Annotated in this window: 46 protein-coding genes (1 of these 46 only partly in view); 13 read left to right on the top strand and 33 right to left on the bottom strand. The window is 40.1% G+C overall.

The window, feature by feature from the left end; genetic code table 11:
- Positions 1-429: the beginning of a DNA topoisomerase (ATP-hydrolyzing) subunit A gene (gene gyrA / locus DD649_RS14370; protein WP_294108058.1), read on the bottom strand. Its footprint begins 2,163 nt before the window's first position; the window shows 429 of its 2,592 coding nt (coding positions 1-429); the start codon lies at positions 427-429; its stop codon lies beyond the left edge, outside the window.
- Between the two features lie 288 nt (positions 430-717).
- On the opposite strand from gyrA, the gene ubiG reads away from it, so the two are divergent.
- From ubiG to yfaE, 4 genes are all read left to right on the top strand, one after another.
- On the top strand, positions 718-1,440 hold the full coding sequence (gene ubiG / locus DD649_RS14365) for a bifunctional 2-polyprenyl-6-hydroxyphenol methylase/3-demethylubiquinol 3-O-methyltransferase UbiG (RefSeq protein ID WP_294108056.1): 723 nt from the start codon (positions 718-720) through the stop codon (positions 1,438-1,440).
- Positions 1,441-1,775: 335 nt separating this feature from the next.
- Entirely contained in the window at positions 1,776-4,067 is a 2,292-nt protein-coding gene (gene nrdA / locus DD649_RS14360) for a class 1a ribonucleoside-diphosphate reductase subunit alpha (RefSeq protein WP_294108054.1), read from the top strand.
- An 11-nt stretch (positions 4,068-4,078) separates the two neighbouring features.
- Complete coding sequence (gene nrdB / locus DD649_RS14355; protein WP_294108052.1) at positions 4,079-5,215, top strand: class Ia ribonucleoside-diphosphate reductase subunit beta; 1,137 nt, start codon at positions 4,079-4,081, stop codon at positions 5,213-5,215.
- Positions 5,216-5,217: 2 nt separating this feature from the next.
- Positions 5,218-5,481 carry a class I ribonucleotide reductase maintenance protein YfaE gene (gene yfaE / locus DD649_RS14350; RefSeq protein WP_294108050.1) on the top strand — a complete coding sequence of 88 codons (264 nt, stop codon included), beginning with the start codon at positions 5,218-5,220 and terminating at the stop codon, positions 5,479-5,481.
- A gap of 122 nt (positions 5,482-5,603) precedes the next feature.
- Here yfaE and DD649_RS14345 read toward each other — a convergent pair whose 3' ends face one another.
- Entirely contained in the window at positions 5,604-6,944 is a 1,341-nt protein-coding gene (locus tag DD649_RS14345) for an anaerobic C4-dicarboxylate transporter (protein WP_294108048.1), read from the bottom strand.
- A gap of 494 nt (positions 6,945-7,438) precedes the next feature.
- Here DD649_RS14345 and tyrP point away from each other — a divergent pair, with 494 nt between their 5' ends.
- Entirely contained in the window at positions 7,439-8,587 is a 1,149-nt protein-coding gene (tyrP, locus tag DD649_RS14340) for a tyrosine transporter TyrP (RefSeq protein WP_294108099.1), read from the top strand.
- Positions 8,588-8,792: 205 nt separating this feature from the next.
- Here the strand turns inward: tyrP and DD649_RS14335 are convergent, their stop codons facing one another.
- Complete coding sequence (locus tag DD649_RS14335) at positions 8,793-9,335, bottom strand: YfaZ family outer membrane protein (protein ID WP_294108044.1); 543 nt, start codon at positions 9,333-9,335, stop codon at positions 8,793-8,795.
- A gap of 353 nt (positions 9,336-9,688) precedes the next feature.
- Between DD649_RS14335 and DD649_RS14330 the strand changes: the two genes are divergently transcribed.
- Complete coding sequence (locus DD649_RS14330; RefSeq protein ID WP_294108098.1) at positions 9,689-11,128, top strand: catalase; 1,440 nt, start codon at positions 9,689-9,691, stop codon at positions 11,126-11,128.
- 91 nt (positions 11,129-11,219) lie between these two features.
- Here DD649_RS14330 and menE read toward each other — a convergent pair whose 3' ends face one another.
- From menE to DD649_RS14300, 6 genes are all read right to left on the bottom strand, one after another.
- Complete coding sequence (gene menE / locus DD649_RS14325) at positions 11,220-12,626, bottom strand: o-succinylbenzoate--CoA ligase (RefSeq protein WP_294108042.1); 1,407 nt, start codon at positions 12,624-12,626, stop codon at positions 11,220-11,222.
- Positions 12,614-13,585, bottom strand: a complete 972-nt coding sequence (menC, locus tag DD649_RS14320; protein ID WP_294108039.1) for an o-succinylbenzoate synthase — start codon at positions 13,583-13,585, stop codon at positions 12,614-12,616. The genes menE and menC overlap by 13 nt, the downstream gene beginning before the upstream one ends.
- Positions 13,585-14,442, bottom strand: coding sequence for a 1,4-dihydroxy-2-naphthoyl-CoA synthase (menB, locus tag DD649_RS14315; protein WP_294108037.1), 858 nt, complete (start codon positions 14,440-14,442; stop codon positions 13,585-13,587). Before menB ends, menC begins: the two co-directional genes overlap by 1 nt.
- 12 nt (positions 14,443-14,454) lie before the next feature.
- A complete protein-coding gene (gene menH, locus DD649_RS14310) occupies positions 14,455-15,219 on the bottom strand; it encodes a 2-succinyl-6-hydroxy-2,4-cyclohexadiene-1-carboxylate synthase (RefSeq protein ID WP_294108035.1) in 765 nt (254 codons plus the stop codon).
- Positions 15,219-16,892, bottom strand: coding sequence for a 2-succinyl-5-enolpyruvyl-6-hydroxy-3-cyclohexene-1-carboxylic-acid synthase (gene menD, locus DD649_RS14305; protein WP_336430866.1), 1,674 nt, complete (start codon positions 16,890-16,892; stop codon positions 15,219-15,221). The genes menH and menD overlap by 1 nt, the downstream gene beginning before the upstream one ends.
- A gap of 140 nt (positions 16,893-17,032) precedes the next feature.
- Positions 17,033-18,358, bottom strand: a complete 1,326-nt coding sequence (locus tag DD649_RS14300) for an isochorismate synthase (RefSeq protein ID WP_294108032.1) — start codon at positions 18,356-18,358, stop codon at positions 17,033-17,035.
- Positions 18,359-19,094: 736 nt separating this feature from the next.
- Here DD649_RS14300 and DD649_RS14295 point away from each other — a divergent pair.
- Positions 19,095-20,294, top strand: a complete 1,200-nt coding sequence (locus tag DD649_RS14295; protein ID WP_294108031.1) for an alpha-xenorhabdolysin family binary toxin subunit A — start codon at positions 19,095-19,097, stop codon at positions 20,292-20,294.
- 19 nt (positions 20,295-20,313) lie between these two features.
- Positions 20,314-21,294 carry an alpha-xenorhabdolysin family binary toxin subunit B gene (locus DD649_RS14290; protein WP_294108029.1) on the top strand — a complete coding sequence of 327 codons (981 nt, stop codon included), beginning with the start codon at positions 20,314-20,316 and terminating at the stop codon, positions 21,292-21,294.
- Positions 21,295-21,365: 71 nt separating this feature from the next.
- Here DD649_RS14290 and nuoN read toward each other — a convergent pair whose 3' ends face one another.
- The 14 genes from nuoN to DD649_RS14220 form a co-directional block, all read right to left on the bottom strand.
- Complete coding sequence (gene nuoN / locus DD649_RS14285; RefSeq protein WP_294108027.1) at positions 21,366-22,853, bottom strand: NADH-quinone oxidoreductase subunit NuoN; 1,488 nt, start codon at positions 22,851-22,853, stop codon at positions 21,366-21,368.
- A gap of 6 nt (positions 22,854-22,859) precedes the next feature.
- Complete coding sequence (nuoM, locus tag DD649_RS14280) at positions 22,860-24,380, bottom strand: NADH-quinone oxidoreductase subunit M (RefSeq protein ID WP_294108025.1); 1,521 nt, start codon at positions 24,378-24,380, stop codon at positions 22,860-22,862.
- Between the two features lie 19 nt (positions 24,381-24,399).
- Positions 24,400-26,256, bottom strand: coding sequence for an NADH-quinone oxidoreductase subunit L (gene nuoL, locus DD649_RS14275; RefSeq protein WP_294108023.1), 1,857 nt, complete (start codon positions 26,254-26,256; stop codon positions 24,400-24,402).
- Positions 26,253-26,555, bottom strand: coding sequence for an NADH-quinone oxidoreductase subunit NuoK (gene nuoK / locus DD649_RS14270; RefSeq protein WP_336430865.1), 303 nt, complete (start codon positions 26,553-26,555; stop codon positions 26,253-26,255). The genes nuoL and nuoK overlap by 4 nt, the downstream gene beginning before the upstream one ends.
- Entirely contained in the window at positions 26,555-27,094 is a 540-nt protein-coding gene (gene nuoJ, locus DD649_RS14265) for an NADH-quinone oxidoreductase subunit J (RefSeq protein ID WP_294108019.1), read from the bottom strand. The genes nuoK and nuoJ overlap by 1 nt, the downstream gene beginning before the upstream one ends.
- 12 nt (positions 27,095-27,106) lie before the next feature.
- On the bottom strand, positions 27,107-27,649 hold the full coding sequence (gene nuoI / locus DD649_RS14260) for an NADH-quinone oxidoreductase subunit NuoI (RefSeq protein ID WP_294108017.1): 543 nt from the start codon (positions 27,647-27,649) through the stop codon (positions 27,107-27,109).
- A 14-nt stretch (positions 27,650-27,663) separates the two neighbouring features.
- The gene (gene nuoH, locus DD649_RS14255; protein ID WP_336430873.1) at positions 27,664-28,641 is read right to left on the bottom strand and encodes an NADH-quinone oxidoreductase subunit NuoH; all 978 of its coding nucleotides are present in this window, start codon (positions 28,639-28,641) and stop codon (positions 27,664-27,666) included.
- On the bottom strand, positions 28,641-31,373 hold the full coding sequence (nuoG, locus tag DD649_RS14250) for an NADH-quinone oxidoreductase subunit NuoG (protein WP_336430864.1): 2,733 nt from the start codon (positions 31,371-31,373) through the stop codon (positions 28,641-28,643). The genes nuoH and nuoG overlap by 1 nt, the downstream gene beginning before the upstream one ends.
- 89 nt (positions 31,374-31,462) lie before the next feature.
- Positions 31,463-32,824, bottom strand: a complete 1,362-nt coding sequence (gene nuoF / locus DD649_RS14245) for an NADH-quinone oxidoreductase subunit NuoF (protein WP_294108013.1) — start codon at positions 32,822-32,824, stop codon at positions 31,463-31,465.
- A complete protein-coding gene (nuoE, locus tag DD649_RS14240) occupies positions 32,821-33,369 on the bottom strand; it encodes an NADH-quinone oxidoreductase subunit NuoE (protein WP_336430863.1) in 549 nt (182 codons plus the stop codon). Before nuoE ends, nuoF begins: the two co-directional genes overlap by 4 nt.
- Before the next feature lie 2 nt (positions 33,370-33,371).
- Entirely contained in the window at positions 33,372-35,174 is a 1,803-nt protein-coding gene (gene nuoC, locus DD649_RS14235) for an NADH-quinone oxidoreductase subunit C/D (protein WP_294108011.1), read from the bottom strand.
- Between the two features lie 74 nt (positions 35,175-35,248).
- Positions 35,249-35,923: an NADH-quinone oxidoreductase subunit B gene (locus tag DD649_RS14230; RefSeq protein ID WP_294108009.1), complete on the bottom strand. Its 675-nt coding sequence runs from the start codon at positions 35,921-35,923 to the stop codon at positions 35,249-35,251.
- An 18-nt stretch (positions 35,924-35,941) separates the two neighbouring features.
- A complete protein-coding gene (locus DD649_RS14225; protein WP_294108007.1) occupies positions 35,942-36,385 on the bottom strand; it encodes an NADH-quinone oxidoreductase subunit A in 444 nt (147 codons plus the stop codon).
- A 988-nt stretch (positions 36,386-37,373) separates the two neighbouring features.
- Positions 37,374-38,297, bottom strand: coding sequence for a LysR family transcriptional regulator (locus DD649_RS14220; RefSeq protein WP_294108005.1), 924 nt, complete (start codon positions 38,295-38,297; stop codon positions 37,374-37,376).
- 946 nt (positions 38,298-39,243) lie between these two features.
- Between DD649_RS14220 and DD649_RS14215 the strand changes: the two genes are divergently transcribed.
- Both DD649_RS14215 and yfbR read left to right on the top strand, forming a co-directional pair.
- A complete protein-coding gene (locus tag DD649_RS14215) occupies positions 39,244-40,458 on the top strand; it encodes a pyridoxal phosphate-dependent aminotransferase (protein WP_294108003.1) in 1,215 nt (404 codons plus the stop codon).
- Positions 40,459-41,210: 752 nt separating this feature from the next.
- Positions 41,211-41,792, top strand: a complete 582-nt coding sequence (gene yfbR / locus DD649_RS14210) for a 5'-deoxynucleotidase (RefSeq protein WP_294108002.1) — start codon at positions 41,211-41,213, stop codon at positions 41,790-41,792.
- A 499-nt stretch (positions 41,793-42,291) separates the two neighbouring features.
- Here yfbR and DD649_RS14205 read toward each other — a convergent pair whose 3' ends face one another.
- From DD649_RS14205 to yfbV, 4 genes are all read right to left on the bottom strand, one after another.
- A complete protein-coding gene (locus DD649_RS14205) occupies positions 42,292-44,121 on the bottom strand; it encodes an SLC13 family permease (RefSeq protein ID WP_294108000.1) in 1,830 nt (609 codons plus the stop codon).
- 86 nt (positions 44,122-44,207) lie between these two features.
- Entirely contained in the window at positions 44,208-44,882 is a 675-nt protein-coding gene (locus DD649_RS14200; protein WP_294107998.1) for a sugar phosphatase, read from the bottom strand.
- Positions 44,883-45,222: 340 nt separating this feature from the next.
- Positions 45,223-45,717, bottom strand: a complete 495-nt coding sequence (locus DD649_RS14195; RefSeq protein ID WP_336430872.1) for a YfbU family protein — start codon at positions 45,715-45,717, stop codon at positions 45,223-45,225.
- Between the two features lie 270 nt (positions 45,718-45,987).
- Positions 45,988-46,443 carry a terminus macrodomain insulation protein YfbV gene (gene yfbV, locus DD649_RS14190; protein WP_294107996.1) on the bottom strand — a complete coding sequence of 152 codons (456 nt, stop codon included), beginning with the start codon at positions 46,441-46,443 and terminating at the stop codon, positions 45,988-45,990.
- A 639-nt stretch (positions 46,444-47,082) separates the two neighbouring features.
- On the opposite strand from yfbV, the gene ackA reads away from it, so the two are divergent.
- Positions 47,083-48,282, top strand: coding sequence for an acetate kinase (gene ackA / locus DD649_RS14185; protein ID WP_294107994.1), 1,200 nt, complete (start codon positions 47,083-47,085; stop codon positions 48,280-48,282).
- Positions 48,283-48,343: 61 nt separating this feature from the next.
- Positions 48,344-50,488, top strand: coding sequence for a phosphate acetyltransferase (pta, locus tag DD649_RS14180; RefSeq protein ID WP_294107992.1), 2,145 nt, complete (start codon positions 48,344-48,346; stop codon positions 50,486-50,488).
- A gap of 124 nt (positions 50,489-50,612) precedes the next feature.
- On the opposite strand, the gene DD649_RS14175 is transcribed toward pta, so the two are convergent.
- Positions 50,613-51,518, bottom strand: a complete 906-nt coding sequence (locus DD649_RS14175; protein WP_294107990.1) for a LysR family transcriptional regulator — start codon at positions 51,516-51,518, stop codon at positions 50,613-50,615.
- 103 nt (positions 51,519-51,621) lie between these two features.
- Between DD649_RS14175 and DD649_RS14170 the strand changes: the two genes are divergently transcribed.
- Entirely contained in the window at positions 51,622-52,092 is a 471-nt protein-coding gene (locus tag DD649_RS14170) for a DMT family transporter (RefSeq protein ID WP_294107988.1), read from the top strand.
- Positions 52,093-52,152: 60 nt separating this feature from the next.
- Here DD649_RS14170 and DD649_RS14165 read toward each other — a convergent pair whose 3' ends face one another.
- From DD649_RS14165 to yfcD, 5 genes are all read right to left on the bottom strand, one after another.
- Entirely contained in the window at positions 52,153-53,511 is a 1,359-nt protein-coding gene (locus tag DD649_RS14165) for a hypothetical protein (protein ID WP_294107986.1), read from the bottom strand.
- Positions 53,512-53,818: 307 nt separating this feature from the next.
- Positions 53,819-55,261: a sodium:solute symporter gene (locus DD649_RS14160; protein WP_294107984.1), complete on the bottom strand. Its 1,443-nt coding sequence runs from the start codon at positions 55,259-55,261 to the stop codon at positions 53,819-53,821.
- Positions 55,258-55,455, bottom strand: a complete 198-nt coding sequence (locus DD649_RS14155; RefSeq protein WP_336430862.1) for a DUF3311 domain-containing protein — start codon at positions 55,453-55,455, stop codon at positions 55,258-55,260. The genes DD649_RS14160 and DD649_RS14155 overlap by 4 nt, the downstream gene beginning before the upstream one ends.
- A 20-nt stretch (positions 55,456-55,475) precedes the next feature.
- Positions 55,476-56,687 (bottom strand): M24 family metallopeptidase, encoded by a 1,212-nt coding sequence (locus DD649_RS14150; protein ID WP_336430871.1) that lies wholly within the window; start codon positions 56,685-56,687, stop codon positions 55,476-55,478.
- A 252-nt stretch (positions 56,688-56,939) separates the two neighbouring features.
- Positions 56,940-57,482 carry an NUDIX hydrolase YfcD gene (yfcD, locus tag DD649_RS14145; protein ID WP_294107981.1) on the bottom strand — a complete coding sequence of 181 codons (543 nt, stop codon included), beginning with the start codon at positions 57,480-57,482 and terminating at the stop codon, positions 56,940-56,942.
- Between the last annotated feature and the right edge of the window lie 189 nt (positions 57,483-57,671).

Raw genomic sequence — 57,671 nt, 5'->3', positions numbered from 1 at the left:
TACGGTTTCTTTTTCAAGATCGGCCAGCATTTCATGGGCAATTTTCGCCATACGGATTTCCGTATAACGCATAGCAGCCGCAGAGTCGCCGTCGACCGAACCAAAGTTACCTTGACCATCTACCAGCATATAACGCATAGAGAAAGGCTGTGCAAGACGAACAATGGTCTCGTAAACAGCGCTATCACCATGTGGATGGTATTTACCGATAACGTCCCCGACTATACGGGCAGATTTTTTATAGGGTTTATTCCAATCATTTCCCAATACATTCATCGCAAAGAGTACTCTGCGGTGTACCGGCTTCAGTCCATCTCGAACATCTGGAAGCGCACGTCCGACAATAACGGACATTGCATAATCCAAATACGAACTTTTCAGCTCTTCTTCGATATTTACCGGTGTGATTTCTCTGGCAATCTCGCTCATGGAACCACTGTCCCTCATAACTTCGGATTCAAAGAGTAGAACTATACCACAATTCATCAATTTAATAAAAATAAGAGCAACGGGTATTTGTCTTTTCTAATAAAAATAATAGAAGTGGGTATTTGTCTTTCAAGCTATGTATAATAGTCGCAAATTAGTTTACATGTCCGAAACTTGCGAATTGAGTGAACAATAGCCTCTAATAATAGCGCCTAAAAATAGATTCTATTATTTGTAAGATTTACGAAGTTAGCTTGCGGGCATCTCTATAGGATAGGAGCTCCTCTCATGAGTGATACTCAAACCCAAGCGTATCTCAATGTCGATAAACAAGAAATTGAAAAATTTGAAGCTATTGCTTCCCGTTGGTGGGATTTAGAAGGCGAATTTGCCCCTTTACATCGAATTAATCCACTACGTCTAGGTTATATCATGCAACGCGTTGATGGTGTATTTGGCAAAAAAATACTCGATGTCGGCTGTGGCGGCGGTATTTTGTCAGAAAGTATGGCGCGAGAAGGTGCAAATGTGACGGGTTTAGATATGGGTGCAGATCCTCTCATGGTTGCTCGCCTGCATTCTCTTGAGTCAGGCATTCCTGTCGAATATGTACAAGAAACTGTTGAGCAGCATGCAGATAAGTATCCGCATGCTTATGACATTGTAACCTGTATGGAAATGCTTGAGCACGTCCCTGACCCACAATCGGTGGTCAGAGCTTGTGCTAAATTAGTTAAGCCAGGCGGCCATGTTATTTTTTCAACTATTAATCGAAATAAGAAAGCATGGTTAATGGCGGTTGTTGCGGCTGAATATGTGATGAAAATTGTTCCGAAAGGAACCCATGATGCAAAAAAATTCATTCGTCCTTCAGAATTAATTAGCTGGGTCGATAATACACAACTAAAGGACAAACATATCATAGGGTTACATCTCAACCCGTTAACTGATAAGTTTTCGCTAGGCCCGAACGTTGATGTGAACTATATGTTACATACTATAAGCGAATAAATAGCAAGCGGTACGTTTAAGAAAACAGCAAACGGTCTCACTTTACAAAATTAATTTTAGCCTTCATGTCGGAAGCATATTTTTTATTAGTTCCTTTTACCATGCAGCTTACCGACATGATCTGTTTTCTTATCCAAACTGTTATCCACAAGATCACCCCATTTTGTACACTTGATAAAATCACATATTAACATTATCTTGTTATTGTGAAATCAACAAACCACTACATATAGTGTTAATCCCAACATATCGCTACAAGACTCATGGTATCAAATCATGGGCTTTTTTTATGTTTACGTGACATTATTTGTGGCCCAACCAAGGTGTATTTGCTCATGAACCAGAGTCTGTTAGTCACAAAACGTGATGGACACAAAGAACGTATCGATCTCGATAAAATCCACAAGGTAATAACCTGGGCAGCTGAAGGCCTCAGTAACGTATCTGTTTCACAAGTGGAGCTGCGTTCACAGATTCAGTTTTATGACGGGATCAGAACTTCAGATATCCATGAAACGATGATCAAAGCCGCAGCTGACCTGATCACTGGAGAAACTCCGGACTATCAGTATCTTGCCGCTCGTTTAGCGATTTTTAACCTTCGTAAAAAGGCCTATGGTCAATTTGAGCCACCAGCATTGTTCACTCATGTCAAACGTCTTGTTGAAATGGGTAAATATGACAAGCATTTGCTAGAAGACTACAGCGAAGCAGAGTTCGAGCAAATGGATGGTTTTATTGAACATTGGCGTGATATGAATTTTTCCTATGCGGCAGTTAAGCAACTTGAAGGAAAATATTTAGTCCAAAATCGCGTTACGGGCGAAATTTATGAAAGCGCACAATTTTTATATATCCTTGTTGCTGCGTGCCTGTTTTCACATTACCCAAAAGAAACGCGCCTTGATTATATTCGTCGTTTCTATGATGCGGTATCAACATTCAAAATTTCATTGCCGACACCTATCATGGCTGGTGTTCGCACACCAACACGTCAATTCAGTTCTTGTGTACTGATTGAGTGTGGTGACAACCTAGATTCTATCAATGCAACCTCCAGCGCTATTGTGAAATACGTATCACAACGTGCCGGAATCGGCATTAATGCAGGACGTATTCGTGCATTAGGTAGCCCAATCCGTGGTGGTGAAGCATTCCATACAGGTTGTATTCCTTTTTATAAACATTTTCAGACTGCCGTGAAATCATGTTCACAAGGTGGCGTTCGTGGTGGTGCTGCAACACTATTTTATCCAATTTGGCATTTAGAAGTTGAAAGCCTGCTCGTTTTAAAAAATAACCGTGGTGTTGAAGGTAACCGTGTCCGTCATATGGACTATGGTGTGCAACTCAATAAATTAATGTATGAGCGTTTAATTAAAAACCAAAACATTACGTTATTTAGTCCTTCAGATGTTCCAGGCCTTTACGAAGCTTTCTTTGCGGATCAAGATGAATTTGAACGCCTCTATGTCAGCTATGAACAAGATGAAAATATTCGTAAATCAAGCATTAAAGCTGTCGAACTATTTTCACTAATGATGCAAGAACGTGCATCAACGGGTCGTATTTATATTCAAAACGTTGACCATTGTAATACGCATAGTCCTTTTGACCCACAAGTTGCGCCTGTACGTCAGTCGAATCTCTGTTTAGAAATCGCACTACCGACTAAGCCATTAAATAATATTAATGATGAGAATGGTGAGATTGCACTTTGTACATTGTCTGCATTTAATCTCGGCGCAATTAGTAACCTTGATGAATTAGAAGAGCTTGCAGTACTAGCTGTACGTGCATTGGATGCCCTACTCGACTATCAAGATTATCCAATTATTGCTGCTCAAAAAGGTTCAATGGGTCGCCGTACCCTCGGTATTGGTGTGATTAACTATGCTTACTATTTAGCTAAGCATGGAGTTCGCTATTCCGACGGTAGTGCAAATAATTTGACACATAAAACATTCGAAGCCATTCAATATTACCTGTTGAAAGCCTCTAATGAATTAGCCAAAGAACAAGGCGCTTGCCCATGGTTTAACGAAACGACTTATTCACAAGGCGTTTTGCCTATCGATACTTATAAAAAAGACCTCGATAAATTAACTAATGAGCCATTGCATTATGATTGGGAAACACTACGCAAAGATATTCAGCAACACGGTCTGCGTAACTCAACATTATCTGCATTGATGCCTTCAGAAACATCATCTCAGATTTCTAACGCAACCAATGGCATTGAGCCACCACGTGGCTATATCAGTATTAAGGCATCTAAAGATGGTATTTTGCGTCAAGTTGTTCCTGACTACGAAAACCTAAAAGGTGCTTATGAGCTATTATGGCAAATGCCATCAAATAGCGGCTATTTGCAACTCGTTGGTATTATGCAGAAATTTATCGATCAATCGATTTCGGCCAATACAAACTATGACCCAACTCACTTTTCGAGCGGCAAAGTACCAATGAACCAATTGCTAAAAGATTTATTGCTCGCCTATAAGTTTGGTGTGAAAACACTTTACTATCACAACACTCGCGATGGCGCGGATGATGTTCAAGGCGATCTGGAAGAAGTTGTTGAGTCAGCGGATTCCGATTGTGAAGGCGGCGCGTGTAAAATTTAATAGGAATGGTTATGTCACATACATATACGACTTTTTCTCAAACTAAGAATGATCAACTACAGGAGCCGATGTTTTTCGGCCAGCCTGTTAACGTTGCACGCTACGATCAGCAAAAATATCCTATTTTTGAGAAATTGATTGAAAAACAATTGTCATTTTTCTGGCGTCCGGAAGAAGTTGACGTGTCTCGCGACCGTATCAACTACAACGCATTGCCAGATCATGAAAAACATATTTTTATTAGTAATTTGAAATACCAAACGCTGCTTGACTCAATTCAAGGTCGCAGCCCTAATGTGGCACTTTTGCCTCTAATTTCAATTCCTGAATTAGAAACATGGATTGAAACTTGGTCATTTTCAGAGACTATTCACTCTCGTTCATACACGCATATCATTCGTAATATCGTTAATGACCCAGCAATCATTTTCGATGATATTGTCGAGAATGAAGAAATACTCAAGCGCGCAAAAGATATCTCATCTTTCTATGACAAACTGATTGAGATGACTAACTATTACCACATGTTTGGTGAAGGTACTCATACTTGTAATGGTAAACAAGTGGTTGTTTCACTGCGCGCACTGAAAAAGCAGCTGTATCTGTGCTTAATGAGTGTTAATGCTCTTGAAGCTATCCGTTTTTATGTCAGTTTTGCTTGTTCCTTTGCTTTCGCAGAACGCGAATTAATGGAAGGTAATGCAAAAATCATCAAACTGATTGCTCGTGATGAAGCTCTTCACCTCACAGGTACACAGCATATGCTGAATTTGCTTCGTTCAGGTCAAGATGACCCTGAGATGGCAGAAATTGCAGCTGAATGTGAACAAGAGTGTTATCAATTATTTGTTGATGCGGCAGAGCAAGAAAAAGAGTGGGCTGAATACCTATTTAGCGAAGGCTCGATGATTGGTTTAAATAAAGACATACTTTGCCAGTATGTTGAATATATTACCAATATTCGTATGCAAGCTGTTGGACTCAAATTACCATTTGAAGGTCGTTCAAATCCGATCCCATGGATTAACGCTTGGTTAGTTTCAGATAACGTTCAAGTGGCGCCACAAGAAGTTGAAGTCAGTTCTTATTTAGTCGGCCAAATTGACTCTCAAGTTGATACCGACGATCTGAGTGATTTCGAACTCTAATTATGGCAAGTCATAAAGTCACCCTGCGTTTAACGCAGGGTGTGCAGATCCCCTACCATGCTGACGTTCACTCTTGTTTATTGGAAGCACTTGAAGATAGTCGTATTCCGGCTGAATATCAGTGCCGTGAAGGCTACTGCGGTTCATGCCGAGTGACGTTACACAAAGGAAAAGTGGGGTATAAACATAAGCCCCTCGCCTATGTTCAAGAAGGTGAAATACTGCCCTGTTGTTGCCAGCCCCTTTCAGATATTGAAATCGGTTAGCGCTTCTAAATCTATATTAATACCGCGATTGCACCGTTTATCTTTAATATAATAATGTCATTGTCATATTAAATTGTGCAATCGCAGTTATTTTACCAAAACAACTCTATTTCGCCTTTCTTTTACAAATAGCCATACATCGCAGCAAATACCCAACCAAACACGCAGGATACACCGACACCAATCAATCCCGGTAAAATAAAGCTGTGATTAATAACATATTTACCAATACGTGTTGTACCCGAACGGTCAAACTGGATAGCAGCGAGATCGCTTGGGTATGTCGGTAAAATATAATAACCATAACAGGCAGGAGCAGATGCAATAATATAAGCAGGATCAACGCCAATGCCCAAAGCGATAGGCACTACCGCAGCCAAAGCTGCCGCTTGGGAGTTAACAAACTTAGACACTAACAATAGAACAATGGCATAAGCCCAAGGGAAGTCTTTGACTAATGCTCCTAAAGTGCCTTTGATTTCATCCATGTGCGCGCCGAACATGGTTTCAGCCATCCAAGCGATACCATATACCGCAACGATAGCAATCATCCCTGAGCGAAAGACTTCATTCTTAGATATTTGTGCTGGGTTCGTTTTACAAACAATAATGATCAATGCACCAGCTAATAACATAAACATCTGAATAACAAGTACCATTGATAATGGCTTGCCATTAATTAACGGTCTCAATTCAGTGAATGCACCAAGCAATGCGACAACAGCAATAGAGCCCAAGAATATCCACATTGCCACCCAATTAATCTTAGGTAATTTTGTATTCAGTAAAGTGACACTTCCGCCGTATACATAATCATGATTTTCCGGTACAGATATAAACTCTTGGAACACCGGGTCTTTATCAAGATCTTTCCCTCTGAACCAGCTAAAAATACCAATAGCTAAAATACCAAGTAGAGTTGATGGAATAGTGATTGCAAGTAAATCTAGAAACTCAAGGGATTGCCCATTAATTGTCACTCCATTTAGCATCGCGACTAGTGATACCACAGCCACTGATACTGGGCTGGCGATGATCCCCATTTGAGCCCCAATACTACTGGCTGCCATTGGTCTTTCTGGACGAATATTATTTTTAATAGCCGCATCATAGATAATTGGCAAAATTGTATATACCACATGCCCAGTACCGCACAACATGGTTAAGATACAAGTCACAAATGGTGCCACAATAGAGATGTATTTTGGATTTTTACGTAATAGTCGTTCTGCAATTTGCAGCATGACATCCAAACCGCCTGATGCTTGTAAAGTTGCTGATGCTGCAACAACAGCAATAATTACGAGCATGACGTCTACAGGCGGTTTTCCTGGCGGCAAACCGAACCCAAAGACAAGTATAACGAGGCCGACACCACCCAAAAGCCCCAATGCCATTCCCCCTTTTTTTGCTCCGTAGAACAAACAAACGAGAATAATGGCAAGCTGAATCATAAAGTCCATAGTTCCATCCTTATATATAGGTTTCTATACATTATCCGGATGATATTGAAGCGTGAATTTGATTTATGATAATTTAAAAATGAATTTAATTTTATTTTTAAGGTCTTTTTTTAGCCATTGTCACAAAATTCAACTTAAGTAACTGCCATACTACTCTGTTAAAACTAAATTCAAGTAAAATCAAGCAATTAAATCATACTTGATAACATTTTCCCCTCTTGAAATTTACCTTTAATCATCTTAATTCATAATTTATATTAATATTTATCCTTGCCATTTTTTTATATTATTAATGCTTTTTAAAACTCACTATTATTTATATCATGCAAGTGTAAAGATAAGATTACATCATCTGTACTTTTGATTTGACAGGTTAATCACAATCGCATAATCTGCTTGGCAAATTAATATATCGAATTCAATCAGAGGAACTTGTGAAGAATCGTACTCTTGGCAGTGTGTTAATCGTTGCAGGAACAACAATAGGCGCAGGGATGTTGGCAATGCCGCTTGCCGCTGCAGGTGTAGGTTTTACAGGTATCGTCTGTTTACTTGTTGGGTTATGGATGTTAATGAGTTATACCTCATTATTACTGGTAGAGGTTTATCAACATAATCCTGCCAATATGGGTTTAGGGACTATCGCAAAAAAATATCTTGGCCCTGCGGGTCAACTCGCGACAGGTCTGAGTATGCTGCTATTAATGTATGCACTAACTACCGCTTATATTGGTGGGGCGGGTGTCCTAATCTCAGATAGTTTGTCTTCTTGGTGGGGTATCAAGGTCTCAACGAATACTGCAATTGTTCTATTTACCCTTGTTGGGGGCGCTGTTGTATGTGTTGGCACGCACTCTGTTGATTTTATTAATAGAATACTATTTACAGCAAAAACTATTTTTTTAGTTATCATGCTTGTCGTTATGATGCCTCATGCTGAAGCTGTCAATTTGAGTACCATGCCACTTGAAAAAGGCCTGCTACTTGCTGCTGTACCGGTTATTTTCACCTCTTTCGGCTTCCATGGCAGCGTGCCAAGCTTAGTCAACTACATGAATGGGGATGTTCGTAAATTACGGATGATTTTCCTCACTGGTAGTGCGATTCCATTAGTTGCTTATATTTTATGGCAAATTGCCACATTAGGCTCAATTCCATCAAGCACCTTCATGGGTATTCTCGCTCAAGAGTCTGGATTAAACGGTTTATTAACCGCGATCCGTGATGTTGTTTCAGCACCAAAAGTAAATATTGCAGTCAGCCTATTTATGGATTTAGCGCTAGCAACTTCATTCTTAGGTGTGGCTTTAGGTTTATTTGATTATCTCGCTGACCTTTTCAAGCGTAGTAATCGTTTAATAGGCCGCGTGCAAACAGGCTTGCTCACCTTCGTTCCACCATTATTAGCAGCGCTATTTTTCAGTAGCTTTGTTCAGGCGTTAACTTATGCCGCCGTTGCACTATCTGTATTAGCACTGATTATTCCTGCATTATTAACAATGCGAGTTCGAAAAGTTGAAGCTAAAGGTCAATACCAAGTTAAAGGCGGCTTCCCTATATTAGCGCTAGTTCTATTATGTGGTTTTGCCGTAATCGCTATCCAATTTTCAATTGTGGCAGGATATTTGCCCAATGTAGGCTAGTTTGCATTTAACTATTGATACCATAAAAAATACCCCAAAATTGTTTTCAATCTTTGGGGTGTTTTTTTATTTCAAATAATTAAGCTTAATTATTTTTCAAAAAAGTCACACTGTAGCTAAGCCGTAACGAAAGTTACCAAAAGTGCATACATAAGTATGCCCTTTGGCAATCCTAAATAGCTTATAGTCTACAAGATAAAACAAATTAAAATGAGAGACCCGCACCAAGGTACAGTCCATCTGCAATTTTCTCGTTAGACTTATTATGTGTGCCTTTCATTTCTATTACACGATAACCTGCATCAATAGATAATGGTTTAAATACGGTATAGCGCGCCCCTGCTTTAGCTTCAACATAGGATTTACTGCCAGATGTCAGGGATTCTGGCGCACCATATGCTTCACCATAAATGTTGAGCGAAGGCAATGCTTGCCAGTTTAATCCACCACCTACAGCAAGTGCAGCACCGTTGCTATTGTTATCAGGTGATAAATATAATGCTTTTCCCCCAACATAAGCAGCAAACGGACCTACTGGCAAACCAAATGTTGCACCAACGCTACCGAGCTGACCATCATGATCACTACGTGCCCATGAGCCATTCAAAGCCAGGCCCGCATTACGATTACCAAGGCTTGCATCTAATTCAGTATAGTGTTTACCCGCTTGAGCGCTAACTGAAACTGCATGTGCTGTTCCCCAAAAAAGTGGGGTCGTTGCAGCGACGATAAGTAAAACTTTACGCATAATTATTATCCTCATTATATTATTACGTAGGGATACTACGCGATTTTATCTTTTTTCTCAGTCATTCTTACCAAGATTTACGCAATCAACATGATAAAAGCACGATAAATTCACTATTTAACCTATAACCATGTTTTTATAAAGGGTATATACTATTACAACACCCAATAGAACGTAAAAGACTGTCTTGTTACCTTAATTGCAGTAATTGGTTGTTCTGATTAGATTATTAATTTAATACTTACTATACTAAATCATGCGTTTTTTATAGTAAATAATATTAATTATCACAAGAAAATTAACTAGTTAATTACTTTTATACAGTTTATAAATCCAAAGCAATGGAGCAGATGATGACAAAAAAAGGTCTTACTACCGCCTCTGGAGCACCAGTTGCCAATAACAATAATGTTATGACAGCAGGTAAACGCGGTCCAATGTTGTTACAAGATGTTTGGTTTTTAGAAAAATTAGCCCATTTTGATCGTGAGGTCATCCCAGAACGACGTATGCATGCTAAAGGTTCAGGCGCTTTTGGGACTTTTACCGTCACCCATGATATTTCTCAATATACCCGTGCTAAGATTTTTTCAGAAGTCGGTAAAAAAACAGAGATGTTTGCACGCTTCTCAACTGTTGCGGGTGAACGTGGTGCAGCTGATGCCGAACGTGATATTCGCGGCTTTGCCCTCAAGTTTTATACAGAAGAGGGAAATTGGGATATGGTGGGTAACAACACGCCTGTCTTCTATTTCCGTGACCCTTTAAAATTCCCAGATTTAAACCATGTGGTAAAACGCGATCCGCGCTCTAACTTACGCACCATGGAACACAAATGGGCTTTCTTCTCCCAATTACCTGAGTCTTTACACCAATTAACCATTGATGCGAGTGACAGGGGCATTCCACAAAGCTACCGTAATATGCATGGTTTTGGTAGCCATACTTATAGCTTCATCAATAGCAATAATGAACGTTACTGGGTAAAATTCCATTTCCGTTGCCAACAAGGCATTAAAAACCTCTCCGATGAACAAGCAGAGCAAATCGTTGCTAAAGATAGAGAAAGCTCCCAACGTGACCTGTTTGAGTCTATTGAAAAAAATGATTTTCCACGTTGGAATTTACAAGTCCAAATCATGCCAGAGAAAGAAGCATCGCAAGTGCCTTATAACCCATTTGATTTGACTAAAGTTTGGCCACATAAAGATTATCCATTAATTGATGTCGGCTATTTCGAACTTAACCGTAATCCAAATAACTATTTCTCTGATGTTGAACAAGCCGCATTTAGTCCAGCCAATATCGTCCCTGGAATTGGTTTCTCACCAGATAGAATGTTACAAGGCCGCTTATTCTCTTATGGTGATGCACATCGTTATCGCCTCGGAGTTAACCACCATCAGATCCCAGTAAATGCACCACGTTGTCCATTCCATAATTATCACCGTGATGGCGCAATGCGTGTTGATGGTAACAGTGGCAATAACGTTACCTACGAACCAAATGAAGCTGGTTTATTCCAAGAACAACCTGATTATAGTGAGCCGCCATTATCTATTGAAGGTGCTGCTGACCATTGGGATCATCGTGAAGACCAAGACTATTTCAGCCAGCCACGAGCATTGTATGAACTATTAGATGATGCAGAACACCAACGTATGTTCCAACGTATCGCAGGTGAACTGATTGATGCGACTGAGACGACACAAGTACGTCAAATTGCATTATTCAAACAAGTCCATCCTGAATATGGTGCTGGTGTTGAAAAAGCGCTGAATGCACTGAAGTAATACTTAAATATTAATTATCAGGCTCTAAAAATAGAGCCTGATTTTCAATTTCTTCCATTCATGACGCAAAGCAACCGAGCAATTTCAAGTTTTACTCGCTTTCTTTTAATAGCCAGTTTTTGATTTGTTGTCGGGAAACTTTAATTCCACTCGCCTTTAATTCATTAGCTAGTCGATAATAAGCCATAGGATATTGATAAGGCGCGACCTTATCTTTTAACCATGCAGCAATGTCATTCAATTCCTCACTATCATCAAGCTCAATAACAGCCACAGGGCGTTGACCAAATTCAGCGTCATCAATAGGAATAACAAAACTTTGTACAACTTTGGGATGGCTATTAATAATGGCTTCGATATCTTCTGGCTGCACGCATTCCCCACCGCTGATAAATACGTTATCTAAACGACCCAATATTTGGTATTCGTTTTCAATAAATGCGCCTTTATCATTGGTTTGGAACCAACCCTCTGTACATTTTAAGGGCTTAATTTCGCCATCAAACCAATACCCCATTGCTTGACTCGATGATTGAATTTGGATTTCATCATTAACGATACGCACTTGCTTACCTTTTAGTGCAATACCGACACCTTTTTTACCATCGGCACGCTTAGCGCAAACGGTAGATGCCATTTCTGTCATGCCATAACCACTCCAGCAGACAATATCACGGCTTGCTGCCAAATCAGTCAGGGCTGTTGGAATAGTCGCACCACCGAGCAAAACTTCTTTTAACGCAGTGTCAGGGGCAGTATCTTGATTAAGTAAGCGCCACAACTGAGTTGGAATTAACGATGCATGCGTGACTTTTTGTAAGGCTTCAATTAATGGACGAGCCATAATTGAAAGACCACCACCACGTAATAACCATCGCCAAACGATACCTTGTCCTGAAACGTGAAATAAAGGCAAAGAGAGCAACCAACAATCTTGTTGCTGGTAATTCATCACGTTAATAACACCTTCCGCACTATTCAAATGCGCTGTAACATGGTGAACCGCCGCTTTAGGTAAGCCTGTTGAACCTGAAGTCAAAATCAGCGTTGCTGGCAGGTTTAATGCTTCAGTATATTGCATCAACTGAAAATCATCATTTGCAGTAAATAATAAAAAATTCGAATATTCTAAAGTGGGATAATCTTTCGTTAGCGTACCCAAACCATCAAAATCAATTACAAAATCAATATTAAGGTGTGGCAGTAATTCATCAAGTAACCTATCCGGTAAACGCGGATTAAGAGGTAATACGCGTGCGCCACTAGCAATGATGGCGAGTTGGCTCAATAACAGTTCAACGCTGTTTTTACCTCGCAAAATAACGGCTTGATGCTTTTGTAAACCTTGGCGAGCAAAGTACGCGGCTAATTGATAAACGTGCTCACTGAATGAACGCCAAGTATAACGCTCAGTATCTGTGACTAATGCAATAGTATCAGGTTGAAGACTGGCCCAGTGTTGCCATGGCCAGTCTGTAAAATGGACTACTTCTGCCATACAATTGTCAATTCATCTAATTGTTGCACTGGAATTTCACATTGTGGCCACGGACGCACTAATTGGGATTGGATTAAAGAGACGGTATCTAGCCCTGGTATCGTATCAGGTGTCAGCCAGTCTGCGATGCGAGCAAGTTGAGTCAAACCAAAACTGGTTTCAATTGATGAGCTAATAACCGCTTGTAAGCCCAATCGATGAGCTTCTTCGATTAAAGACTGACAATAAGATAAACTTCCCGTCAATGTAGGTTTTATCACGATAGCAGCAACACCTGGTAATGCTTCAACTTTAAAGTCGGCTTCACGAACACTTTCATCCCATGCGATAGCGATGCCAGTCTCTGCGGAAAATTGCAAAGATTCTTCACGGGTTTTACAAGGCTCTTCAAGAAAAGCAATACGATCACGATATTCAGGATTGATGTATTTAGCGAAACCATCCGCTTTTGCGCGAGTCCAACTGCGGTTCGCATCCAAACGTAGTTTTAGTTCGGGAACGGCTTCAAGCAATATATTTGCGACCATCCCATCACGAACCGCTTCATATAGCCCAACCTTCACCTTCGCGACTTTGTCACCATCCATTGCTGCAAGGCTTAAAATCAAATCATCAGGATCGCCACTACACAAAGGCGCTTTACGATAATTCGCTTGCTGAGGCAATTTTCCGGTCAATTCAGCTAATGCACAACTGCAACCGAAGGCCACTGATGGCAATAAGCTATCAGAGATATTACCGTTACTTACCCATTCATTTAGCCAATCAATCACATTGGCAGTAGCATCTGCTAAGGTTTCTTGACTAAACTCAGGTAGAGGTGAAATCTCTCCCCAACCTTCGCTATCCCCATCCTGTAAACAGACCAGTAACCCATCGCGGGTTTTCAGTCGTTGATAACGAAGGATAATGCCTGCCTCCATTGGCAGGCTGAATGAATAAAGTGTCGCTTTACGCATTATGGATTACGCTTATATTTAGAAAAATCAGGGGCACGTTTCTCATTAAATGCATTACGTCCTTCCTGACCTTCTTCTGTCATGTAGAACAACATAGTTGCATTACCAGCAAGTTCTTGTAACCCTGCTTGACCATCACAGTCTGCGTTTAAAGCCGCTTTCAAACAGCGCAGCGCCATTGGGCTATTTTCTAACATTTCACGGCACCAACGGACAGTTTCTTTTTCTAAGTCAGCATTAGGCACAACAGTATTAACTAAGCCCATATCTAAAGCTTCTTTAGCATCATATTGACGGCACAGGAACCAAATTTCACGCGCTTTCTTTTGACCTACGATGCGAGCCATATAAGAAGCCCCCCAACCGCCATCAAAAGAACCGACTTTAGGACCCGTTTGACCAAATACTGCATTCTCTGCTGCAATAGTGAGATCGCACATCATATGCAATACGTGACCACCACCAATAGCAAAACCTGCGACCATTGCAACAATTGGTTTTGGACAAGTTCGAATTTGGCGTTGGAAATCTAATACATTTAAATGATGGGTACCACTTTCATCACGGTACCCGCCGTAGTCACCACGAATTTTTTGGTCACCACCTGCGCAGAAAGCTTTCTCGCCTTCACCCGTTAGAATAATAGTCCCAACGTTATCGTCATAGCGTGCATCTGATAATGCTTGGATCATTTCTTTGACAGTCTGTGGGCGAAAAGCATTACGGACTTGAGGACGATTAATGGTGATTTTGGCAATACCCTCTGGAGACTTGTGATATAAAATATCATCAAATCCTTCAGAGCAATCTTTCCATTCAATCGGGGCATACAATTTTTCTTCGCTCGGATACATCATTATCAAGTTCCTTTAACCACAGTGTGATAAAAAATAGTGAAGTGCAGTTGCATAGCTTTGCGGATTTTCCCGATGAGCATTATGCCCTGCATTTGCAATCAGCGTTAACGGCAATGCGTATTGTTGCGAAACGCTTCGAAATTTTTGATCCCTTTCGCCACAAAAGTAACAATATGGGACGGTTAGCTGTTGTAGTTTATCCACAAGAAAAGGTTGCTTAGATAATGATGTATTTTCCAACATATCCGCGACCCTCTGTGGGTTATTCAAACTACGTAATGCAATTAATTGTTGACGCTGAGAGGGGGTTAAATCAGCAAAAACGCCTTGCTGATACCACCCCTTTAATACCTGTTCAATCGGTTCTTGGCGAAAGCGCTGCGCCCAAAGATGATCGTGCTTATTGCGGGCTAAACGTTCTTGGTTATCAATTAAACCCACGTTTCCCCCTTCAATCACAAGCCCTTTAAGCCCTTCAGCGGGCTGAAAACAAGCATAATGCATAGCAAGTCTTGCGCCCAATGAATAACCGATCAAATAATATTCTTTTATATTATAGTGCTGTAAAAGTGCACTGAGTTGCTGGTCAAAATGGCTAAAACTATCACAGCCAAAAACCTGTGAATCACCGTGACCGGGTAAATCAACCACTAAAGATGGGTGATCACTACAATGTGCAATAATAGGTTGCCAATCAGCCGCGCTACCCAGTAATCCGTGTAACCAAATAAGCCAAGGTGATTTTTTGTCCGTATTATATTGATGAGCTGCTAACATCAAAAACTGACCACATCTTCAAGTAGTTTCTTCAGTGTTCTGGCCCCTTCATCACCATCAACAACTAATTCAACTAATAATGTTCCATATTGATTATGCCAAAATTGTTGAATCGTATCTTTTAATGTCAGCCAATCTGTTGGTACACAATATTGCAGTCCAAACATTTTTGCTGCTGGCTCAAAACTCACATTTTGCGGCATACAATAATATTTCTGCCTTGCCTCATCAGCGGTAGGTAGCATTGAAAAAATTTGCCCACCGTTATTATTCACCACAATCAAGACGGTTGGCGCTGAGGGCTCACGTAACAATGCAAGGCTATTTAAATCATAGAGCGCTGAAATGTCACCAACAATACCCAGTGTAGGTCTTGCTTTAGCGCGCTGTACACCCGCCATGGTAGAAATTAAGCCATCGATACCACTGGCGCCGCGATTACTATAAACCGGATAACTAATTGGTAATTGAGCTAAGGCATCAATCAATCGAACAATTAAACTATTACCAACAAATAACTGACCTTTTGGCGGTAATAATTCAGGAAGTTGATGAGCAATAGCGGCTTCAGAATACTGACCTTGTAATTGAGATTTCACTAATTGCTGTGCTTTTTCTGCCAATTGAGGTAAATCATCACACCACAAACTGCGTGGCTGTGCGGGATGATTTTCTATCCAGCCCTTAATTGAACAGGTTAATTTGCGGCCATTATGATTCGCAGGATCTAAACGCCCAGCAATCGAATCAATAAGCCAATACTCTTGTGGCTGACATTCTGATTGCCACTGCAACAACCTTTTACCCGTTAAACTAGAGCCAAATTGAACAACAAGTTCAGCTTGTTTCAACCGTTCTTGAGCGAGTGGGTGTTGTAACCAGAGATCTGCGCACGGATAAGGTTGCCCAGTCTGAGATAAAATATCACCAATTATTGGCCAACCAAGTTGTTGCGCCCACTGATTAACTAACTCGCCATCGCTTGCACTCATGCGACCCGCAATCACAACGCCTTTTTTTTGTCGCCAAAAATACCAATCAGCAACCAATGCGACTGAGTTTGTTGGTGGTTCAATTAACCAAGGATGGTTTGATGTCCACCAATCACCCAGTGTTTTTTGCCATTCATACTCGCCATCAGTATCACCATATAAAGGTTCTGCAAACGGGCAATTAATATGAAAACCGCCATGCAGTAACTGATTCATGCCATTATCAATAGCAGTAACAAGCCACTTAGCACTAATATCTTTGGTTGGTCTAGGAAGCATTAAGCTTTGGGAAGGATGAGAAGCAAAAATATGTGTCTGTCGAATGGCTTGATTAGCCCCACAGTCGATCAATTCAGGCGGTCTATCCGCAGTTAAAAAAACAACTTTCTCACCGGTCAGTCCTGCTTCAATTAACGCAGGATAAAGATTAGCCACCGCTGTTCCTGATGTGACAATGACACCCACAGGCTCTGAGCTTGCTTTCGCAAGACCTAACGCAAGATGACCTAAACCCCGTTCATCAAAATGCGTATGGCAATGGAGCTTACTATTACTGATTGCCGCGAGGGTCAAGGGCGTTGAACGTGACCCTGGTGCAATACAGACGTGTTTCATACCATGACGGGCAAGTGCTTCAACAATGATCTCAGCCCAACGTATATTAAAAGCAGAATTCGACATAATGTGCTCGGCAGATTGTTTATTATCAACTAGTTTAGTCCGGTTGATAAATATTTCTTGATCTCAAAACAATTTTTGATGAACTAGTTGAAAATAAAAGAAAATAACCACTTTTACTTTATGGTTTTTAATTTATAGATTTAGTTATGTTCTAGCAATGACTTAAGCCCTGCCGCTTTATTTTCAATTTCGTCCCATTCTTGCTCAGGATCTGAACCACTCACGATCCCTGCCCCAGAATAGAGAGAAACTTGGGTACCTTTAATTTTTGCACAGCGTAAAGAAACAGCAAACTCACTCTTATTCAAACTCATGAAGCCACCGGTTCCTGCATACCACTCTCGCGAAAATGATTCATTTTTAGCTAAGAAATCACGTGCTACTGTTCTTGGTAAGCCGCAAACCGCAGCGGTAGGTTGCAAACGTTGTAAACAATCACTGTCAGAGGGTGATATCAAGGTTGCCGAAATCGAACGATATAAATGTTGAATTTTACGTAGGCGGATCACTTTTGCAGATGAAACATCGATACCCGTTACTGCGCCCTGTAATTGCTGGCAAATATCATCAACGACCACTAAATTTTCATGTTGATTTTTATTATCTTCCATCAACCATTTTGCATTTTCTGCGGCAATAATATCGTCGGTATGATTTGCAACGGTTCCTGCGAGTGCTTCAGAATTCAGCTGTGCACCTTGGCGCAAATAAAGCCGCTCAGGTGTTGATGAGATAAAACCAGAGTATTGATTAAAAGCCATCATGAAATGATAGCAATGATGATTAACTTGCTGACTAATATACAAAAATTCAGCCGCTGAAATTGGATTGGATAACGTCAGTTTGGTTTCACGCGCCATCACTACCTTTTCCATTTTCCCCGCTTTCATATCATCAATAGCGCTGGTTAATAAAGAACACCATTCATCATGTTCGGGAATATGTTCTTGAGCAATAATATTGGCAGACAGTGAAAGCGTGGTCTGCGAAGTGGGCTTTAATTGTTGTAAAAATGCAATAGCGTTGAGTCTATCCTCCTCACCATCAATATTAAGACTCACGGTGACATTTGAACGCGACCTGAAAATTTCTAAACGCGGAAGAAAACAAAATGTTGCCTGCTGTTTAATCTCTTGCGAAAGACCTTCACCCACCGCATTCCAACCATTTAAGCCCCACAGGCGCACATCCGCAGTATCTGGATACTGAGAGAGGAATTGTTCTGCATCAGCAGTAATATTGAAAGATTTGACCATACCAACCGCACTGCATTCTTCAGCGCCCGTACGTTGATACCAGTAGAATTGTGGATAACAAGATTGCTCAGACAACCACACTAAGCCTGGAAATAACAACTGCCCATCGAGCTGCCAAACAAAGCGAGTGTATTGTTCCGATTTTAGTGTCAACGTAGACAAATGGTTAAGAATTTCAGTTATTAAATTATCGATTTTTTTATAGTTCACTCTAGATCCCTACTGCCACATCACCACAGATTTACTTCGAATTATTATATAGCGCAATGTAATTTATTAAAACATTGATTATTTACAGCTATAAGAAGAGCACATAATGAACAAATTTATCCTAACAGACTCGTTTTTCTCTCAAGATTGTCAGTATAGATTATTATATAGCTTATATGATTACATAATCATTCAATTAGTTGATAAATTGTGAATTAATACGAAATAATTGATTAAAAAGGTTAAATTTCACTCAGGAAGACAGATAGATGAGGGAATAAAAAATCTAGAATGCTCAAATAGGTAAACCCACCTCCACTAAAGAGAATAATGATTTTACATACTAATATGTTTAAATTTTTCTTTTAATAAGAGTCTCTTAAAATCTATTTAATAACGCAAGTCTATTGCTAAATTCACTCTACTTTATGTGTTATTTAAAATTAAGATTTAATTAAATAATACTTTTCGCATAAAAAAGGTTGCATATTGTTATTACTAATAAATTAACTTCCCTTTCAATAATAATTTGAACTTATAAACTACAGAACTTATCTTAATTTTATCATTTATCTCATGAACTGTTTTTTAGCGGACATTTTCATTTTTTAATATCAGTATCACTGATAGTTTTAGCGTAATTTACCAAATACCCACTTCCAACATTAAATTAACATGAGAATTTACGCTAAAAATAAAACTCAATACTACTAACCTAATTAAATGGAAATGAATAATGAACAATCAAGTTAATTACGATAGAATCATTGAAAAAGAAGATATAGCCGATGCAACTCTTGCTTTATTAGCAAACCAAGATCCTTTATCTGTGCGCCCCCCAGGTATATTTACATTAGATGATTTACTTAATATAAAAAATTATGTTCAATCTTCACTCGCATTCCCGACAAAAAATGATGATATCCTGAAATGGTTTAATATTGATGAATCAACTAAATTACCTATTCCTGCCACTGAATTAACGGATATTATTCTTAATATTCGTGAACATGCAAATAATTGGGATAATGTTGAACAACAAGTCAAACAACAATCTATAGATTTGGCATTAACTAGTCGAAATATAACTCAAACTGGAAAGCAAGTTATTGAATATATTAATCATATGCCAATAATTAAACAAACAACTAGCAGCTTAGATGAATTAAGCCAAGAACAGTTGGCTGACATAAAATATCAAAGTGATGACCAACAGATAGCAACAGAACTTGTTTGCATCTTAGAGTACATTAAAAATGATATAAAACAACAATCAATAAAAACCATCAAAACTAAAAATACCGTTTCAGATTTTCGGGTCCATATAATTGGAGGCTATTTATCTGACTTTCAACATGTTGAATCATTAATGTTCAATGTTAAAGGAATTTATCAGCAATTAGATTCTGCTAATAATGATAACTCTGAGGATTTTTTAAAAGAGGAAATAATGCATAAAAAGCAGGAGGTACACCAGCTTGAACTCGAATATGACCACTTCGTAAAACTTTGCTTTACTGGCTTAGCGGGTGGAATCATTGGTCTTATTATCACAGGTAGTATCTTTGGTATTGAAGCAGAAAAAATACGTAAGCTTAAAAATGCAGCATTACAAGAAATTCAAGAAATGAATAAAAAGATGAATCAAGATCAACTCATTAAAAAAACAATATTTGAAATTCAAATTAGTTTACAGAAAATTGAAGGTTTTTTTAAAGATGCTCGGCTCGCAGTTGATCATTTAGATTATATGTGGTTAGCCATTCTGACAGAGATAAATCAATCCATAGATGTATTTAAAAAAATAAATGATGCTGATAAATTAATACGCTTTGTTGTTCAGTTCAAACGTATAATTTCTTCTTGGGCTGCTATTAAGGATTATTCCGTTCATTTAATTTCTGTCTTTGATGAGTCATTAGAAAATGAAATTTAATTAAGCAAAAGGTATTAATATGAAAAATAATTTTGTTTTGCCTATATCACCCTCTATAGACATATATAGTTTAAGATGTACTTCAAATAATATAAATGCATTTAATAAAAACATCATCAGTTATGATCTTATTATTCATAATCGAATAAAAAAAATATCAGTTAAAATAGAACAGCTTAATGAGTTTATAAGAAGCTCGATTCCAATATTGAAAATAAAATCAAATTACATTCTCATTAATGACTTAGATAGTATAATAGAAAACAATACAGATATTTTAACTACCAATTTTATTGATGACTTAATTGATTTAAAAAGTGAATTAGAACGCATAATTTCTAAACTAAATATTTTATCAGATGGATTATTAGTGTATCAACTCGATGAACCTAATAGAACAAAACGTAAACAATATACTAATAAAAAAGAAATGCTAATTAAAGCGAGAGAGAATACTTTATGGAAAATAAGTGAAATCAACAATCACCTTTCAATTGTTATAGCAGCAGAAGAAATAATCTTAAATGGTAATTTATTAGACTTTTTTGAAAAGTATTTCATTGGCGATGATATCATTGACTTAATTAGCATTCCACCAAACAAAAAAGATATATTAAAAGCCGCTATTATTTATGTTAAAAAATTATTAACTATGGTTGATGGCGGATTAGAGTTTAAGAAACTCGTCGATGTTAGGCTTTATCTCAATCAGCAACTTATTGATTTACGAAAAGAGGAAAACAATATCGACAACCTAGTGGTCAACATGACACAACTAATTGATATTTCTAATGAAATTACAGTTATTGATACGCAGAAATATATTATTATCACGCAAATTGAATTACTTAAAAATTACTGGGGATCATGGTGTCATTTTATTAATCAGAATATTGCAGAACAAACCCCAGACCTAGCACAAATCAACATCGAAGCTAAAATATTAATCACTTATTTAGATGATATTGAATACCAATATCAGCGCCAACTACCCGATTAAAAAAAGGCCGGTTACTCATTGTAATGAAGTAACCGGCCTTTATCAATTTAATGATATGTTAAACCTAAGGGCTAGTGAATAACAGCCAATGCAGTTGTCGCAATATCAATTAATGGCTGTGGCCAAACACCGAATACAATGACTAAAACTGCGCAGATAGCGGCGAATACCGTACCCAGTGTTGCTTTTTCAGGCCCAGTATAACGCTCAGCATGTTCCGCATCACGGCTATAAAGACTCGCCATAAAGCGTAGGTAATAATATAAACCAATAGCACTACCTACAACCACCGCACCCGTCAACCACCACAAATCAGCGTATACAGCAGAGACGATGACATAGAACTTACCAATAAAGCCTAATGTAATTGGAATTCCTGCAAGGGATAACATCATCACAGTCATTACGATAGCTAATACTGGTTTGTGCCAGAACAATCCACGGAATGCACTGAAGTCATCTTGATCGTCACCACGATAAGGACTAGAGATAATACTGATAACACCAAATGCACCGAGGCTCGCGAACAAATAACCCGCTAAATATATTGCCACTGTGATTTGAGCAACATCAGGTTCATTACGCAATGAAACTAATGCAACCAGTAAATACCCCATGTGTGCTATCGATGAGTAACCCAATAGGCGTTTTGCGCTTTTTTGTGTAATCGCCAGTAAGTTACCAAACAAGATAGACGCAATAGCAATGATGGTAATCACTGTTGCGAGTGTCTCACTGTGGGCAACTGGCGCTTCCAAGAACAAGCGCATCAACACAGCAAAAATACCAATTTTACTGCCTGTCGCTAAGAATGCAGATACCGGTGCTGGAGCACCTTGATACACATCCGGCGTCCATAACTGGAATGGAAACAGTGACAGTTTAAAACCAAATCCAACAATTAGCATCCCCATACCAATCAAGATCAGCGGGGCATGAATTTGGCTATCCATTAAGCTTCGCCCTACAGCAACAAAACTTAAACTACCTGATTCTGCATAGAGCAGCGCAATACCAAAGAGTAGGAAAGAAGACGCCGCAGCCGATAACAACATGTACTTAATACCGGCTTCTAACGTTTTACTACGCTCAAAGGTATAAGCCACTAAGCCGAATAAAGGTAATGAGATAAGCTCAATACCAATAAACATTGACGCCATGTGATTAGACATTGAAAGTAGAACACCACCTGATACCGCAATAGCAAGTAACAGATAAAATTCTTCCTTGTTGTCCCCAAAGCCTTCTAACCAATGGTATGCATAAATACAGGTCCCAATCCCAGCAATCAGGACTAATGCACTGTAGAACAAGGCAAATCCATCAACTAAGATCAGCGAAGTCACTTCTTTAGGAAGCAAAGAAATGGTGCCACTATTTAATGTATAACCGTTTATCCATATAAGCGATAATAAAGCGACTGCGAAACCAAATGCTGTCAATCCAGCACTGGTTAAGTGATCGCGTCGCCACGCAATGGACAGCATCACAACCACCGCCGTCAATCCGACGATCATCAGCGGTAGTATCGCGATCAATTCTAGAGGTGTTATTGTCATGGCGAATTACAGCCCTAATGTTGTAAGTGAAGCCCAATACAAGTTATGCAGCGTTTCCATCGAACCAATTGACGTATCGAGAATTGGTTGCGGATAGAACCCAATGATAACCAGTAAAGCCGCCAGCGCTAGCAGCACACCAAACTCGCGTGCAGTTAGCCCTTTCATTTCTTTTTCGGATTTTGGCGTACCGTAGTAAGTTTGCTGCATCATCCATAATGAATAAATAGACGCAAATACCACACCGAAAACCATAATGCAGGTAACAAGTGTAAATTGGCTAAAGCTACCGAACAGGATCATGAACTCGCCGATAAAGTTACCTGTACCTGGCATACCTAAAGTCGCGGCAGCAAAGAACAAGGACATACCCGGTAACCATTTAATGCGTTTCCATAAACCGCCCATCATGCGCATATCACGCGTTTGGGTACGTTCAAATAGCTGACCACTGATAATAATCAATGCCGCGCCTGAAAGGCCGTTAGTGATCATCTGCACTACCGCACCTTGATACGCTAAGGTCGAACCTGCATAGATAGCTACTGTGACAAAGCCCATATGCGATAGGCTACTATAAGCCGCTAGACGCTTAATATCAGTCTGTTTGAATGCTAACCATGCACCGTAGAAGATACTGATAACACCCAGACTCATAGCAATTGGGGTAAACTGAATAGACGCTTCTGGAAATAATGGTAATGTGAAACGCAGCAAGCCATAAGCCGCTGTTTTCAACATGATACCGGAAATATCCACCGAACCTGCCGTTGGCGATTGTTCTTGCGTATCCGCCATCCAACCATGGAATGGTACCAATGGCATTTTAACCGCGAAAGCAATAAAGAAGCCTAGCATCAACATGAAGCTCACGGTGCTAGACATTTGAGTGCCCAGCAGTTCGTTATAGTTGAATGTTAGAATATCTGTGGATGCAACATGTGCCAGTGCCAATCCAATGATGGACACTAACATAATCAAGCCACTTGCCTGCGTATAAATAAAGAACTTCGTTGCAGCTTTGATGTGTTGTCTATTTTCTGAACCTTTGTGTCCCCAATTTGCAATCAGGAAATACATCGGTATCAACATCATTTCCCAAAAGAAGAAGAATAGGAAAAGGTCGACAGCAGTAAATATCCCCATCACACCTGCGATAATCCACAACAGGTTAAAGTGATACGCACCTTGGTTTGCTTGATTTTCACTCCATGAACTGAGGATTGAAAAAGCACCCATGATTGCAGTAAGGACAACCATCAACAGAGATAAACCATCAATCGCTAAATGGAAGTTAATACCAAGCGAAGGGATCCACGGTTCAAGATAAACATCTTGCCACTGTGGAATACCTTGTGGATTGACCAGCGAAAAGTTTCCTTGCAGCCAAAGTTGCACAGAAAGTATTAATGTAATTCCCATCGTCCCAAGCGCAATCCAACGTGGAGCGCGGTGACTGAACCGGTCAGCCTGCCAGCTCAGCAGGCCACCGATGAAGGGAATAAGTATTAGCCAGGGTAATAGCATGGCGCAATGTGTCCCTTAATTAAACCAAAAGCAGCAGAGCAAGAATCAGCACTGCACCCAGCCCCAATGAGGCAACATACCAACGGACCTGACCGTTTTCACTCACAGCAAGCCCTTTATTCGCCCAACGTGACAGGTGAGCAGGCAAGTTCATCAGTGAGTTAATAGGATCGCTTTCTAGTAGCCATGCGATACCTTTGAAAGGTTTCACAAAAACGACATCATACAGCCAGTCGAAGCCCCATGCATGGTACCACCATGTTGATAGGAAACGGCCCGGTGCACTTTTAGCGATAGCATTGGCGATTGAACGTCTGAATAAGTAGAGGAATGTCGCAATCAAAAGACCTGCGATAGCAAATCCACCCGAGATAACTTCTAGCAATAACTTGCCATCATGAGATCCTAATGGTTTTGCTGGGAAAACCCCTTCCAATGGCTGGTGAATTAAAGCACCAACAAACGTTGCAAGGATAGCCAATATGCCCAGAGGCAATGTATGAGTGATGCCTTTGACTTTGTGCGCTTTGATTTTCGCTTCACCATGGAAGACGATGAAAATCATACGGAAGGTATAAATTGCGGTCATTAATGCACCGATGATACCCGCCCATAGCAACACAGTTTGTCCATCAAGTTGTGCACCCCACAAAATAGCGTCTTTACTGTAGAAACCAGAGGTAAACAATGGCAACGCAGCCAATGCACTACCACCAATTAACATTACAGCGTAGACAAATGGTATTTGCTTGCGCAATCCACCCATTTTGAAAATATTTTGTTCGTGGTGACACGCTAAAATCACAGAACCTGCTGACAAGAATAATAACGCTTTAAAGAATGCGTGAGTCATTAGGTGGAAAATAGCTGCATCCCATGCTTGTACACCCAGTGCCAAGAACATATAACCAATTTGGCTCATGGTTGAATAAGCAAGCACACGTTTGATGTCTGTTTGCACAAGTGCTGCGCAACCTGCAAAAATCAAGGTCACCGCACCCACGATACCGACAAGATGCAGAACTTCAGGTGCTAATAGGAACAGTCCATGAGTACGAGCAATTAAATAAACACCCGCAGTTACCATGGTTGCGGCGTGGATCAGAGCCGAAACTGGTGTTGGACCTGCCATCGCATCGGCCAACCATGTCTGTAGTGGTAGCTGTGCAGATTTACCAACCGCACCACCTAAGATCATTAAGGTTGCCCATGTGATAGCTGGTGACCCTTCAGCAAATAGTTGAGGTGCGCGCACCGCCATTTCGCTGAAATTCAATGTACCGAGTTCATTCCACAGAATAAACATACCGATAGCTAAGAACACATCACCAATACGTGTAACAAAGAAGGCTTTCATCGCTGCTTTGCCGTTATCTGGATTAGTGTAATAAAAACCAATCAACAGATAACTACACAGCCCTACCCCTTCCCAACCGAGATACATCAGCATCATGTTATCAGCCAGTACTAAAACCACCATACTTGCGATAAACAGGTTAGTGTAAGCAAAGAAACGTGAGTAACCTTCCTCGCCACGCATATACCAAGAAGCGTATACGTGAATAAGGAAGCCCACACCCGTCACTACACCTAGCATAGTAAGAGATAGACCATCAAGCGATAAACTGAATGGGATATTAAAATCGCCAACAGACATCCAAGTCCACAGGTATTGAGGATATGGTTCAAATCCACCGTTGGCCATCTCTGTTTGAGCTAAAAATTCACTGCCTGCATAAAATGCAACGACAGCGGCAAGGCCAACCGATCCTGCACCAATAATGGCAGAAATATTTTCTGACCAGCGACCACGGGAAAATGCGAGTAGCACAGACCCCAGTAGTGGCAGCAAAATTGTTAAATAGAGTAGGTTCATCCGCGCATCTCACTGACTTTATCAACATTCAGGTTCTGACGATGACGATGGAGTTGCAGTAACAACGCCAGTCCAATACTCGCCTCCGCTGCAGCCAATGCAATGGATAAGATATACATTATCTGTCCATCTGGCTGCCCCCAGAAACTCCCTGCCACGACAAACGCCAGTGCAGCTGAGTTAATCATGATTTCCAGTCCGATAAGCATAAAAAGCAAGTTACGGCGGATAACAAGACAGCTAAGCCCCATTACAAATAAAATTGCCGCTAAAATCAGACCATGTTGAAGAGGTATCATTATTGCTCCTCCGCATTACGGTTGCTAACAAGGTCACCGCTATTTTCGTGACGGTCACGACCGACGTGGAATGCTACGACTAGACCTGCTAGCAATAACAATGATGCCAGTTCAACGGCCAATACATATGGACCAAATAGACTGATACCCACTTCTTTCGCCCCGATAACTGTACCGACAATACCTTCTTGATAAGAAAGCGTGCTGATACCATAGACTAATAGCCCCAATAACACGGCAGATAACACCGCAGGACCAATCCATGTTTTAGGTGTTAACCAAGCACGTTCCTGTTCTTGAACTGAACGGCCGAGGTTTAACATCATTACCACGAAAACAAACAGCACCATGATGGCACCTGCGTACACGATTATTTCCAATGCACCGGCAAAATAAGCACCTAGTGAAAAGAAAACCATGGACAGCGCCAGCAGAGAAACAACCAAGTACAGTAATGCATGCACCGGATTGGTATTAGTTATCACCCTCAACGTTGCTAAAATGGCAACGAGTCCGGCGATATAAAATGTAAATTCCATGAATATCGCTCCTTATGGCAACAGGTCTTTGACGTTAATAGGTTTAGCTTCATTATCAGCCTCACCTTTGTCTTTACCTTTAATCGCCATACCCGATTTACGGTAAAAGTTATAATCAGGATATTTACCCGGCCCAGAAATTAACAGGTCGCCTTTCTCGTAAACAAGATCCTGACGTCGCCAATCGGCCATTTCAAAGTCTGGCGTCAGCTGGATTGCCGTAGTTGGGCAAGCTTCTTCACACAGACCGCAGAAAATGCAGCGCGAAAAGTTAACGCGGAAAAACTCAGGATACCAGCGCCCGTCTTCGTGCTCTGCTTTTTGTAGGGAGATACAACCTACAGGACAAGCAACAGCACATAAGTTACAAGCAACACAACGCTCCTCACCATCAGGGTCACGTGTTAACACGATACGCCCACGGTAACGGGGTGGTAGATAAACCGGCTCTTCTGGGTACATCAGCGTTTCGCGTTTATCGAACGCATGTAGGCCTACCATCCAAATACTACGTACTTGGGTGGCGAAACCGACCAATAAATCTTTCAATGTCATGGTTCAATCACCCCTTACTGAGCGTTGTATAAAATCACTGCTGCGGTACCCAGCAGGTTAAGCAGTGTCAATGGCAGACAAATTTTCCAGCCAAAGGACATCACTTGGTCATAACGTGGACGCGGTAAAGAGGCACGGATCAAGATAAACATCATCATGAAGAAACCTGTTTTAATCGCAAACCACAGGAATGCCGGCAGGAATGGACCATGCCAACCACCAAAGAACAGGGTCACAATTAGTGCTGACACTGTTACGATACCAATATACTCACCGACGAAGAACAAACCGAACTTCATGCCCGAATATTCGACGTGGTAACCATCTGCAATTTCTTGTTCTGCTTCAGGTTGGTCAAATGGGTGACGGTGACATACCGCAACGCCCGCTATCGCAAAAGTCACAAAACCAAAGAATTGAGGAATAATGTTCCACATACCTTCTTGGGAATTAACAATGTCAATCAAGTTAAACGAGCCGGCTTGTGCAACCACGCCCATTAATGACAATCCCAAGAACACTTCGTAGCTGACGGTTTGTGCTGATGCACGCATCGCGCCGAGCAATGAATATTTGTTGTTACTAGACCAACCGGCGAACAGCACTGCATACACTGCAAGACCGGCCATCATCAGGAAGAATAAAATCCCAATGTTCAGGTCTGCAACGTGCCAAGTCGGACTGACCGGCACGATAGCGAATGCAAGGAACAATGAACAAAATGCAATAACAGGTGCGAGCGTGAAGATTTTCTTGTCCGCAAAATTAGGCACCCAGTCTTCTTTAAATAGCATTTTGAACATGTCGGCAATTAATTGCCCCATGCCAAATGGACCAACGCGGTTAGGACCATAACGGTTTTGGAACAGACCTAAAATACGGCGCTCCCCCAAACTCATGTAGGCACCACAAGTCACAACAACCAATAAAATGACGACAGATTTAAGGATGGAAATAATCACTTCCATCACTTCAGGAGAAATCCAATCCATCATGCTCCCCTCCTCAGATTATTGACTGACACGCCCGCCATGACTGGTGCAATACCTGGCATACCTAACGGTAAACCAATTTGACCTGATGACAAGTTCTTGCTGATGCATACTGTCAAGTTAAATGCTTGACCTGCATGACTAAATTCAGCTTTAGAACCTGCTGGCAGACCTAAAGTCGCAGCATCTTGAGTGTTCAGCATGATATAAGGCTCTGGCATACGCACTTGGATAACATCTGAACGTTGTGACATTTCATCACTACCGAACAGGTGATAATAAGGTGCGACAACCCACTGTGCATCCGTTGCTTGATAAGCGGCAGGAATATCAGTGAAGTAAGCCAATTTGCTTTCTGTAGAATTAAACAGACGAACACCTGGGTCACCAAATAATAAGTGTCCCCCCACTTCACTTTGGAATTTATTCCAAGCTTGTGGTGAGTTCCAACCCGGCGCCCATGCAAATGGAATTTGCTGGCGAGGAGCTGTTGGACTGTTATTTCCTTCCATTGAGAAAGCAAATGGTGAGTCAATATCTTGTGGTTGGCGAGGCTCATGAACAGATTGATTAGCCAACATAGATGTACGGCCACTGTAACGATGAGGTTCACGCGCCAATTTCTGACCACGAATACGGAAAGAGGCTTTCGGTGCGGTATCTTTAATGCCTGCAAATTGTGGCATTGCAGCAACACAGTCAGCAATCACATGATCAAGTTGAGACCAGTCTGCATCACGCTCTTGCGCTTCGGTTTGCAGTGAATGCAACCAACGCCAGCTTTCGTTCATCACAATCGCTTTGTCGTAATAAGAAGGGTCGAAAACTTGGAAGAAACGTTGTGCACGGCCTTCTTGGTTAATCAGCGTACCATCCGCTTCAGCAAAACTTGCCGCTGGCAGAATGAGTGTCGCTTTATCCATGATGGCAGTTTGTTGATGATCAGCAACAATCAGCTGTTTCAACTTAGCGATAGCGCTATTCACTGTATCAACATCACTATGACGGTAAAGATCATTTTCCATCACAATGGCAACATCAGCTTCATTCGCTTCGATACGTGCAAACGCGCTATCAAGTGGCTGTGCGTTCATCATTGCTAAACCAAAGCTATTGGCGTGAGAAGCTAAATAAGAAAGCCCCACTGCCGCGCCTTTGCCTTTTAATGCAAATGCAACGTTAGCTGCCGCTTGGATCATCGCGTCACTGCCGCTATGGCTACCACTGATAATCAATGGTTTTTTCGCACCCATAAGGGCTTGTGCGATGGTTTCTACTTTTGCTTTCAGAAAGGCAGGTAAGCTATCCACTGCTGGCGCATCACCATTAATCATATTTGCAATTGCAAAACCTAAGCGAGCCTGATCAGCGACTGGCGCACGGTAATTATAAGCTGCGACATCATCTAAGCGTGTATCATCCACGTTAGTGATAAACAGTGGATATTTAGCGTGTTGACCAATGTTTTGGATTGCCGCAATTTGCCAGTCTGCCACTTTCTGTGCAGCTGCCATTTCACGTGCTTTGCCTTTAACCGCTTGGCGAACAGATAATGCCATGCGCGCGCCAGTCTGAGTTAAATCTTCACCCAGTACCAGTACTGCATCATAGCCTTCAACTTCACGCAAAGTCGGGGTATAAATACCACCATTTTGCAGAATGTTTTGCATCAATTCTAAGCGACGTTGTTCAGCGGTAGAAATACCTGAATAGAAGTTTTCTGCACCCACTAATGCACGTAATGCATAGTTGCTTTCAATACTTGCTCGCGGCGAACCAATACCAATCACTTTTTTCGCTTGATTGATAATCTGAGCACCACTTTGCATCGCTTCAATCGCAGAAATAACCTGTTTAACACCGTCTTTATTTAACACGGGTTGACGTGGTCTGTCTTTACGATTGACGTAACCATAACCAAAGCGACCGCGGTCACAGAGGAAATAATGGTTTACTGAGCCATTATAGCGGTTCTCGATACGACGCAATTCACCATAACGTTCACCTGGGCTGGTATTACAACCGATACTGCACTGTTGGCAAATACCTGGTGCAAATTGCATATCCCATTTACGGTTATAACGCTCGGAGTGTGTTTTATCGGTAAATACGCCTGTTGGACAAACTTCGACTAAGTTCCCTGAAAATTCGCTTTCCAGTGTTCCGTCTTCCGTACGACCAAAGTAAACATAGTTATGTGCGCCATAAACGCCCAAATCAGTACCGTCTGCATAATCTTTATAGTAACGAACACAACGATAACAGGCGATACAGCGGTTCATCTCATGACTGATGAACGGCCCTAAATCCTGATTAACGTGAGTACGTTTAGTAAAACGGTATTTACGCATGGTATGACCGGTCATTACCGTCATATCTTGTAAATGACAATTACCGCCTTCCTCACAGACTGGACAGTCGTGTGGATGGTTAGTCATCAGCCATTCAACAACACTTTCACGGAACTGTTTGGCTTCTTCATCATCAATAGAGATGTAAGTGCCTTCCGTTGCCGGTGTCATACAAGACATTACTAAACGACCGCGAGTATCATCCGCGTTCTGATATTGCTTAACCGCACACTGGCGGCAAGCGCCAACGCTTCCCAGCGCCGGATGCCAGCAAAAATAAGGAATATCTAGCCCCAGAGAAAGGCAGGCATGTAGCAGGTTTTCAGACCCGTTTACATTATATTCTTTGCCGTCTACATATATTGTAGCCATAGTCAGCATGCTTCCCAAAGGCCCGCTCAAGAGCAGGCGTTAATCAAAAATACGTTCTTGGTGAAAAATCAATCTAACGGTTGCTCAATCGTTAAATATTACCAACGCTGCTTAAGCAGGTTAGGTTGGATACCGGCAATTTGCACAAGATTGCGCAAGTTCTTTTGCGAGATACCCGCTTCGAATTCTTCACGGAAATATTTGATGGCACTTTGTAACGGTTCTACCGCACCCGGTGCATGAGCACAAAAAGTTTTACCTGGACCTAAGAAACGGCATAACTGCTCTAGGGTTTCAATATCCCCCGGCTGACCTTCGCCTTTTTCTAGCGCTTGTAAAATTTTCACACTCCATGGCAAACCATCACGACACGGCGTACACCAACCACAAGACTCACGTGCAAAGAATGTTTCTAAATTACGCACGAGTGAAACCATATTGATTTCGTGATCGACCGCCATTGCGAGCGCAGTACCTAAACGGCTACCGGCTTTAGCGATATTTTCGAAATCCATTGGTAAATCAAGGTGATCGCTAGTCAAAAAGTCAGTACCTGCCCCACCGGGCTGCCATGCTTTAAATTTTAGACCATCACGCATACCACCTGCGTAATCTTCTAAAACTTCACGCGCAGTCGTCCCAAATGGTAGTTCCCAAAGGCCTGGGTTTTTAACACGGCCAGAGAAGCCCATCAGTTTAGTGCCGGCATCTTTACTCTTACCTGCACTAAGGTCGATATACCATTTGTCGCCATGCTCTAAAATTGCAGGCACATTACAAATGGTTTCAACGTTATTAACACAAGTTGGTTTGCCCCAAGCACCTGATGTCGCAGGGAATGGTGGTTTTGAACGTGGATTTGCACGACGTCCTTCTAGGGAGTTAATCAGTGCGGTTTCTTCACCGCAGATATAACGCCCTGCGCCTGTGTGCACAAATAATTCGAAATCAAAACCAGAACCTAGGATATTTTTACCCAGCAGACCTGCCGCTTTCGCTTCTTCAATGGCGCGACGTAAATTTTGTGCCGCTTCAACATATTCACCACGTAAAAAGATATAACCACGGTAAGCTTTTAATGCATAAGCCCCGATAATCATTCCTTCCACTAATAAATGTGGCAGTTGCTCCATTAGAAGGCGGTCTTTATAAGTCCCCGGCTCCATTTCATCCGCATTACATAAAAAGTAACGCAGTTTCATGTTTTCATCTTTTGGCATCAGGCTCCACTTCAAGCCTGTTGAGAATCCCGCACCACCGCGACCTTTTAATCCTGCATCTTTAACAAGATTAGTCACTTCCTCGGGAGCCATGCCTTTAAGGGCACGTTCAACGCCTTTGTATCCGTTAGTACTGCGATACTCATCCAACCACACAGGTTGGCTGTCATCACGCAAACGCCATGTCAGCGGATGTGTCTGCTCAGTACGGATCACTGGTTTAACGGAGGAGTTTGTCATGGATACTGCTCCAGTAGCTTTTCAATATTTTCAGGCTGGACGTAACTGTGCGTGTCGTCATCTATCATCATAGTTGGACCTTTATCACAATTACCCAAGCAACAAGTCGGTAGCAATGTGAAGCGACCGTCATCTGTTGTTTGACCTGGGCGAATATTTAGCTGTTTGATAATTTCAGCTTCTAAGCCCTGATAACCAGTAATATGACAAACCACACTGTCGCAATAGCGAATAATGTGACGTCCAACTGGTTGGCGGAAGATTTGGCTATAGAATGTCGCCACACCTTCAATATCACTTGCTGGAATACCCAGAACATCCGCTATTGCATGAATAGCGCCGTCTTCGACCCAGCCGCGATTTTTTTGTACAATTTTTAGTGCTTCAATTGATGCTGCTCGTGCATCTTCATAATGGTGTTTTTCACCTTCAATCTCTTCACGTTCTTTCTCTGTTAAGACAAAGCCGTGATGTGCTTGAGGTTCAAATAAATTTACACCATCTTGTGCAACGTGCTTATCATTTTCGTTATGTTCATTATGCATGGTTAGCGATCCACATCCGACATTACAAAATCGATACTACCCAGATAGACAATCAAGTCTGAAACCAAACTACCTTTAATCACCGCCGGAATTTGCTGCAAATGCGCATAACTCGGGGTACGAATACGGGTACGGTAGCTCATCGTGCTGCCATCACTCGTCAGGTAGTAGCTGTTGATACCTTTCGTGGCTTCAACCATCTGGAATGACTCATTCGCAGGCATCACTGGACCCCAAGACACTTGTAAGAAGTGATTGATCAGGGTTTCAATGTGCTGCAATGTGCGCTCTTTTGGTGGCGGAGTCGTCAATGGGTGATCCGCTTTGAAAGGACCTTCTGGCATATTCTTCAAGCATTGCTCAAGAATACGGATACTTTGACGCATCTCTTCCACTTTGATCATCACACGGTCATAACAATCGCCGTTATGGGCAATAGGAATATCAAATTCAAAGTTTTCGTAGCCTGAATATGGACGCCATTTACGCACATCAAAATCAACACCTGTTGCACGTAAACCCGCACCAGTAACACCCCATGCCAGTGCTTCTTCTTTGGTATAAGATGCCACACCAATAGAACGGCCTTTTAGGATGGAGTTTTTCAGTGCAGAAGTCACATAAGATTCTAAACGCTTCGGTAACCAATCTAATAGTTCGCGTAGCAGCTTATCCCAACCTTGAGGTAGGTCATGAGCGACACCACCAATCCGGAACCAAGCTGGATGCATACGGAAACCCGTAATGGCTTCGACAACGTTGTACACTTTTTGTCTATCAGTAAACGCAAAGAACACAGGTGTCATTGCACCAACGTCTTGAATATAAGTACTGATATACAACAAGTGACTATTAATACGGAACAATTCAGACATCATCACACGGATGGTTTTCACACGATCCGGTACTTCGATACCTGCAAGTTTTTCAACCGCTAAGATATATGGCATTTCGTTAACACAACCGCCGAGGTACTCGATACGGTCAGTGTAAGGAATGTAGCTATGCCATGACTGACGCTCACCCATTTTTTCAGCACCACGGTGGTGGTAGCCGATGTCAGGGACGCAGTTCACAATCTCTTCACCATCAAGTTGTAAAACGATACGGAACGCACCGTGAGACGATGGATGGTTAGGGCCCAAGTTCAGGAACATGAAATCTTCGTTTTCATTTCCACGAGACATATCCCATTCTTCTGGTTTGAAAGTCAGCGCTTCCATTTCTAAGTCTTGTTTTTGCTTAGTCAGAACAAAGGGGTCGAACTCGGTTGCACGCGCAGGGTAATCTTTGCGCAGCGGGTGACCTTCCCAGCTAGGTGACATCAGCAGGCGGCGTAAATTCGGATGACCTTGGAAGGTAATGCCGAACATATCCCACACTTCACGCTCATACCAACTTGCGTTCGGGAACAAAGAAACCACTGATGGCACGTTTAAGTCATTCTCATTAAGCGCAACTTTCAACATGATATCGCGATTACGATCAATGGATATGATGTGATAGAAAACACTAAAGTCTGCCTCAGGCAGACCTTGACGATGAATTCTTTGACGTTCATCTACCCCATGCAAGTCAAACAACATCACATAAGGTTTTGGTAGTTTTTTAAGAAAATCTACAACTTCCAGTAACTGTTCGCGTCTTACCCAGATAACTGGCATGCCAGTACGGGTAGCTTGAACAGAAAAGGCATCTGGCCCAAATTGGTTGCGCAATTCCAAAAGCACAGGGTCATTTAAATGATCCTGTGTCTGCCATTCTGGCTGGGTACTACTTGCTTGCGCTATCTGACCTGTCATCATTCTTCACCATAACGCTTGATCAGGTTTATTATTTCGCAACAACATTGCTCTGTTACGCTGTATGGCTTTAAGCCTTAAATTTGGTCTGGTGTACGCAGGTTTGTCACTGCGATACGTTCACCGTGCTTTCTTTCTCTTTCTGACTGCATGTTGGCACGATAAACACCCTGATCTCCGACGACCCAAGAGAGCGGACGACGCTCTTTGCCAATAGATTCTTGTAAAAGAAGTAAAGCCTGCATATAGGCTTCAGGGCGTGGCGGGCAGCCAGGGATGTAAACATCCACAGGGATAAATTTGTCAACGCCTTGTACGACAGAATAAATGTCATACATACCACCAGAGTTGGCACATGAACCCATGGAGATAACCCATTTAGGCTCTAGCATCTGGTCATAAAGACGTTGAATAACAGGCGCCATTTTAGTGAAACAGGTTCCTGCGACGACCATGAAATCGGCTTGACGAGGTGAAGCACGAAGTACTTCTGCACCAAAGCGGGCAACGTCATGAACAGCCGTGAACGAAGTTACCATTTCTACATAGCAACATGAGAGACCAAAGTTATATGGCCATAGAGAGTTTTTACGTCCCCAGTTAACAACATCGTGAAGTGCATGAGAAAGTTTCCCCATATACACGCTGTTTTCAACTTGCTGCTCCAGTGGATCGCTTACGATTTCCTGAGTTTGCAGTGGGTAACGGTCGTTCTCACCGTTCGGATCTATGCGGGTGAGCGTATAATCCATTGTATAATGCCTCGCTTCTTACTGCGGATGACGATTGCTGATTTTAATAACTTCACTAGGACCTTTAACTGCGCGACGTGAGCGGACTGGAGTCCAATCCAATGCTCCTACGCGAGCTAAATAAAATAGTCCCGCCAACAATACCAAAATAAAGATAGCGGCCTCGATGAAGCCTACCCAACCCGTTTCACGGATGGCAGTGGCCCATGCAAATAAAAACATGGCCTCAACATCGAAGACAACGAAGAACATAGCCACCAAATAAAATTTGGCTGACATACGAAGACGGGCACTGCCGACAGAATCAATACCTGATTCATAGGGAACGTGTTTTGTTCTGGCTTTGGCGCGGCTGCCCAAAAAATGACCAGCGACCAACATAAAAGCACAAAGACCGATAGTGCCGATAAGGAATATCGCAAACGCCCAGTTATGGGCTAACGCTAGGATTGATGTAGACATACTCGTTGCTTACTCATTACTTATGGTGCGGACCCTGCTCTTTTTTAACAACACGGCAGTATTGCACCACAATTGCCCAGTTAATCGAGAAGAAAGACCAAAAGTTATCACCAAACTAAAAATCAGCCTGAAGACTGTGTTTGGTTTGTCCTCTCTCATTACAATTTATTTTGCTCAAATGAGGCAAAATAACCCGTATTTTTCACAAATAATTTACAGTTCGAAAACATAAAGCAAACAATAAATACTCATGTCTTGCTAAAACGTGTCAGTGTAATGATACACAGGTAAACACGCAAACTAGTTTAACTGATTATTCGTTTTTACTACACTATTATCTCAGGAAAAACCTGTCTTAACGGATGAAAAATTGCTCTTTTTATTTGATCTAGCGCACAGTTTTATTTAAAAAATACTCATGCTGTTTACATTACATTCAAATTTACATTAAGTATTGATAACGCTTTTTTTTCCTTTGTACTAAGTAACTAACTGACAACACTGTGCTATTTTTTATACCGTTCAAAAATAGATTGTTAACAAAGTAACAATCCATTAACCAAATTATGAAATTCACGTTATGCCATCTAAGTCACAATTATTTCATGGTCTTGAACATTTAACCATACTTATTAAGTGGTTAATTGATTTATTTCTAACCGATATAACAAAAAATATTCATAATTTTGAACTAACTCGTAATCTGAACAGATTAATGCCCATTATTAACAAGTGCACTAGCAGCTAATTTATTTTAGCAGAATTAAAATTTGTTAATTTTGTCCCTGAACAGTTTTAGTGAACGAAACGTCTTTATCTTTCTAAAATGCAATTAATTTTATCTATAATAAAATGAAGTAAATCCTCATGGTTTTAAAAATACATTTATCGAAAGATAAAAATAAAAAAGCTGAGTTCCATAATAAGAAACTCAGCTCTAAACGAGACATCAGATTAACGTATTAACTCATTCTTAAAGGCAAATAAATTACCCTTCGATAGAATTAGTCTCTGTAGTATCACTCGCAGCGGTAGCAATATACGGGATTTTTTTGTTTTCAATTGCATTGAAGACCGTTAATACAAAGTCTTTCTGTTCATCCGCATTTTTATATAGCCAGTATTGAATATCTGGAAGACGTGGTAGACCATCAGACTCACTCAGTATACGAAGATCTGCATTTTGCATTTCCATCGGCCTAGCAGTCACACCAACTTCTGCATTTACTGCGGCTCGAACCGCGGGTAGCGATGCTGCCTCATAAGCGATATGCCAAGGTAGATTAGCTTCATCCAGTGCCGCAGTACACAATTTGCGATAAGGATTAGTTTCATCCATAACGACTAATGGAATTGGCTCGTTATGGCGTAATTGGAAATCAGGCGCACTGTGCCATAAGACCGGAACAGTTCTTAATGCAGTTTTAGGATGATGGCTAATTCTTGCGGTTGTTAATGCTAAATCTATTTCGTGATTATCTAGCATTGACTCGATAAATTGAGCGCGCTTGATACGCACCTCAACCGCAATACGCGGATATACCGAAGCAATACGATTAAGTAAAAATGGAAGTAATACATCAACAGTATCGTCGGATGCACCAATTCTTAATTCGCCATCCGCGTCATTGTATGCCAGTGATGCAGTTGCATCATCATTTGCACGCAATATTTGCCTTGCATACCCCAACAATTGTAAGCCATGCGCAGTTAACAACTTATTACGGCCATGACGAGCAAATAACTCGCGGCCGACTAGCTGCTCTAAACGTTGCATTTGTTGGCTCACTGCCGATTGTGTTCTACATACTGCAGCTGCCGCAGCAGCAAAGGTGTTTAGATCAGCAACTGCAATAAAAGTACGTAGCAAGTCGAGATCTAGATTCATTATTGGACGATTGGAATTTATCATCGTTAATTCTCTTATATAATTTTATGGTGCCTGGTGTTTCTGCTCTCCTCCGTGAGAATCAGCGAGTTTGTATCAACTACTTTATTTTGCATCTCTTATCCGTAGATCTGCATTTCCTGGGTTGTCTGATTAAAGCTCATAAAAAACATAAGCTAGAAGCAGACACTATGGCTAGTCAAAACTAAATTGCTTTATTAAAGCAATACACTATCAAAAAATTCAATATACTATTCCTTCAACTTGCAGTTAATTTTTACAGGTAGAGATGATTATATTTAACTTTAGAATCACACACTTAAGGTATGTTCATCCAGACATCTTTAATTGTAATCTGCCAGTAAATCGGAATTATTTTGGGTATATACTGCCATATTTAAGGCATTTCTCTGAATAAAATGAGAAAAGAAAGCCTATATCTAAATACTAACATATTTAATGTAAATGCAATTATTTTAATGTAAGCACATTATAAACATCATCTTGACTTATTTATATTGGTTTAAATATCATTTGGTTATAATGAATTCCTTCAATTCTGTCTAAATGGTACATAGCCAAACAATCAATATTACTAACAAAATAGGCTTAAAAATTATAAAAAATCACTAATAATGCGTAAAATTTATTTCTTAATTAATGATTTAAAGATCAATATTACATTTTGATACAATTTTTATTTATCCTATTCGTTTTAGTCTCTTTATTTCAACTTTTACTCTAAAACAATAATAATTATTAAAATTTAATTCCACCATAACTAATATAGTAAGATGTTAAAGCCTGATTAATGAATATTTTCAGATACCACATATTACATTTTAGTATAAACCAACCGTTTCCACCAAAATTTATCTTGCATCTTCAAAAGCTTCCGAGGGAAGAGTACAGTAGAGTGATAATGCCGGCCCCCCTACCAAAGTAACCCCGTTAGGGTAATGAGAGAACAATGAATAATTTAACAAAATCCAATAAGCTCGATAATGTCTGTTATGACATCCGTGGGCCAGTTTTGAAAGAAGCGAAACGCTTAGAAGAAGAAGGCAATAAAGTACTCAAACTGAATATTGGTAACCCGGCACCATTTGGCTTTGAAGCACCCGATGAGATCCTTGTTGACGTATTACGCAATCTACCAAGCTCACAGGGTTACTGTGACTCAAAAGGCTTATATTCAGCACGTAAAGCCATCGTTCAACATTATCAAGCTCGTAATATTCACGATATGACTGTTGAAGATGTCTATATTGGTAATGGCGTTTCTGAATTAATTGTGCAAGCGATGCAAGCCTTGCTCAATGATGGTGATGAAATGTTAGTGCCTGCGCCAGATTACCCACTGTGGACAGCTGCGGTTTCGCTTTCTGGAGGTAATGCTGTTCACTATATGTGTGATGAGCAACAAGGATGGATGCCTGATATCGATGATATCCGTAAAAAGATCAGTCCTAGAACCCGTGGAATTGTGGTTATCAACCCCAATAACCCAACAGGCGCGGTATATAGTAAAGAACTACTATTAGAAATTGTTGAAATCGCCCGCCAACACAACTTAATCATCTATGCAGATGAAATATATGACAAAATTTTATATGATGATGCACAACATCATTCTATTGCCGCACTTGCGCCTGATTTGCTCACTGTCACTTTTAATGGTTTATCCAAAACCTACCGTGTTGCCGGCTTCCGCCAAGGCTGGATGGTACTCAATGGTCCGAAAAAACATGCGAAAGGTTATATTGAAGGGCTAGAAATGCTTGCATCTATGCGTCTATGTGCCAACGTACCGATGCAACATGCGATTCAAACTGCTCTTGGTGGTTACCAAAGTATTAGCGAGTTTATTCAACCCGGTGGGCGTTTATATGAGCAGCGCAATCGTGCATGGGAATTAATCAATCAAATTCCTGGCGTTTCTTGTGTTAAACCACAAGGTGCACTGTATATGTTCCCAAAAATAGATGTTAAACGCTTTAATATTCACGATGACCAGAAAATGATCCTTGATCTACTATTACAAGAAAAAGTTCTTCTTGTTCAAGGTACAGCATTTAACTGGCCAGAACCTGACCATTTCCGTATCGTGACGTTGCCTTATATTGACGATCTTGAAATGGCGATCAATAAGTTTGGGCGGTTCTTAGAAAATTACCGTCAATAAAATTATTTTATGATTACACAAAATAGCCTCTAATAAATTAGAGGCTATTTTATTTCTATCTATCATAGTGCATATTTTGAATATTACTGACTAAAACCAATCATTATTAGACTTTTAAATTATCGAAATAATATAAACTGCTGCTAAAAAAAACAATACTAATATAATAGGAAAATATTTCATGATGTTCCTTAATGATGTTGAGCTATAACCTATTCATTATAATTTTTTATAGCCTCAAATCAATTAATAATTAAAGTCAAAAAACAATCATCTTATTTTGACTTTACATGTTATTTTTTAGTTGTTTATAGTTATCTCTATCCATTTATTCGATTTAATGCAATTTAGCAAGCTATGAAAAAAAGAAAATACACATACATTATTTTTCACCTCACCATTAATACTTAGGATTACTTTCCAAGTATCAACCTATTTTATTAAATAGTAAAAATCATTATTAGTTGTACATATTTTAACATTAAATATATTAGCAATAGTTTCACTCTATTTCACATTAAGATATATCATTTTACGCCATGTCCCTAGATAACTTTCTAAATAAATAGAACCAATAATGTAATCTTATAATTAAATAAATAAATAAATAAATAAATAAATAAATAAATAAATAAATAAATAATTTTATTAATAATATTTTGATTTCTTTAACTTTATTATTTTTCAATAAAGTCATATCCATTTCGAAAGCTATATATTATAATTGTTTTTTATCAAAAAAATGAGGATCTATGAGCTATTTTTTCGCCCACCTTGCTAGAATGAAACTCATCCATCGTTGGCCATTAATGCGTAATGTTCGGACAGAAAATGTTTCAGAACATAGTTTACAAGTCGCGATGGTTGCTCACGCTTTAGCTATTATTAAAAATCGTAAATTTAATGGTAATGTAAATGCTGAACGCATAGCTATGCTAGCAATGTATCACGATGCCAGTGAAGTTATTACGGGTGACCTCCCTACACCAATCAAATATCATAATCAGCAAATTGCTCATGAATATAAAAAAATAGAAAAATTTGCTCAGCAAAAACTACTTGATATGCTACCAGAAGAGCTGCAAGAAGATTTTAAGGCGCTGCTTATTGAAGATTTACAAACAGATGAAGAGCACTTTATTGTTAAGCAGGCGGATTCATTATGTGCTTATCTTAAGTGTTTAGAAGAGTTATCTGCGGGTAATAGTGAATTTAAACTAGCTAAAAAACGGCTCGAAAAAATGCTCGATGATAGAAATAGCCCTGAAATGGAATATTTCATCGAGACATTTGTACCAGGTTTTAAACTCTCGTTAGATGAAATTAGTCATTAAAATGTGGAGTGAGGGTTCTGATTCCTCGTTTATGTTCTAACAAGTGAAGTAGAACAACTTCCTGATCCAGGAAAGGCAATATAAAGTGTTTTTGCATCACCATTAACGCCTATAATGGCCTTTCCATGGTCACGTTCAGTACCAATGATATACCACTCTTTGTGGTAATTCTAGCAGACCAATTATCATGTAAGTCAGGTATTCTTAATTCATATAAAAATGAAAAAACATTTTCTATTTTAATTTTATCTCAGGATATTATAAAAAAACATTTTAACGCCTTACCCCAAAAGAAAATTCAATATTTACCTCTGCAAAATAAGAATTACGTCTAAATCTTTCCGTTTTCTTTAATATCTACTTTCAATAAATAGTAGACGTTAAATCTAACAATATAGTAGTCAAATTTAAAGCTGATTAATTATTAATAGCTAATATTTATTTAAAATATAAGGTAGAGAAATAAAGCTCTAAATAATTAGAGCTTTATTTTTACTATTTAGAAAGGAAACAATATAGGTACGACTAATACACTAATAACCATCACAATAATCGTAAATGGCACACCCATTTTTAAGAAGTCAGAAAACTTATAACCGCCAGGGCCTAAAACCAAAGTATTAACCGGTGAAGAAATTGGAGTCATAAAGGCTGCCGATGCAGCAATACCAACCACCATAGCAAAAGGTAATGGCGAAACTTCCATCTGGCGCGCGGCAGCAATCGCAATGGGTGCCATTAACACCGCAGTTGCCGTATTTGAGATAAATAGTCCTGTGACCGCACAAAGGACAAATAGACACAACAACATCACATGAGGTCCCATATTGCCTGCAACATTCATAAGCAAATCAACGGCAAGCGTAATCCCGCCCGTTTGTTGCAAAGCCAGTGCAAATGGCATCATCCCAACGATTAAAATAATACTTGGCCAGTGAATTGACTTATAAGCGCTTTCCATATCAATGCAGCGAAATTTACCCATTAACAAGCATGCAATAAGTGCTGCAATAAAATTAGGAACTTCATCTGTTACCATCATGGCAACCATCAATGCTAAACAAAATAGTGCATGAGGAGCCTGTGAAGAGGCAGGTGCAACCGCTTCAACTTCAGCGGCTAAATTAAGGACGATAAAATTACGTGGCTTGGTGGATAAAATACGAATAAGTTTCCAATCCCCAATCACTAACAGTACATCCCCGACTCGCAACGCTTCATCAACTAATTTACCATCAAGCGCTTTTCCATCTCGTCTTATACCAACGACATTAAGTCCATAACGCGTACGAAACTTGATATCACGAAGACTTTTACCCAGCAGTTCAGAATCCGGATTCATTGAAACTTCCGCCATCCCAACATCACGAGATTGGTCTGAAAAATAATCGCCACGTAAAATCATCGGCTCAAGCTGTTGCTCAAAACAAAATTGGCGCAAATCATCATCACTAACTGAAATATCAATTAATAAAACATCTCGCTCACGCAATTCCGTTCCGCCCGTCGCACTCACCATTACTCGACGAAATTTACGCCAACGTTCAATACCGACAACGTTAGCTTCATAGCGTGAGCGCAAATGTAATTCTTCTAAGGTATGGCCAATCAATGGTGAGCCGGAACGAATCGCTAATCGGCGAGCTCGCCCCGCCAGCCTATAATCACGAATTAAATCACGAAAAGTACGTCGATAACGCTCAGGAAGTTTGTCTGGTTCATCACTGCCTAACCAGCGGCGAGTCAGCCACATATAAGCTATACCCGCTAGTAAAATGATAATCCCAATAGGTGTTATTGAGAAAAATTGAAAACCTTTGATTCCTTCTCTGACAAGCTCACTATTGACGACCATATTTGGCGGAGTCGCCACTAACGTCATCATTCCACTGATTAACCCAGCAAAACCAAGCGGCATCATCAAACGGCTTGGTGATGTTTTCATCCGAGCCGCAACGCTCAAAACGACGGGGATGAAGATAGCAACAACGCCAGTTGAACTCATAAAGGCACCGAGTCCAGCAACAGTCAACATCAGGAAAACTAACATTTTGCTTTCGCTGCTACCCGCAACACGAACAAGCCAATCCCCCATTTGATAGGCAATGCCGGTACGAACTAAGCCATCACCTATCACAAATAAAGCCGCAATAAGCAATACGTTAGGATCAGAAAACCCCGCCGTAGCCTGCGCTAACGTCAACGTATCACTTAGTACAAATGCCACTATTACCAATAATGCCACAACATCCATGCGAATTTTATTAGTGGTAAATAGGACTATTGCAATCAATAACAGGGTTAACACCCACAACAATTCTCCGTTCAAAATATCCCCTTTCGACGAAAAAGCAGTGTTAAATATTTCCCTTAGTTAATCATGTTTTGGGTACAATTTCTTTGATTAGATCACTATTAAACATTTTTTGCTACTAAAAGGGTGAAATCACCATTATTGTCAGGACCTATAACCGAAATTTGCGCCAATGAACTGACAATTATATCGATTTCATTTCTTCGTGGCATATTGTCAGGTGCATGGACTGCCACGACTTGGCTACCGGCATCAAGTGCAGAATAGATGCCTGCGGGCGCATCTTCAAACGAAACACACTCATTTGCGTTAAGTGATAGTGCTTTAGCGCCTAGCATAAATGGCTCAGGATCAGGCTTGCCTTTTGTAACTTTTTCAAAAGTTACCCAGTGCTTGGGTTCAGGTAATCCCGCCGCTTTTTGACGACCATGTGCAATAGGCACCGTACCCGAAGTCACAATAGCCCAGGGCGCACCTAATTCATTCAAGCGCAACAATAGCGCTATCGCACCAGGCAATGCAATAACACCATCAGTATCTTCGCTTTCCATTTTTTCTAGCCAGCGAAAATAAGTCATAATTTCTTCTTCGCTCGCTGCGGGTAGAAAATGACGTAAACTTGTCAGTGCAGGCTTCCCATGGATAAAACTGACAATTTCCTCTGGCGTTTTACCAATTTTTTCACCAAATTTACACCAAGCACGCTCAACCACGGCTAATGAATCTGCTAATGTGCCATCAAGGTCAAATAGAAAACCTTTTGCTTTTAATTTCACGTCTACCCCTTTAATTTTTTATCCACGACAAAATTTGAGTTGATTCTAGACCTGTGCATTAGTTAACGCTAAATACGGGCACATACGCAACCTAGATATCAAAAATAATTAAGAATTAAGCAAAAAGCTTAGATTTGAATGCGCTGAAGAGTTAAACAACAAGAAGAAAAGTAGAATGGAGTTTACGGTTTTTATATTTTATTAATTCTATTTGCTCTAAGGAGTTTATGCTGTAGCTAGGCGGCAAGCGCGCTAAGCCCTAGGAGCATACATAAGTATGTGACTAGGGTTAGTGAGTGAAGCTAACGCCGCTACAGCGCGAAATATGAAGAGTAAAAAATCAAGCGTTAATGATTTGGCTAATCTCCACCGCCGAAAGATGATACTGACGCGGACAAGCGTGCCAAATAGCCAGCATTCTGACATACTTATCCCACATTGGTGTTTGCGAGTTAAAGCCATGAGTGCCACTATCAAAATGCGTATAACGCCCTTCAGTGTTCACCATAAAGCGAACGTAACTTAAGTAGCGGGATTCTGTTGGGGCATCAAAACCTAGGAATTGAACACGGCGGCCATCGATATCTTGTTGATTATCCATGTTGCCGAATGAGACCTGCAGTGCATGATACATTTCCATAATATCAATCACTGTCCGGCAGGTGTCTTCACTTAAATGGCCAAAATCTCTATCTAACTCACGCATTTGCAAGCCAAAACCACGCTCGATAATAGTTTGTGAACGGCGATAGCGCTCTGCATTCGCAGGGTCTAGCATGGTCATCATTTTATATTGATTAGATAAAATTAGGCGTTGGGCATTGGTCATTTCCATCATGGCTCTCCTAGAGAAAATTATTGATTCAATCTTCGCATTCAACAATCATGATAGACAGTAAAAACATAACTTTTATTGATCTAAACGGGTTTTTTATATTACTTGTTGTTAAGTCACACTTTTATTAGTCTAAAGCGCGATTATTTGGCCCAATAATCCCAGTTACTCAAAATAATTCAAATCATAACTAACTCTATATCCATAATAGATATACCTAGAGCTAGTTATTTTTTATCGATTTTATTTTACAAAATCAACGTGTTTGTTTTAGATATCTTCAAGAAATGACCGATCCAACTGCTTAAAAGCGCGTTTCAGCAAATCAGCAAGTGCCATATAGTCAGGTTGATGCTCGATGGGACCCATCGCAATACCGGCCTCGACAAATTTCTCACGGATCTCATAGAACCAGCTTAGTAACGTTGCAGGCAAAGGCGTTGCGGCCTTTTTACCTAACCACCATAAACCTTGCATTGGTAAACTACAGGCAAATAGTGCGGTTGCAATGGCTGGACCGAGTTGACCGCCGAGAGCTATTTGCCATGCTAAGGTGAAAATAGCCAATGGTGGCATGAAGCGAATACCGAAACGAACCGCTTTATTAATCCGGATCTCAGGAAAAATGGGAGCGAGTTTCTTTTCCATAGGAAAGGTCTTCAGATAACGATTTCCTAATCTGAATTTTTTAAAAAAACCCGGCGGTGTATTTTGTAATGTGCTCATGTATCGCTTCCTATGGACATCTTAAAAATCAAAGAATGTTACTTACTAGCTTACGCCAATCCGAGCGAGAACGCACACTCAGGTGACAGAAAAAATATTTTGCTTTATTTACCCTAAATCAAACTACTTTAGACAAAATCAGCTATTCTCTTACTTCTACCGCATTCGTATATCTACATTTGCTATAATTACAGTGATAGAGTGCTTATGATTTTAATCAATCAAACTGCCTGTATTTAAAAAAAACATATAAAATATAAAATAATTTTAGTAGAATTGACTCTATTTAGAATTGCTGTTGGATTTTGTTACTTTATAGCGCCGATAAATTAATAAGCTACAGTTATATATTGGGGTTTTGAACGTTATTTCAACACCAGACGTTAAATATTTCCTTATGGAAAATTTAATCAGAAAAATTAGCGCTTTATCCAAAATAATTTGAAATATAAACAGCACTAGGTCATTCCTACTGTAATTCAAAAAATGATGGGTAATTGCTTGAACCATGATATCAATCATGACGCTTTGAGCAATAAATGCGCTAGGCTCTAGCAGCTAATATTATTTTCTAAGTCTTTGTAAGCGAGTTAGGCTTTTTTAAAGACTTCACAACAACAATTAACGATAGGTATTTCCATGTCAAAGCTGGTACTGGTTCTAAACTGCGGTAGCTCCTCACTGAAATTCGCCATCATCGACCCAACTAATGGTGATGAATTTTTATCAGGTTTAGCTGAGTGTTTTAATCTGCCTGAAGCCCGTATTAAGTGGAAAATGGATGGCGCTAAACATGAAGCATCTCTAGGTGCTGGCGCTGCACATAGCGAAGCGTTGGACTTCATTGTTAACACTATTCTTGCTGAAAAACCTGAGCTATCTGCACAGATCACCTCTATTGGCCACCGCATTGTTCATGGTGGTGAGAAATTCACATCATCTGTGCTGATTAACGACGATGTTATCGCGGGTATTAAAGCCGCTATCCCATTCGCACCGCTGCACAACCCTGCTCACCTTATTGGTATTGAAGAAGCAATCAAATCATTCCCACATCTGATAACTAAAAATGTTGCGGTATTTGACACTGCATTCCATCAGACAATGCCTGAAGAATCTTACCTATATGCTCTGCCATATGAATTATATTCTGAGCATAGCATTCGCCGTTATGGTGCTCACGGTACTAGCCATTTCTATGTTTCTCGTGAAGCTGCGAAAAGACTTAATAAACCAGTTGATGAACTCAACGTTATCACTTGCCATTTAGGCAACGGTGGTTCTGTTGCTGCAATTGTTAACGGTAAATGTGTTGATACTTCAATGGGTCTAACTCCATTAGAAGGTTTAGTCATGGGAACTCGTAGTGGTGATATCGACCCTGCTATTATTTTCCATCTGCATGATTCATTAGGTATGAGTGTTGATCAAATCAACAAAATGCTGACTAAAGAATCAGGTTTACTTGGTTTAACAGGTGTCACCAGCGACTGCCGTTATGTTGAAGATAACTACGGTACTAAAGCAGATGCAACTCGTGCCATGGACGTTTTCTGCCATCGCTTAGCGAAATACGTTGGTGCTTACAGTGCACTGATGGAAGGCCGTCTTGATGCCATCATTTTCACCGGCGGTATTGGTGAAAACTCTGCACAAGTTCGCGAAATTACGTTGAAAAAATTAGCGATTCTGGGCTTTGAATATGACCACGAACGCAACTTAGCGGCACGCTTCGGTAAAGAAGGCGTGATCACTACTGATAACAGCCGTCCTGCATTGGTTATTCCAACCAACGAAGAATTGGTTATAGCACAAGATGCTGCGCGTCTAACCGCGTAACAAACTTAAGCCGCCAGCAATTAGCTGGCGGTTTTATTTTGCACAGAAAAAAGAGGTTCCCGTGTCCCGTACAATTATGTTAATTCCTACAGGCACCAGCGTTGGTTTAACCAGCGTCAGCTTGGGTGTCGTTCGCTCAATGGAACAAAAAGGCGTTCAACTAAGCGTCTTTAAGCCAATCGCCCAGCCACGTATTTCAGGCAATAAAGATCAAACCACTGAAGTATTACGCTCCCATTCAAGCATCACAACGATTGTCGAACCGCTGACAATGGAATATGTAGAATCGCTGCTGACTTCATCAAAAAAAGATATTTTGATGGAAGAGATTGTCGCGCGCTACCATGACCATACAAAAGATGCTGAAGTCATTCTTATTGAAGGTTTAGTTCCAACTCGTAAACACTCTTTTGCACAATCATTAAACTATGAAATTGCTAAAACATTGGGCGCGGAAATTGTTTTCGTTACCGCTCCGGGTAATAGCAGCATCACACAAATGCAAGAGCGTCTTGAGCTAGTCCGTAACGAGTTTGGCGGTCAACGCAATAAGAACATTATTGGTGTCATGATCAATAAAGTGAATGCACCTGTTGATGAACAAGGTCGCACTCGCCCTGACTTGTCAGAAATTTTTGATGATTCAACCAAAGCAACTATTGCTAACATTGATACTAAATCACTGACCTCATTGAATTTGCCCGTCCTTGCGTCTATTCCATGGAACTTTGATTTAATTGCTACTCGTGCAATTGATATGGCAAAACACTTGAATGCTAAAGTGGTTAATGAAGGTGAAATCAAAACTCGCCGCGTTAAATCAGTTACATTCTGTGCTCGCAGTATTCCACACATGCTTGAGCATTTCCGTCCGGGTTCATTATTAGTCACCTCAGCGGATCGTCCTGATGTATTAGTTTCTGCTTCATTGGCTGCAATGAATGGCGTTGAAATCGGTGCGATACTGCTTACAGGCGGCTATGATATCGATGCACCTATTCGCAAATTATGTGAACAAGCATTTGAAACTGGTCTGCCAGTTTTCATGGTTGATAGTAATACATGGCAAACTTCACTGAATCTGCAAAGTTTCAGTTTAGAAGTCCCAGCAGATGACCATGAACGTATCGAAAAAATTCAAAACTATGTTGCACGCCATATTAGTAGTGATTGGATTGAATCACTGGTTGCTGACTCAGAGCGCCCTAATCGTCTATCACCACCAGCGTTCCGTTATCAATTAACTGAACTTGCACGTAAAGCCGGAAAACGCATTGTACTGCCAGAAGGTGACGAACCTCGTACAGTCAAAGCTGCTTCAATTTGTGCAGAACGTGGTATCGCAACTTGCGTGTTATTAGGTAATCCTGATGATATTCGCCGTGTTGCTGCGGCTCAAGGTATTGAGCTTGGCACTGGTATTGAAATTGTTGACCCAATCAAAGCGCGTGAAGAATATGTCGCTCGTTTAGTCGAATTGCGTAAAAGCAAAGGAATGACAGAAGTTGTTGCACGTGAACAACTTGAAGACAACGTCGTTCTGGGTACATTGATGCTAGAAAAAGGTGAAGTTGATGGCCTCGTTTCTGGTGCAGTTCACACCACAGCTAACACCATTCGCCCACCACTTCAGTTGATTAAAACGGCGCCAGGTAGCTCATTGGTTTCATCTGTGTTCTTTATGCTGCTGCCTGAACAAGTGTTTGTTTACGGTGACTGCGCAATCAATCCAGATCCAACAGCTGAGCAATTGTCTGAAATCGCTATCCAATCTGCCGACTCAGCAAAAGCCTTTGGTATCGACCCTCGCGTTGCAATGATTTCCTATTCAACAGGTAATTCAGGTGCAGGTAGTGATGTTGAGAAAGTTCGTGAAGCGACTCGCTTAGCACAAGAAAAACGTCCTGATTTAATCATTGATGGTCCATTACAGTACGATGCGGCAGTAATGGCGGATGTGGCTAAGTCTAAAGCGCCAAATTCACCTGTTGCAGGTAAAGCGACTGTCTTTATCTTCCCTGACTTGAATACTGGTAATACTACCTACAAAGCAGTACAACGTTCAGCTGACCTCGTGTCAATTGGACCGATGCTACAAGGTATGCGTAAACCGGTTAATGACTTGTCTCGTGGCGCACTGGTAGACGATATTGTTTACACTGTGGCACTGACAGCAATTCAAGCTGCGCAGAATGAAGGTGCATAATTCATTATCTTAATGAAGCTATGAATTAAGACACAAATAAAATGCTAGCCAATGAACTTGGTTAGCATTTTTTATTGGACGTCGTTCAACAGTTCTCTGCCCTCATCTAATGAAAACGTCATTGCTATGTACTGATTGGATTTAAAATATTAATGACAGATTGTCTTAACCAATTTAATGCATTATCACCATCACTTCGTTCATGCCAAATCATTTGAAACTCTAACGTAGGCATATCTAATGGTGGCTCAAATATGACAAGACTATTGCTCAATTGTTGAGGTAAGGCTTTTTTAGCCACAGTCAGTATCAAATCGCTATTTTCTAATAATTGAGAAGCAATCTGCCAATAAGGTACTGTAATCGCAATACGTCGTTGTTGATTAAGTAATTTAAGGGCGTAATCAACTTCATTAGCATCATAGGGTTTCATACTCACTGAAATATGAGGGTAAGAGAGCCACTGAGTTAAATCCATTTGCTCATTAGGACATATTGTTTTATCTGCTACACTAACCATAGTATCGCTAAAAATTGATTGCCCACGTAACGTATAATCAAGTGCATTAAACACCCCAAAAGCTAAATCTAAACTCCCTTCATGTAATTTATTTTGCATTTCTTCTCGACTACAATGCCAAATTTTCAAATCGACATCTGGCGCATTTAAACGCAAGTAGTGAGCGAGTTTGGTTGCGATGATCGCAGCGCCATAATCTGACATCGCAATATTAAATCTGCGATGACAATGGGATGGCTTAAAATTTTGTTGTGCAATTAAATCATCAAGTTGTCCTAACGCCTGAGTCAACGGCAAATAAAGTGATTCGGCTTTACTGGTTAATTGATACTGGCCTTGTTGACGAATTAGCAGCGGATCTTGAAATAACTCCCTAAGCTGATTCAACGTGTGACTCACCGCAGGCTGACTTTTATGTAACGCTTCCGCAGCACGACTCACATGACGCTCACTCAATAGAGCTTGCAAAGTCACTAATTGATTTAAATCTAGTCTTCTTAAGTTATTCATGTGGCGAATAGTACCTTATAAAATTGTTCATTTCCCAATAGGCACCCAACTCATTACCCTTATAGTAAATCAAATTTGGTTAACTGTTAACCGTGAGGTAATGATGTCTACACTTTCTATTTCAGGGATTTTATTGATTTCTATGGCGCTTTTTGCCGGTGCCGTCGTACCTATTCAAGCCGCCAGTAATGCTATTCTAGCCCGTCATTTAGGTCATCCATTATGGGCCAGTGCAATTTCACTATTAGTCAGTATCATTGTATTAATTCCACTGCTATTTATTTTTAAAGTTCCTAAACCAAACTTTACGCTTGAGCTATTAAGTCAACCTATCTGGATTTGGTTTGGCGGTATTGCGGGAATGCTTTATCTCACCTCAGCCTTAATATTGGTACCTAAAATTGGTAGTACGACATTTTTTGTGATGGTGATTGCGGGGCAGTTAATGATTTCGGCTTTAATTGAACAATTCGGCTGGTTTGGTATGCCTCAAAACCCCATTCCTGTTAGCAAAATTTTGGGCATCGCCTTTGTCATCGTAGGTGTTTTATTTGTCCAATTTTCACGCAAATAATTATTCACAAAATATAAAATGCATCACTTAACAATGATGCATTTTATAAACTAGGATCTATTATTGAATCTGGCGAAGAGATAGGCTGTAAATATATTTATAATATTCAGATTGGTCAGGATAAACCAACTGAATTTGCAGTGGAAGATCAACTCCAGGGTCAATAGTATGTCCAGTAGTATTGCTTAATATAACATTTCCGTCGACCTCGACCTTTGTTAACCAATTTTTCTGACTTTCATACCAATTTTCAGAAACAACTGCACCTGAAGGTAGCTGAAAACTAAGCTCCCACTTATTGACTCTGGTATTCTGTGATTTTAAAGTCAACATATAGCTATATAAGTAACCACCTTCCCCTGCCCAACTTGCTTGGAACTCCTGTAATACTTCTAATTCTCTTTCCGCTGTTACAGTAACCGTTGAAGTAATATTATTATCACCTTCATTTTCATAACCGGCTGGTGGAGTCAAACTGCATACCAGATTTGTAGTACCCGTTGCTGATGAATTTGCATTCAAAGGTATATCAATAACGACTGAGTCATTCTGATATATATCAACCGGCGAATTAAATTCACCCACAGTCATAATTGCATCATTGCCTGATGTTGCGCCAACAATTAAACCATTAATGGTCACATTACTTTGATTTGTTATTTTCAGCGGAACTGATTTTGTTTCTCCGGTTAATAAAACAATTTGTTTATCCAGTGTCAATTTTAATGTAATGACACCTTTAACTTCAGCATTCACATCATAGGTATTACTTCCCTGATTAATAAAACCAATTGGTGTATAAATTCGAACACTCAGAGTTGTTTCACCTGTTTTATTTCCTTTGAGAGACACAGGTATTGTTGTTATTTCGCTTCCTGGAAGATCAATAATTTCAGGATAGGAAACGACGGTAATCAGATCATTATTTTTTACGGTAACTTCTAATGTAACGCCAGGAACGGTGATGCTGCTTTTATTTTCTATATTAAGCTCAATATTATTTTCCTGACCTAATATAACATTCAGTGGGCTTTCTGAAGATATTTCTAACGTGACTAATGCAACAGGCGCAGAAACAACAGAACGAGTTAAATCATTCCATCCCTGAGGGACCAGCGACGGAATAGATGACATTGCAGGCACATTTAATATATCACCATCAAGATTAAGGCCAGCAACCAATGAGGCTGCTTGATTCATATTATTGACTACGCAGGAAACACCATCATGTTGTCCAACATCAAATCCATATGATTCAAGTTCTTCTTGATCAAGTTGAATATCTGGTGATATTAATAAAATATCCCCAATCTCCGAATTGTTATAATCAACATTTGTATAAAGAGCCAATTTATCTGGCGGACATTTATCTATTCCTTTCTGATTCTTTAGTAATTCAACGGATTCATTTTCTAACATATTAAGCCCCATTAATTTGATGTAACAATTCAAACTCTAAATTAATTTAAATAATTTAGTTCTGATGATTAATATTTTTAAAGCCATAACAATAGAATGTTATAACCAACACAAATCATAATAGGGATTAACAGATACTTTACAAGATAACGACTCTAACAATCTTTAAGCATTACATCTATTTTTTATTCGTTAATTTTTTTAAAAAAGTAAAAAATGAATAACAAGCAACCATAGAAAAAAAATAAAAATGCCAAGTAACTTCACTACTTGGCATTTAATTTAACTCATCATTAATTTACACTTACTATTTCTTTTGTGTAAATAATGAAACTACTGTTGCAATCACAATATTTAAAATAAAGGCAGCAATACCGATATTCATAAAGTTCAGTCCATTACCCAACCATGGGAACAGCTGTGATAATGAAATGTGTTCTATATAGGTTACCGCAAGGAAAATCACTCCCGCGAGAATACCTGTAATTGCACCCATTGGAGTCATTGGATTACGTTGTTTGAAGCTCATCAATAATGCAGGAAAGAATTGAGCCACAATATTCACACCAAGCAACATAATAGCGACTAAAGTATCATTACTGTGGAAAATAAAATACAAGCTAACCAGTGCAACAAAAGGCACCATATAACGTGCATAAATTCCTGACTGGCGCTTTTCTTCACTGACATTCAATGCCTTTTGCACCACACCTGCAAGCATATTGGACGTAGTTAATAGCAACATTGAACCAGGTACGAGTGCAGTCAACATACCTGCTGCACCAATAAATCCAACTATGAGTGGCGAAAAGGTGGATTTCGAGATTTCAAATAATGATAAATCGACCATCGAGCCTTCAAGATGTGGGATCTGCAATATCGCTGCATAACCAACAAAGAAAGCAAATAACATAATTAAACTATATGCTGGAATTAAAATACTATTACGTTTTAATGATTTTTCATCTTTGGCGGTAAATACTGCGGCCATATAATGAGGCCAACAAAAATAAGCAATAACAGATAGGAATATTGTGGATATATACCAAGGTATGTTTAAACCCGTTTCAGCAAAGGTCAAATAATTCGGCATTGCTGTATCTATCGCTTTAAACATATCACCAAAGCTTCCGTAATAATGCAGTGGGATATAAATACCGATAAAAATAACCACAACCAAAATCATTAAATCTTTTAACGCAGATGTCCATGCAGAACCATGAATACCCGAAATCATTACAAATAAGGTCACAGCAATAATACCAATCCAGATTGCCATATCCGCAGGTATTGCCCCATAGGACGCTTGGGAAACGATAATCCCTAACCCTTTTAACTGTAAAACAAACAAAGGTACCATTGCTGCAATTGATATTAAACTAATGAGCAGCCCTAATCCCTGACTTTTATATTTAGCGGCAAACAAATCAGAAATCGTTCTAACATCATGATCTTTTGCAAAGCGCCAAATTCGAGGATGAACCCAATAAAGAAATATCCCCATAAACGCATTAACAGCCAAGGTATATAAAATTGCAGGCCCTTTACCATATGCCCAACCACTACCACCTAAAAAAGTAAATGTAGTATAAATTTCCCCTGCACTTAGCAAAAAAACTAATAAGGCGCCATAGCTACGGCTCCCCACAGACCACCCTTCGTGGTCCATCGTTTTGCCTTTTTTTGCTCGAATGGCTAAATAAATACTAAAAACGAAAAACGCAATAATGACAATAAGCGCAGAACTCATGGCGTTTCCTTAGTTGTTTTGTTATCTAATATATTGATTAGCAACATGATAAATACAGTGATAACAACCCATGTTACAATCCAAAACATAAGGAACGGAAGCCCCATAACAAAAGGTTCAACCCGATTGGCGTAATAAATACCTAGCGTTAATGCCAAGATCGGGAAAATAACTAAATAGTGATACCATTTCATAGAAAAATTCCTTCTTCAACTCACCCGAGAGAGACTAATTCGCGAGGTAAATGACTTAACATTTCCACACCATTTTCAGTAATAAGTAGCATGTCTTCAATCATTATGCCGCCTACACCAATACCGTAATAAGGTGTTTCAAGGCTCATCACCATGCCAGCGCGAAACACTTCTGTTGTCGCAGCGCTGACAAATGGCGCTTCTTCTAAACCAACAAAAACACCATCACCATGCCCCAAATGCCCTCGATTATAATGAGGAAGCCCTGAGCAGCGAATTAATGCCATCGTTTCATTGAATACGTCGCTTAATAGCACACCAGGCGCGATACGATTTAGCATATATTGATGACCTTTCAATATAGTTTGATATATTTGACTGACTTTTTCATTCGGCTTCCCAACAACAAAAGTACGCGCAATATCAGCACCATAGCCGGCAACATCAACACCACAATCAAATTTAACTAAATCACCTTCTTTTGCAGGCACATCATCAGGTAATAATTTTGGTGAAAAATCGCTTCCGACCGAAATTAAGTGAAAACGACTATAATTTGTATCTGGGTATTCCATCACTTTAGCTTTAAATGCAGCCGTTAGTTGTGCGGAAGTACAACCCACTTTAATTAATTTACTCGCCGCTTCAATGCCTGCCTCAGTAATTTGTGCACTTTTTCTGAGGTGATTAATTTCCCACTCACTTTTAATCATACGTAATTCATTAAATAGCGGAGATGAATCAACAAGGTTTAAACTCGGTATTATCTTCTCTAACCAAATCTTACCTGTATGTGTGATTTGCCCTAGCTCAATCGCAACAGGCTTCCCATATACGCCAGCGTCAGTTAACGCATCTTTTAGTAACGTAAAAACCGTTTCGATAGGACTGTTAATCGGTCTTGCTTTCACAACCTTGCCATTATCTGGATTAAAAGGATCATCAACATCGACCCAAATTGGAAACGTTTTAATATGTGTATTTGGCATTTGAAGCTGCAAGCTTGATGCTTCAAATTCATTCATAATCACAAGCGATTTAATCTCTGGATCACGAAAAATAACCGCAATAGCCGAGCCAGTTTGTCTAAAAGTATACATAAAGAAACTTGCGAAACCGGTTAAGTGATAAAAATTATCCCCCACGGTAGCGATCAAAGCTTCTATTCCATCGCGGTTCATTATTTCACGCGCTTTATAAGTGACACTTTCGAGGTGTTGTTGTTTTAACAAAAGATCTGCTTTATGAATTATCATTTTTATTCTCTTAGCCAGTAGTTTTATTCATACATCAAGCAATTACAAAACGTGACGCACAGGCGGATTATATCCTGAGTTGAAATAAATACATTGAATAACCTGCAAGCTAGATATAACCAATAGTTATATATTAGTCAAAGAACTGACATCTTAGAGAGTTGAAATTACGCTAAAAAAGCAAAAGGGCTAAATATATTAGCCCTTGAGAGATTTAATACTATTTGATTATGAGTTTTCAGCACAACTAATGGCTTTCTCAAACTCATTATTTCGTGTTAACCATAATGAAAGCGCTTTTAACGAGTCGGGGGTAAACTCATCACAACGTGCGCTGATTTCTTGTGGTGTTAACCAACTAACTTCAGCAACTTCAGTTTCTTGAAGCGCAAATGGGCCATGACTAACACAACTAAATAGCCCGCCCCAAACACGACAATTTTCATCTTCAAAATAAAAATGTCCATGCTCTGCAAAAGGAACGGCAGCAATACCGAGCTCTTCCTCTGCTTCACGTTTCGCAGAATCGAGTATGTTCTCACCTTGAGTCACCACTCCCCCTGCTGTTGCATCTAATAGGCCAGGGTGAAAATCTTTGATATCAGTTCGTTTTTGAATCAAAATTTTACCCGCACCATCATGAACCACGATATAAGTGGCACGATGACGCAAATTTTCGGCTCGCATCTGGCTGCGTGTCGCTTGAGCGATAACCATATTGTCATCATCGACAATATCAACCCACTCAACTAACTCGGTCTGTTGTTCCATCCTGAAAACCTTTTTTTAAGCCTGTAATACAGCTTTATGCCATAAATAGATTGCCCTAATAATTTAGGCAAATAATTTGATACAAGTTATGCTTTTCATCAGTCTGATGCAAGTGATCCTAACCAAATTTGTGTTTTGTTTCTATCACAATAAGGAGACTTTATTGTCTTAGAATAGTCGTCCAGATAA

The organism is Providencia sp., from assembly GCF_003533305.1.
GTDB lineage: Bacteria > Pseudomonadota > Gammaproteobacteria > Enterobacterales > Enterobacteriaceae > Providencia.
Note: the sequence above shows the minus strand (reverse complement) of the source record. Positions and strands in the feature narration are given on the sequence as shown.

Bases quoted from the DNA above. Each gene is read 5' to 3' on its own strand.
- ubiG (WP_294108056.1), top strand. From the start codon at position 718: ATGAGTGATACTCAAACCCAAGCGTATCTCAATGTCGATAAACAAGAA.
- nrdA (WP_294108054.1), top strand. From the start codon at position 1,776: ATGAACCAGAGTCTGTTAGTCACAAAACGTGATGGACACAAAGAACGT.
- nrdB (WP_294108052.1), top strand. From the start codon at position 4,079: ATGTCACATACATATACGACTTTTTCTCAAACTAAGAATGATCAACTA.
- yfaE (WP_294108050.1), top strand. From the start codon at position 5,218: ATGGCAAGTCATAAAGTCACCCTGCGTTTAACGCAGGGTGTGCAGATC.
- DD649_RS14345 (WP_294108048.1), bottom strand. From the start codon at position 6,944: ATGGACTTTATGATTCAGCTTGCCATTATTCTCGTTTGTTTGTTCTAC.
- tyrP (WP_294108099.1), top strand. From the start codon at position 7,439: ATGTTGGCAATGCCGCTTGCCGCTGCAGGTGTAGGTTTTACAGGTATC.
- DD649_RS14335 (WP_294108044.1), bottom strand. From the start codon at position 9,335: ATGCGTAAAGTTTTACTTATCGTCGCTGCAACGACCCCACTTTTTTGG.
- DD649_RS14330 (WP_294108098.1), top strand. From the start codon at position 9,689: ATGACAAAAAAAGGTCTTACTACCGCCTCTGGAGCACCAGTTGCCAAT.
- menE (WP_294108042.1), bottom strand. From the start codon at position 12,626: ATGGCAGAAGTAGTCCATTTTACAGACTGGCCATGGCAACACTGGGCC.
- menC (WP_294108039.1), bottom strand. From the start codon at position 13,585: ATGCGTAAAGCGACACTTTATTCATTCAGCCTGCCAATGGAGGCAGGC.
- menB (WP_294108037.1), bottom strand. From the start codon at position 14,442: ATGATGTATCCGAGCGAAGAAAAATTGTATGCCCCGATTGAATGGAAA.
- menH (WP_294108035.1), bottom strand. From the start codon at position 15,219: ATGTTAGCAGCTCATCAATATAATACGGACAAAAAATCACCTTGGCTT.
- menD (WP_336430866.1), bottom strand. From the start codon at position 16,892: ATGTCGAATTCTGCTTTTAATATACGTTGGGCTGAGATCATTGTTGAA.
- DD649_RS14295 (WP_294108031.1), top strand. From the start codon at position 19,095: ATGAACAATCAAGTTAATTACGATAGAATCATTGAAAAAGAAGATATA.
- DD649_RS14290 (WP_294108029.1), top strand. From the start codon at position 20,314: ATGAAAAATAATTTTGTTTTGCCTATATCACCCTCTATAGACATATAT.
- nuoN (WP_294108027.1), bottom strand. From the start codon at position 22,853: ATGACAATAACACCTCTAGAATTGATCGCGATACTACCGCTGATGATC.
- nuoM (WP_294108025.1), bottom strand. From the start codon at position 24,380: ATGCTATTACCCTGGCTAATACTTATTCCCTTCATCGGTGGCCTGCTG.
- nuoL (WP_294108023.1), bottom strand. From the start codon at position 26,256: ATGAACCTACTCTATTTAACAATTTTGCTGCCACTACTGGGGTCTGTG.
- nuoK (WP_336430865.1), bottom strand. From the start codon at position 26,555: ATGATACCTCTTCAACATGGTCTGATTTTAGCGGCAATTTTATTTGTA.
- nuoJ (WP_294108019.1), bottom strand. From the start codon at position 27,094: ATGGAATTTACATTTTATATCGCCGGACTCGTTGCCATTTTAGCAACG.
- nuoI (WP_294108017.1), bottom strand. From the start codon at position 27,649: ATGACATTGAAAGATTTATTGGTCGGTTTCGCCACCCAAGTACGTAGT.
- nuoH (WP_336430873.1), bottom strand. From the start codon at position 28,641: ATGGATTGGATTTCTCCTGAAGTGATGGAAGTGATTATTTCCATCCTT.
- nuoG (WP_336430864.1), bottom strand. From the start codon at position 31,373: ATGCTGACTATGGCTACAATATATGTAGACGGCAAAGAATATAATGTA.
- nuoF (WP_294108013.1), bottom strand. From the start codon at position 32,824: ATGACAAACTCCTCCGTTAAACCAGTGATCCGTACTGAGCAGACACAT.
- nuoE (WP_336430863.1), bottom strand. From the start codon at position 33,369: ATGCATAATGAACATAACGAAAATGATAAGCACGTTGCACAAGATGGT.
- nuoC (WP_294108011.1), bottom strand. From the start codon at position 35,174: ATGATGACAGGTCAGATAGCGCAAGCAAGTAGTACCCAGCCAGAATGG.
- DD649_RS14230 (WP_294108009.1), bottom strand. From the start codon at position 35,923: ATGGATTATACGCTCACCCGCATAGATCCGAACGGTGAGAACGACCGT.
- DD649_RS14225 (WP_294108007.1), bottom strand. From the start codon at position 36,385: ATGTCTACATCAATCCTAGCGTTAGCCCATAACTGGGCGTTTGCGATA.
- DD649_RS14220 (WP_294108005.1), bottom strand. From the start codon at position 38,297: ATGATAAATTCCAATCGTCCAATAATGAATCTAGATCTCGACTTGCTA.
- DD649_RS14215 (WP_294108003.1), top strand. From the start codon at position 39,244: ATGAATAATTTAACAAAATCCAATAAGCTCGATAATGTCTGTTATGAC.
- yfbR (WP_294108002.1), top strand. From the start codon at position 41,211: ATGAGCTATTTTTTCGCCCACCTTGCTAGAATGAAACTCATCCATCGT.
- DD649_RS14195 (WP_336430872.1), bottom strand. From the start codon at position 45,717: ATGGAAATGACCAATGCCCAACGCCTAATTTTATCTAATCAATATAAA.
- yfbV (WP_294107996.1), bottom strand. From the start codon at position 46,443: ATGAGCACATTACAAAATACACCGCCGGGTTTTTTTAAAAAATTCAGA.
- ackA (WP_294107994.1), top strand. From the start codon at position 47,083: ATGTCAAAGCTGGTACTGGTTCTAAACTGCGGTAGCTCCTCACTGAAA.
- DD649_RS14175 (WP_294107990.1), bottom strand. From the start codon at position 51,518: ATGAATAACTTAAGAAGACTAGATTTAAATCAATTAGTGACTTTGCAA.
- DD649_RS14170 (WP_294107988.1), top strand. From the start codon at position 51,622: ATGTCTACACTTTCTATTTCAGGGATTTTATTGATTTCTATGGCGCTT.
- DD649_RS14165 (WP_294107986.1), bottom strand. From the start codon at position 53,511: ATGTTAGAAAATGAATCCGTTGAATTACTAAAGAATCAGAAAGGAATA.
- DD649_RS14160 (WP_294107984.1), bottom strand. From the start codon at position 55,261: ATGAGTTCTGCGCTTATTGTCATTATTGCGTTTTTCGTTTTTAGTATT.
- DD649_RS14155 (WP_336430862.1), bottom strand. From the start codon at position 55,455: ATGAAATGGTATCACTATTTAGTTATTTTCCCGATCTTGGCATTAACG.
- yfcD (WP_294107981.1), bottom strand. From the start codon at position 57,482: ATGGAACAACAGACCGAGTTAGTTGAGTGGGTTGATATTGTCGATGAT.